Consider the following 57,671-nt stretch of genomic DNA (forward strand, 5'->3'; position numbering starts at 1 on the left):
CTGCGCCACGAATTGTCATGTCTCGGTCGTTTGCATAGCCACGAACATAACCATAAGCTGTTTTTTCTGCAACTGTGCCGATTGTTCCTGCACGGAAAACATTATCTTCACCAAATAATTCTTTTGTATAGTTGTGAGCTTTTGACTGATACTCACCACTAAAGTTTAAATCGATATCGGGAACTTTATCTCCTTTAAATCCTAAAAACGTTTCAAACGGAATATCTTGACCTTCTTTTTGATAAGGCACATCGCAATCTGGGCAATTTTTGTCTTTTAAGTCAAACCCTGAGCTAACCGAACCATCATCAAAGAACTCTGATTTCTTGCATTCTCTGCAAATATAATGAGGTGGTAAAGGGTTTACTTCCGTGATCTCTGTCAATGTTGCGACAAGCGACGAACCGACCGATCCACGTGAACCTACTAAATAACCGTCGTCTAACGACTTTTTAACCAATTTATGCGATATCAAATAAATAACCGCAAATCCATGCCCAATGATTGATTTCAATTCTTTTTCAATACGTGCCTCTACAATTTCAGGTAACGGAGAACCATAGATTTGTTGCGCCATATTATAGCTGAGTTCACGAACTTCTTCATCGGCACCTTCAATTTTTGGCGTATACAGTTCGTCTTTAATCGGTTTTACTACATCAATCATATTGGAAATTTTTAAAGAGTTTTCCACTACTAGTTCGTGTGCTGTCTCACTACCGAGAAAATCAAAAGCGTCTAACATTTCATTGGTCGTTCTAAAATGCACTTTTGGTAATTTCGTGCGGTTCAGTGGATTCGCTCCACCTTGAGATCCGATTAATACTTGACGGAAAATCGCATCTGTTTCATCCAAGTAGTGAACATTACCAGTTGCTACTAATGGAATTTCTAGCTTGCGACTGATTTTCACAAGTTTACGGATAATGTCTTCCAAATTCCATTCATCACGAATCATTTCTCGCTCGATCAAATGCGAGTAAACTTCCTTTGGATGAACTTCCAAATAATCATAAAATTGCGCTGCTTTTTCAACTTCTTCCATAGATTTTTGCATAACGGCTTCAAATACTTCACCTTTATCACATCCAGAACCGACTAACAGCCCTGTTCGATGCTTTTGCAATAGTGAACGTGGAATACGCGGCACTCGGTAGAAATAATTGATATGAGAAGCAGATACTAACTTGAAAAGATTTTTCAATCCTTCTTGATTTTGTGCTAATAGCGTACAGTGAGTAGGACGCGCACGTTTATATGCATCCCCGCTACCGACATAGTCATTGATTTGATCGTGATAAAGAATCCCTTTTTGATGTGCTTCTTTTAACAGATGCGTTAACAAATACGAAGTTGCTTCCGTATCATAGATGGCACGGTGATGTTGTGTTAGCTCAATGCCAAATTTCTTAGCTAGAGTATTTAACCTGTGGCTCTTCAACTCTGGATGAAGCATACGGGCTAGTTCTAGCGTATCGATCGTAGCGTGCTTTTTATCAATACCGTACTTTTTATAACATACGTATAAAAAGCCCATATCGAAGGAGGCATTGTGAGCAACCATAATATGATCGCCTGCCCATTCGTGGTATTTGCGAATCACTTCTTCCACTTCTGGTGCGTTCTTTACCATATCGTCTGTAATGCCCGTCAAGTCGATTGTTGTCGATGACAGCTCGTGATGTGGATTGGCAAAGCTTTCAAACTTATCAATAATTTGTCCGCCTTTAATTTTTACAGCAGCTAGCTCAATGATGGTATCGTATACAGCAGATAAGCCTGTTGTCTCTAAGTCAAAAACTACGAAAGTTTCGTCTTCTAATAACACATGGCGCTCTTCATAAGCAATCGGTACACCGTCATCTACTAAATTTGCTTCCAATCCAAAAATTGCTTTTATGCCATGTTTTTTACTAGCAGCGTAAGCATCAGGAAATGATTGTACTCCAGCATGATCGGTAATTGCGATTGCCGGATGCCCCCATTTTGCCGCTTGGCTCACTAATGAATCAACAGAAGAAACGGCATCCATTTGACTCATCGGTGTATGCAAATGCAACTCCACACGTTTTTCCTCGGCCGTATCTCGGCGAAGTTCCGGTTTGATTTCAACCATGTCTTGCGCCATCATCACCAAGTCACGAACAAAGGTATCCGTCTGAATCGAGCCACGAGCTTTTAACCACATGCCTTTTTTGGCATTGGCCATTAATTCAGCATCTTCTTTATCCCGCGAGAACATCTTCACAAGAATTGAGTCGGTATAATCTGTTATTTTAACTGTTAATAGAGACCGTCCACTTCGAAGTTCTCTCACTTCTGCGTCAAAAACATATCCTTCAATAGTTACTCTGCGTTCTTCATCAACAATGGATTTAATATCAACAATATTTTCATCCGGTTTGATCGCAGAGCCCATTTGGAATGGTCCTGAAGGAGCTCCATTTTCTTTTTGGTTGGTTTCGCGCTTTTTCATATCTGATAATGCTTTTTGAGCCATTGCTTCTTCTTCGCGAAGACGCTCCGCCATAAATGCTTCGTGTGCAGCCTCTTGATTTTCGTCCGATAGTTGGAAATCAATAGCCACATGCGGGAAACCAAATTGACGATACACTCCTGCTAATTTATCACTATACTTTGATTTTAATGCCATCATTTCGTGTTCATGATTGCATTGCAATAATAATTTATTTCCGTTCCATACTGGCTCTTGCGATAATAACCGCTCGCGTAATGGTGGTGCCATATCCGCCAACTCTTCAACAGCATACTTCCAATAAGATAATACTAAGTTTTCCTGTACTGTTTCTTGTGCTGTTTCAATATCTAATTGAACACGAGCTATTGGAGAAAATGTGCTATATAGACGTTCCCTTAATAATAAGTACAAGTCGACCGGCAGGATATTTTTCAATTTCACAAGAAATTTCCAGGACCGCTCTTTTTTATGGACAGTCATCCGTGTCAATTCAGCCTCTTCGAAAAAAGGCATGTGTACATCGTCCGTTAATTCGAGATGCTGAAGCAGCAATTTGAATCGCATCTTGGAGTCTTGCTCGTTTGTCATAATTATCCCCTTCGTGGTAGTGATTTAAAAAAGTGTACGCTTTCGTTTTTCAGGAAACTCGCTGAATTTATAAATATTTCATTAAAATAACTTTTGTTCAAAAAACGATACTTTCTAAAGTAAGCAGAAAAAGAAAGGAAAGTACAGGATGTACTTTCCTTTCATCATATCAGATTTCACTGTTATTTTTTAAAGAACTGCTGTACTTTCTCTAGAACTTCGTCCCGCGTCCATTCAAATGTTTCACCTGTCCGACGAATTTTAACTTCTAGAACGCCTTCTGCAGCTTTTTTACCAATAGTGATACGAATTGGTAAACCAATCAAATCTGCATCTGCAAATTTTACTCCCGCACGTTCTTTACGGTCATCAAGCAGTACTTCATAACGATTTTCTTTTAATAGCGTATATAGTTCCTCGCCAAGCTCACGCTGAGCATCATCCTTAACGTTAACTGGAACTAAATGAACTTCATACGGAGCAACAACATCTGGCCATGTAAAACCATTGTCATCTTGAAATTGCTCTGCAACTGCAGCTAGTACTCGTGAAACACCAATTCCGTAACATCCCATAATATAAGGCATAGATTTACCTTGATCGTTAAGGAATGTACCTTTTAATGGAATGCTGTATGTTGTACCCAATTTGAAAATGTGACCCACTTCAATGCCTTTAGCAAATTGAATGGTTCCTTGACCGTCCGGAGAAGCATCTCCTTCTTGGATAAAGCGTAGGTCATGGAAAGCAGGAATAGAAAAATCTTTTCCTGGAGTAACATTTTTAAAATGATAACCACTTTCGTTAGCACCCGCGATTCCGTTAACGATGTTTTCCACTGCATGGTCAGCAAACAACCGAATATCTTCAGGTAAATTGATAGGTCCAAGCGAACCGATGTCACAGCCCAATAATTGTTGCACTTCTTCCGGTGTTGCCATCTCAACAACTTTAGCACTAGTTGCGTGTTTTACTTTTACGTCGTTTACTTCATGATCACCTCTTGCTAAAACAATGACCAACTCATCATCTGCTTTAAAGACCATTGTTTTAATGCATTTATCTGCAGTTGTTCCAAAGAATTCTGCTACATCTGTAATTGTATTTTTGCCTGGCGTTGCAACTTTTTCCATCGTTTCAGGAGTTTCATTTGAAACTGGATAGCTTACGTTAACTGCGGCCATTTCAATATTCGCTGCATATGAAGATGTGTCCGAATAAGCGATTGTATCTTCACCAATTTCTGACAGCACCATAAACTCATGATTGTCTTTCCCACCAATTGCACCTGAATCGGCAATAACTGCACGGAAATTTAATCCAAGACGCGTAAAGATATTTTTGTAAGCTTGCATCATTACATCATATGTCTCATCCAAACTTTCAGTAGTTGCATGGAAAGAATAAGCATCTTTCATTAAGAATTCACGGCCACGCAATAAGCCAAAACGAGGACGTTTTTCATCTCTAAATTTCGATTGAATTTGGAACAAATTCAAAGGTAGTTTTTTGTAAGATTTGATCTCATCACGTAATAAACTTGTAATCACTTCTTCATGAGTAGCACCTAATGCAAATTCACGATCGTTGCGATCTTTTAAGCGCATCAATTCGTCGCCATAAGTGTACCAACGACCAGATTCTTGCCATAATTCAGCTTGTTGAAGTGCAGGCATAAAGATCTCGACGCTGTTGGCAGCTTCCATTTCTTCGCGAATTACGGTTTCAACTTTTTGAAGTACACGTTTTCCAAGCGGTAAGAATGAGTATATGCCACTCGTATTTTGACGAATAAAGCCTGCGCGCAATAATAATTGATGCGATTTCACTTCCGCATCGGCTGGAGTTTCACGTAAAGTCGGGATAAACGTTGCTGTTTGTTTCATTCCAGAATACACCTCAACTGACTATAAAATTTTTATTAATAACATGAAAAGTTTAGGACAGGCAAATAAATCGCCTGTCCGGTATTGCTCAAGTACTACTATTAAAAGAAATACTTTTGAATATCATTCCAAGTGACAACGAGCATGAGTAGCATAAGAAGCATGATTCCAACAAAATGAACCATTCCTTCTTTTTGACGATCTACTGGTTTGCCACGAATTGCTTCAACGATAAAGAACATTAAGCGACCACCATCAAGTGCTGGTAACGGCAGTAAGTTCATAATACCAAGATTAATACTTAACATTCCAGCCCAGCTCATCAATGTGAAAAATCCATATTGAGCGACTTCTTCAGTTGTTTTGTAAATGCCTACAGGACCGGATAGGGCATCAATTGTAAATTGACCCGTAACCAACATTCCTAATAAACGGAAAATTTCTTTAAACCAAAAGATGGTTTGTTCTGCGCCATATGCAAATGAACCAAGAAAATCTTTTTCCATTGGACTTTGATAAAGCACACCAATAACGCCAACTTCTTCAGCCGATTGCTCAGAAACTTCAGGAGTAATTGTGAAGTCTAACGGCTTACCGTCACGTTCAACTTCAAAAGCTAGTGGGTTTCCAGCATTGTTTTGAACTGATGCAACGAGCTCATCCCATGTTGCAATTGCTTTTCCTTCAATCGCAGTTACCAAATCACCATTTTGCATTCCCGCTTCAGCTGCCGGACTTTCTTCTGTCACTTCAGTTATGACAGGTTCAAAAGTTGGGATACCTTGCATCATACCAAGTGCTGTAAAAATTAGAAACGCTAAAATAAAGTTGAAAAGAGGTCCTGCAAATATTGTCATAAATCGCTTACCAACTGTTTTCGAATCAAATTGTCGATCGTATGGAGCTAAAATAACTTCTCTACCATTTTCTTCGACAACAGCATCACGTGCCACATCAATGCGCACTAACTTTTCTTCTTCATCATAACCTTTAATCCAAAGCTCTTTTTCCAAATCTGCTTCTTCTACTTCTAGAAACAAGATTTCAGGATAAACATTCTTTTGATTCATGATTATTTTTTTTGCTAATCCATCTTTGTTTAATAATATACCGATACGGTGACCTGCCTGAAGCTGGATTGTGTCCATATCTTCGCCTGCCATACGCACGTATCCGCCAATAGGTAATAACCTTAACGTGTAAAGCGTTTCTCCTTTGGTGATGCCCAAAATTTTCGGGCCCATCCCAATTGCAAATTCACGAACTAAAATACCCGCTCGTTTTGCGAAAAGAAAATGACCAAATTCATGGAAAAATACTAAAGCACCGAAAATTATTATAAACGAGATAACTGTTTCCATTTTAAACCCATCCTTATAAACTTATTCGGTTTTGATCTTTAGTTATTTTAGCATTTTTTTAACGAATTTTCTTGTTTCAGCATCTACATGCAAAATCGTTTCTAAATCGGGATTAGCTAGTACTTCGTGCTGATCCATCGCACGTTCAATCATTTCCTCAATTTGCAAAAACTTAATTTCTTCATTTAGGAATAATGCCACTGCTTGCTCATTCGCGGCATTTAACACAGTTGTCATGGTTCCACCTGCGTTTCCAGCATCAAATGCTAATTGCAATGCGTGGAAGCGTTTATAGTCCATTTCTTTGAAATTCAATTGACCAATTTCCGCTAAGTTTAATCGTTTTGCTTCAGTACGCGGAAGTCGATCAGGATAAGATAATGCGTATTGAATCGGTACGCGCATATCCGGAGTTCCAAGTTGGGCCATAACGCTTGTGTCTTGAAATTCAACCATTGAGTGAATAATACTTTCACGGTGAAGCACAACATCAATATCGGCATAAGCAAAATCGAATAGGACATGCGCTTCGATGACTTCTAAACCTTTATTAACCATTGTAGCTGAGTCAATTGTAATTTTAGAGCCCATTGACCAGTTAGGATGGTTTAATGCATCTTGAACTGTAACGTTTTTTAATTGATCACGTGTTAAATCACGGAAGCTACCACCAGAAGCGGTCAAAATTAACCGACTCGCTTGTTCTATTTTTTCACCGTTCAAAGCTTGGAACAATGCAGAATGTTCGCTGTCAACCGGTAGAATATCTGCCCCATAATGTCTAGCGCTATCCATCACTAAATGTCCCGCAGTTACGAGTGTTTCTTTGTTTGCAATGGCAATTGTCCGACCAAGCTTAATCGCTTCTAGTGTAGGCTCGAGCCCAACACTGCCCAGTACTGCATTAACTAGCACATCTGCATCGTAAACTGCAATCTCAATTAATCCTTTAGCTCCAGTAACAAATGTAATTTCCGGGTATTCAGCCGCTAATATTTTCGCGTCTTCTGATTGTTGAACACATACAATTTCCGGTTTAAATTCAGCTATTAACTTACGTGTAACTTCCATGTTTTTTCCTACAGCAAATCCAACTAATGAAAACTCTTGCGGATGTTCACGGATAATATCAGCTGTTTGAACACCAATTGATCCAGTGGCGCCCAGCAAAATAATTTTCTTAACCATTTAGCAATTTCCTCTCTTAGATGAAATGTAAAAAGTGAAGCAAGGGCATTACAAACAAAATGCTATCGAAACGATCCAAAATTCCACCATGTCCTGGTAGAATTGCTCCCGAATCTTTTACGTTAAAATGACGCTTTAATGCAGATTCTACTAAGTCGCCCATTTGTCCAAAAATAGAAGCGATAATCGTAACAATCACGATTAAAATGATAGAGTGATTTAACGGAATGAAATAATTAAAGATTAAAGCAATCCCAATCGCCCAAACAATACCCCCAAAAAACCCTTCTATGGTTTTGTTTGGTGAGATTTCTGGCCATAGTTTTCGTTTACCTATTTTACGCCCTGTAAAATACGCACCTGAATCCGTAAACCATACGATTAATAAGGCAAATATTAAGTAACTTAAACTTGCCTCACGCGTTTCGATAAAATAGAAGAAACCAATTCCCACATATAAAGTACCCATAATTGCAAATGCAGCATCATCAAACGTAAAACTATTTTTCACAATAACTGTATGTATTAAAAGTAAAATTACTGCTAAAAATGCAAATTCAACTTTTTCATATCCCGTCCATTCAAACACTTGCTGTGCCCATTCATTTGGAAGCATAAAAGCATATAGTGCCAATAGAGATATAAGGCCTGGAATACTCCGTAAGCTCCGTCCTTTCATCTTTAAAAGCTCTTGCAAGGCTACTGTTCCTAACAAATAAACGAGCAAAATAAATGGAATTCCTCCATAAATAACAAAAGGAATAAAAAGAGCCGCTGCAATAACACCTGTTATAATCCGTTGTTTCATTTCAATTCGTCTCCTTTCAACCCTCCATACCGGCGATTTCGATTTTGATAAATGTGAATCGCTTCAAGTAAGGAATCTTCATTAAAATCGGGCCATAAGGTTTCCGTAAACCAAAACTCGGTATAAGCCAGTTGCCAAAGCATAAAATTGCTTAATCGCACTTCTCCACTCGTTCGGATTAATAAATCAGGTTCTGGCAAGCCTTTTGTCATCAAACCACCCGTAATAAGATCTTCGTTAATCTCGTCGATTTTTAAAGTACCTTCAGCAACTTGTGCCGCAATATTTTTTACTGCATCTACAATCTCCGCACGACTGCCATAATTCAGGGCAAAATTTAATACAAGTCCTGTGTTATTTTTCGTAGCTTCTTTTGCCTTTTTTATCGCTTTAAGTGTATGTGCTGGTAAGTTTTCATGATAACCCATCATTTCAACGCGCACATTTTCTTCTACTAACTCAGGCAGAAAAGTCGTTAAAAACTCTTCAGGCAATCGCATCAAAAAATCCACTTCAATTTTTGGTCGTTTCCAATTTTCTGTGGAAAATGCATACAAAGTTAGCACACTTACCCCTAGTTCATTGGCAAGCTTTGTCACTTTGCGAATTGTTTTCATTCCTTCATGATGCCCAGCAACTCTTGGCAATGAACGTTTTTTCGCCCAACGTCCGTTTCCATCCATAATGATAGCTATATGTGCTGGTACTTCTTCATTTGGAATCAAAACTGTACGGTCTTTATTCTCTAAGACCACATCAGTATTTCTTTTTAATAGTTTATTAAACATAGTTAATCCTCCACCTATTACAAATCGGCATGTCTATTGCTTATCATATCAAAAAAAACAGCATTGTGCGCTTCTTTCAAAATACAGCTGTATTTTTTGCCATGAAAAAGCGTCCTGTTAAACAGGACGCTCCACAAAAGATGAAGTTCGATTTAAACTTCCATAATTCCTTTTTCTTTATCTTTAGCCATTTCATCGATTTTTGCAATGTTGTCATCCGTTAATTTTTGAACATCATCAGAATATCCACGCAAGTCATCAACTGTAATTTCGCTTTTCTTCTCAAGTTTTTTAAACTCGTCATTCGCATCGCGGCGAATATTGCGAATACCGATTTTTGCCTCTTCTGCTTCTTTTTTCACTTGTTTGACAAGGTCTTTACGACGCTCTTCTGTTAAAGCAGGTACAGCTAAACGAATAACAGAACCATCATTCGAAGGGCTTAAGCCTAAGTCGGATTTAAGAATCGCTTTTTCGATATCACCAAGAACCGATTTGTCATACGGCTGAATCATAATCAAACGAGCTTCAGGAATCGAAATCCCCGCTACTTGGTTGACGGGTGTTGGAGATCCGTAATAATCGATAGATAATTTATCCAAAATTGATGGAGTTGCACGACCAGCACGGATAGATGCTAAGTCACGTGAAAAAGCTTGAATTGCATTAGTCATTTTAGATTGAGTTTCATTCATTACTGATTTCGGCATTATAATGTTCTCCTCACTACTGTACCAATTTTCTCTCCGAGTACAGCTCTTTTTATATTTCCTTTTTCCATAATAGAGAATACTACGAGTGGGATATCATTGTCCATACAAAGCGTAGAAGCTGTTGAATCCATCACTTGCAAACCTTGTTGAATTACGTCGAAATAAGAAAGTTCTTCGTATTTAACAGCGGTAGAATCTGTCTTCGGATCAGCTGAATAAACACCATCAACATTGTTTTTCGCCATCAAAATAACATCGGCTTCAATTTCGGCCGCGCGCAACGCTGCTGTTGTATCCGTTGAGAAATATGGATTTCCTGTACCTGCCGCAAAAATAACTACTCGTTTTTTCTCTAAATGACGAATGGCTCTTCTACGGATATAAGGCTCAGCTACTTGGCGCATTTCGATAGATGACAAGACACGCGTTTCTACATCTTGTTTTTCTAGTGAATCTTGTAAAGCCAATGAGTTCATCACAGTCGCTAACATGCCCATATAATCCGCTGTCGCACGATCCATGCCCATCTCAGAACCAACTTTACCTCTCCAAATGTTACCGCCACCTACAACAACTGCCACTTCTACTCCGAGTTCTACCACTTCTTTTACTTGGCTTGCTACTGATTTGATAATTTCAGGGGACAATCCGAAACCCTGTCCTCCTGCCATTGCTTCACCACTTAGTTTTAATACAATGCGTTTATATTGCTGAACACTCATCGGTACCCTCCGTTACACTTTTATTGAAAAATAGGGAACACATTCTCGTGTTCCCTAGGTTAACTCATATGATAAACAATCTTATTTTTTGTTAACTTGGCTCATAACTTCATCAGCAAAGTTGTCTTCACGTTTTTCGATTCCTTCTCCAACTTCATAACGGATGAATTCTTTAATAGATCCACCTGTAGAAGTTACGAAATCACGAACTTTTTGATCTGAGTTCTTAACAAATGCTTGGTCAAGCAAGCAAATGTCTTCGAAATATTTACCAAGACGGCCTTCAACCATTTTAGCAACGATTTTTTCAGGTTTGCCTTCGTTTAATGCTTGCTCAGTTAAAATTTTGCGCTCGTGCTCTACTTCGTCAGCAGATACTTCGTCACGAGAAATGTATTTTGGGTTTAAAGCAGCAATGTGCATAGCGATATCGCGAGCAGCAGCTGAATCTGTAGAGTTCTCAAGAACTACTAGTACTGAAATTCTGCCACCCATGTGTAGGTATGGTCCGAAAGCATCAGCATCTGTTTTAGTACGGATTTCAAAGCGGCGCAAAGTGATTTTTTCACCAATTTTAGCGATTGCATTAGAAATGTGGTCCGCAACAGTTAAGCCATTAGACATTGTAGAAGCGTTAGCTTCTTCAACTGTTGCTGGTTTTGAAGCGATTAAGTGCTCGCCTAATTCTTTTACTAATGTTTGGAAACCGTCGTTTTTTGCAACAAAATCAGTCTCTGCGTTTACTTCGAAGATAATCGCTTCGTTTTCTTGTACAAGAATTGAAGTGATCCCTTCAGCTGCAATACGGTCTGCTTTTTTAGAAGCACTTGAAAGTCCTTTTTCACGTAGGAAATCTAAAGCTGCTTCCATATCTCCGTCTGTTTGTACTAAAGCTTTTTTACAATCCATCATACCTGCGCCTGTTTTCTCGCGCAATTCTTTTACCATTTGTGCTGTAACTGCCATGATTAATTTCCTCCTTCATAATGTGGTGCTATTTTCTCAAAAAAAGGTGATAAGAGGGGTTGGCCGCTTATCACCTGTGTAATCGTGAATTACTCAGCAGATTCAGCTTGAGTTTCTTCATCTTCTTCCGGTTTTGATTCAAGCAAAGCATCCGCCATTTTACCAGTTAATAATTTAACTGCGCGAATTGCATCATCGTTTGCAGGAATAACATAATCGATTTCATCCGGATCACAGTTCGTATCAACGATACCAACGATTGGAATGTTCAATTTCATTGCTTCTGCAACTGCAATGCGTTCTTTACGTGGATCAACTACGAACATTACGTCCGGTAGAGCTTTCATATCACGGATACCGCCTAAGAATTTAACAAGACGTTCGTGTTGTTTTTTCAACTGAACAACTTCTTTTTTCGGTAGAACTTCAAAAGTTCCATCTTCTTCCATGCGCTCGATTTGTTTCAAACGGTTCACACGTTTTTGGATTGTACCGAAGTTAGTAAGTGTTCCACCCAACCAACGTTGGTTGATGTAATAGTTACCAGAGCGTTCTGCTTCTTCTTTAATAGCGTCTTGAGCTTGTTTTTTCGTACCAACGAAAAGAACTTTTCCGCCTTCTTCGCCAACTTGTTTCATGAAGCTATAAGCTTCTTCCAGTTTGCGAACTGTTTTTTGTAGATCGATGATGTAGATACCGTTACGTTCCACGAAAATATATTTTTTCATTTTCGGGTTCCAACGACGAGTCTGGTGACCGAAGTGTACACCAGCTTCTAACAATTGTTTCATTGAGATTACTGCCATGATATGTTTCCTCCTGATAGGTTATTTTTTTCCCTCCGCATTTTTCTTCTCTGAACCGTTACCCGAGTTGGGCACCTACGACTCAAATCGAAATGCGTGTGTATTTAACACCATTTGAAATTATATCACGCTAAAGCTTAAAAACGCAACAAGTTTCTCTCTTTAAGTCTAAATAGACAAAAGAAAAGATGGCGGAAGGTTTCCGCCATCTTTTCAAAATAGATTAGTTCATTTTTAATTGTTCTAGTTCTGCAAGGAATTTTGTGTTTAATACTTTAATGTATGTCCCTTTCATTCCTAGAGAGCGTGATTCGATAACGCCAGCACTTTCAAGTTTACGAAGTGCATTAACGATTACTGAACGTGTGATACCAACGCGATCAGCAATTTTAGATGCAACTAGTAATCCTTCATTGCCATCTAATTCTTCAAAGATGTGTTCAATTGCTTCAAGCTCACTGTATGAAAGTGAAGAAATCGCCATTTGAACAACTGCTTTGCTACGAGCTTCTTCTTCAATGCGGTCGCCTTTTTCGCGAAGGATTTCCATCCCTACTACAGTTGCGCCGTATTCTCCAAGAATTAAATCATCATCATGGAATTCTGCTTCTACACGTCCAAGAAGCAATGTACCAAGACGTTCGCCGCCACCGTTAATTGGGACGATTGTTGTAAGACCGTTTTTAAACAACTCACGCTCTTCTACTGGGAAGATTGTGTGTTCGCTGTTTACATCTAAGTTTTCAGTTGTTTCAGTGATGTTTGAAAGTTTTTGAGTATACTCAGTTGGGAATTGACGATCTTCAAGCATACCTTTAATGCGTTCGTTTTCGATTTGTTGGTTAATCGCGTAACCCAACACTTTACCTTTACGGCTAACTACGAACGCGTTACATTCAATAACTTCGCTCAATGTTTCGGCCATATCTTTAAAGTTTACTTTTTTCCCACCTGCTGCTTCCAGCATAGAGTTAATACGTCTTGTTTTTTCTAATAAATTCATTTAAATGTACCTCCTACAGTATTTGTACCTTATTTATTCAATATTCTAAAGGTTTTTACACCTTAATGAAACTATTACGCCTTGTTTTACAGAATAAATTGTGACAAATCTTTGTTTTTCGCCACATTTTCGAGTTTTTCATTCACATATTGGACGGTAATATCAATTTGCGCTGGAGAAATCTCGGAAGCTTCAAAAGACAAGTCTTCCAAAAGGCGCTCAAGAATGGTATGCAACCTGCGCGCACCTATGTTATCTGTGTCTTGATTTACTTCATATGCAATTTCTGCAAGTCTGATTATTGAGGCATCATTGAAGTGTACCACAATTCCCTCTGTTTCGAGAAGAGCTTTATACTGATTCAGTAAAGAATGTTTCGGTTCTGTCAATATTTTTACAAAATCTTCTACTTCTAGCTTCTGCAATTCTACTCGAATTGGGAAACGCCCCTGTAATTCTGGGATTAAATCAGATGGTTTTGACATATGAAAAGCTCCCGCGGCAACGAATAACACATAATCCGTTTTGACTGCTCCGTATTTTGTTGAAACCGTAGATCCTTCAACAATCGGTAAAATATCCCGCTGCACACCTTCTCTTGAAACATCAGCCGACGATGAATTACTTTTACTCGCTATTTTATCCATTTCGTCGATGAAGATGATGCCATGCTGCTCGGCACGCTCTATTGCTTCCATTGCTACTTCTTCATCGTCTACCAATTTAGCTGCTTCTTCTGTAGTTAACACACGACGAGCTTCTTTTACTTGCAAACGCCGCTTTTTCTTTTTCTTTGGCATAAGAGAAGAAAATGCATCTTGCATATTTGCACCCATTTGTTCCATGCCCGAACCTTGTAAGGCATCAAACATAGAATGTGTATTTTCAACCACTTCCACCGTTACCCACTCTTCTTCTAACTTGCCAGCTTTTAAGTCAGCAGCAATTTCTCTTCGTTTCACTCGAACTTCAACTTCTGCAGTAGGTTCTTCTTCCTCTTGCTCAAGTTTTTGTCCAAAAAGCATTTCCAACGGATTCTGGCTTGTTTGTTTCTTGCGCATAGAAGGAACCAATAATTTAACGATGCGTTCATTCGCTGCTGTTTCTGCTTGAAATTTTACTGCTTCGAATTTTTCTTCTTTAACAATTCGAACAGCGGCCTCGACCAAATCGCGTACCATCGACTCAACATCGCGTCCTACATAACCAACCTCAGTAAATTTCGTCGCTTCTACTTTGATAAATGGCGCTCCTGTTAACTTAGCAATACGACGAGCGATTTCTGTTTTTCCGACTCCAGTCGGTCCAATCATTAAAATGTTTTTTGGAATTACTTCTCCGCGCATTTCTTCGTCTAATCGATTTCTGCGATAGCGATTTCTTAATGCAATAGCAATTGAACGCTTTGCATCTTTTTGACCAACAATGTATCGATCAAGATGATCCGTAATTTGTCTTGGTGTTAAATCGGTCTGATTCTTCATTAGGACAATTCCTCCACAACAATTTGATGATTGGTATAGACACAAATATCTGCTGCAGTTTCTAGCGCTGACTTAGCAATTTCTGCTGCTGTAAAATGTTCACCTGCGAATTTTTTTAACGCTCGCCCAGCAGCTAATGCATAATTACCACCAGATCCAATAGCTAAGATGCCATCATCTGGTTCAATAACTTCACCTGTTCCAGAGACAAGCAATAGTTCATCTTTATTCATAATAATAAGCATCGCTTCTAATTGGCGAAGCATTTTGTCTCCGCGCCATTGTTTAGCCAGTTCCACTGCCGCTCTTTGAAGGTTGCCGTTATACTCGGTCAACTTACCTTCAAACATTTCAAACAATGTAAAAGCATCTGCAACTGATCCCGCAAAGCCAGTTAATACCTGGCCATTGTATAATTTACGTACTTTTCTCGCCGTATGTTTCATTACTACAGCATTACCAAATGTCACTTGGCCATCACCCGACATTGCGCATTGTCCGTTATGGCGAACCGCAAATATTGTGGTTGCATGAAATTCTTGCATTGTATAATGCCCCTTTCTAAGCTCGTGGATGTGAATTCAAATACGTATTTCGTAAATGTTCTTTCGTAACATGCGTATATACCTGCGTAGAACTTAAATGAGAATGTCCCAGTAATTCTTGAACAGTCCGAATATCGGCTCCGTTATTGATCAGGTGAGTAGCAAAAGTATGACGAATCATATGCGGATAAATAGAGGAATTTACAGAAGCCTTTTTCATGCACTCACTTAAAATATGACGAATGCCTCGGTCTGTAACAGTTTCTCCTCGACTATTAACAAACAAATAATCATGTGCTTGCTTCTTCATCAATCTAGGACGTGCATCTTCCATGTAATGTTCCAATGCAACTTGTGCAAACTGACCGTAAGGAATATAGCGTTCTTTTCTTCCTTTTCCCATCACTTTTACAATTTGCATCGTTTGATCTAAATCATTTAATCGAATAGAGACACATTCGCTAACTCGCATACCCGTTGCATACAGTAATTCAAGCAGCGCTGTATTACGAATAGATAAGTTATCTTCACCTTGAACTGATTTAAAAAGCTGTGCTAATTCCTCTTCATAAAAAAATTGTGGCAGTCGCTCTTCTTTCTTAGGATGATACAACGATCTAAATGCAGCTTCGTCCAATCCAAACTCGCGATTAGCATAACGAAAAAAAGAACGAATAGCAGAAATCCTCCTAGAAACAGTCGTCCTCGATAACTTAGCATCATATAATTTGGTCATATAATTTCTAGCATGTATATACTCAACTTCCCTAATGTCTGGTACACCTTCAGCATTTAAAAACAGAAAAAAATCCGCCAGGTCATGTTCGTAATGGTGGACGGTATGTTCAGAATAATTTTTTTCCAATTGAATATAGCTCATAAAAGATTTTAGCATCTTCTCTTTCTCCATACACGCTCCACCTTTCACCAAATAGAAAAGCCTCTAAATTATACCAACATTTAGAGGCTCATATCAATTAAACAGATACTGTATTCATGTAATTTTGAATTGATTCTAATGCACGGTTTGCATGTTTTTCAGCACGTTCAGATTTTGAACGAATGCGTTCACCTAAATCAGGGAACAATCCAAAGTTAACGTTCATTGGTTGAAAGTTCTTGCTGTCCGCTTCTGTAATATAACGAGCCATACTACCTAAAGCTGTTTCAGCTGGGAAAACCAATAATTCTTCACCTAATGCCAATTTTGCTGCGTTAATGCCAGCTAATAATCCGCTTCCAGCAGATTCAACATAGCCTTCTACACCTGTCATTTGACCTGCAAAGAAGATGTTATCATCAGCTTTTAGTTGATAAGTTGGTTTCAGGACCCGTGGCGAGTTAATAAATGTGTTCCGGTGCATAACACCATATCGCACAATTTCAACATTTTCTAGGCCTGGAATCAATTTCAACACTTCTTTTTGAGGGCCCCACTTAAGATGCGTTTGGAAACCAACAATATTATAAAGTGTTCCAGCTGCATCATCCTGGCGAAGCTGTACAACTGCATATGGACGCTCTCCTGTTTTCGGATCTTCTAGTCCTACTGGCTTCATCGGTCCGAATGTTAAGGTTTTCTCACCTCTGGCCGCCATAACTTCTACTGGCATACAGCCTTCAAAATAAATTTCTTTTTCAAATTCTTTTAAAGGTACCACTTCAGCTTCTACAAGCGCTTTATGGAATCGCATAAACTCTTCTTCTGTCATCGGACAGTTTAGATATGCTGCTTCCCCTTTATCATAGCGCGACTTTAGATAAACTTTATCCATATCAATGCTGTCTTTTTCAACGATTGGTGCAGCTGCATCATAGAAATACAAGTATTCCTCACCCGTCAAATCACGAATTTTTTCAGCAAGCGCTGGAGAAGTTAATGGACCAGTCGCAATAATCGTAATGCCTTCTGGTATTTCAGTAACTTCTTCGTTAATCACTTCTACTAGTGGATGATTTTTCACTTTATCAGTAACAGCCGCCGCAAATTCGTGACGATCCACAGCCAGTGCGCCACCCGCTGGGACAGATGCGCCATCTGCAGATTCAATAATAACTGAATCTAATTTACGCATTTCTTCTTTAATCACACCTACAGCATTTGTTAACGAATTTGCTCGTAAAGAATTACTGCAAACTAATTCTGCAAATTTATCTGTGTGATGCGCTGCAGTTTGTTGAACAGGGCGCATTTCAAACAAGCGAACGTTTACCCCGCGCTTTGCGATTTGCCAAGCTGCTTCACTACCTGCTAGACCTGCACCAATTACGTTTACATATTTCGTCATTTCTAAACACCTCTATACTATTATTGAACTTCTTCTTTATAATCACAGCTCGTACAATTAATTTGCACGCCTTTTTTCACTTTTTTCTCTACAAGTAACTCACTACATTTTGGACACGGTCGCTCGATCGGTTTATCCCATGAAACAAATTCACATTCAGGATATCTTTCGCAACCATAAAATATACGGCGTTTCTTACTTTTTCTTTCAACAATTTCGCCTTGTTTACAAGTTGGGCATGTAACCCCAATATGCTTCACAATCGCTTTTGTATTACGACATTCAGGAAAATTACTACAAGCCATGAACTTTCCGTAGCGACCTAATTTATAAACCATCGGTGCGCCGCATAATTCACAATCTTCGCCAGCTGGCTCGTCTTTAATCTGAACTTTTTCCATTTCATTCTCTGCTACTTCGACATTTTTTTCAAATTTACGATAAAATGCGTCGATGATAGAACGCCATTCAATTTCGCCTTCTTCGACAGTATCCAAATCGTGCTCCATTTTAGCTGTAAATTCAATGTTTAAAATATCCGGGAAAAATTCAAGTACTAACTGATGAACAATTTCACCTAACTCAGTTGGAATAAATCGTTTTGCATCCAGTGTGACATACCCACGCTTTTGAATTGTATCCAAAGTTGGCGCATAAGTTGACGGACGTCCTATTCCAAGCTCTTCGAGCGCTCTTACTAAACGGGCCTCTGTAAAACGAGGAGGCGGCTGCGTAAAATGCTGATTTGGTGTAATATCAATTGCTTTTACCACGTCACCTTCAGCCATTTCCGGTAAGATATTGTCTTTTTCTTCTTTTTGATCATCCGTACCTTCAATATAAAGCTTCATGAAGCCTGGAAATTTAACTTGAGAACCGTTTGCACGAAACACTGCTTCACCATTTTGCAATTCTGCCATAACTGTATCCAACACTGCCGAAGACATCTGACTTGCAACAAAACGATCCCAGATTAGTTTGTATAGACGGTAAAGGTCACGTGAAAGAATGCTCTTCATCGACTCTGGAGTCCGCATTACGCTAGTTGGACGCACAGCTTCGTGAGCATCTTGTGATTTTGCTGACTGCTTGGCAGCAGCTTTTTGTGTAACGTACTCATCACCATAGTTTTCAACGATAAAATCGATGGTGTCTTTTTTTGCTGTATCTGAAATTCGTGTGGAATCTGTTCGCATATAGGTGATTAAACCTGTAATGCCTTCTTTCCCTACTGCAATACCTTCATACAATTGTTGCGCTAGCATCATTGTCTTTTTAGCTCGGAAGTTTAACTTGCGAGCAGCTTCTTGCTGAAGTGAAGAAGTTGTAAAAGAAGGGGAGGGATTTCTTTTTCTCTCTTTTTTCACCACTCGGTTAACGTTAAAATCTTTTCCTGACATCGAAGCTAGCACTTCTTTAACATCTGCTTCATTATGCAATTTCATTTTTTCTTTTGTATTACCATAAAATTGCGCTTCAAAATTCTTTTTTGATTTTTCGAACTCCCCAGTAATTGACCAGTATTCTTCCGGTTCAAAAATTTTGATTTCGTTTTCACGATCAATTACTAGTCTTAGTGCTACTGATTGAACACGACCAGCTGATAAACCTTTTTTTACTTTTTTCCAAAGCAAAGGGCTGATGCTATACCCTACAAGACGATCTAAAATTCGGCGTGCCTGTTGTGCATCAACTAAGTCCATGTCAATTTTACGTGGGTGTTTAAATGATTCTTTAATCGCATCTTTTGTAATTTCGTTAAAGACGACACGACAATCTGAAGTTTGATCAATGCCGAGTGCCGTTGCTAAATGCCATGCAATTGCTTCTCCTTCTCTGTCGGGGTCAGCCGCGAGAAAGACTTTCTTCGCTTTTTTTGCTTCTTTTTTAAGATCTTGTAAGATTGGTCCTTTACCTCTGATTGTAATATAACGAGGTTCGTAGTTGTTTTCCACGTCTACACCCATTTGACTCCGGGGCAAATCGCGTAAATGTCCAAGTGAAGCACGGACTTTATATTTCTTACCCAAATACCGCTCGATTGTTTTTGCCTTTGCAGGCGACTCCACAATCACTAAAAAATCCGCCATAAATTTTTCCTCCTCATAGAGGTTTCTCAAAACTGCTAAAAGAATTACCTGTTGCAAAATGTATAACAGTTTTTAGCTTAATGCAAGGGTTTTCGTTTTTTTCATTCTTTTTCAGCTGTCATATGTTGGTATTCTTCTAACACTTGCCAACCATTCCACACTGGTTTCGCGCCTTCAACTATCAATTTATGCGGCCCTTCAGATAACAAAGAGTCAATATTACCTGGTACAGCAAAAATATCTTTTCCATGATCTAAAGCATGTTCAATTGTGCTCAAAGTGCCACTTTTAATCTGGGCTTCAGTTACGATAATTCCTTTAGATAAACCACTGATAATGCGATTTCTCATTGGGAAATTCCATTTTTCAGGCTTTACATAAGGTGGATATTCCGTTAAAACAAGGTGTCTTTCTTCTATTATATGGTTTAAGCCTGCATTTTCTTTTGGATAGGGGTGCAAAAATCCACTGCCCGTAACTGCGATTGTATGACCTCCTAAATCAATCGTTTTTTGATGAGCCATAGCATCCGCTCCTTTTGCTAAACCACTGACAATAACATAGCCTTTTTCCACAAGTGGCGGCACGATTTTTTGGAGAGCTTTTTGAGTGTATATTGTGGCTTTACGAGATCCAATTATGGCTACTTTTTGAGGGTTTTTTAATAATGTTAGATCTCCTTTAGCATAAAGAACAGCTGGTGGATCGATTAATTCTAGTAAATTTTCGGGATAAAGTGGGTGTTGATAAGATATGGGGAGTATCTTATATTTGGCGTAGGTTTCATGTAAGGGGTATGTCAGAGATTGTCTATAAGAGGCTTTTAATTTGATTGCTTGTTCTAATTTAATATTCAGCAGCCACATTAATTCATTTGGTGATTTTTTTTCGAGTCTTGTTAAGTCTGGATCATCTGAAAATAGCGGCAATAACTTCTGCAAACTTTTAGGGTAGACGTAATGCAATGCTAACAAACGTTTTGTAAATTCATCGTTCATCTTGTTCCTCCTCTTTTTTAAAGATCAATTAAGGTGCGCCCGACTATGAAACACCTTCATTTCATTTTAATCGTTTTTTCTGTCGACGTAAACTTTTAAAATGCACCTTTTTTAGTAGAATAGTTATTTAATTCCTTATATTAGTTACTTGTTATCAATGGTAAACTAAAGCTACTAGAACAATGCTTTTTATACTCTCACTAGTTTCTAACGAGTTAGTATCTTATTTTACTAAAAAGGAGTTTTAAATGACATTGAGTAAAATAATTCATTCAAGTGCCACCATATTATGGTTGATCTCTGCTATTTATTTACTTTATAAATATTTTTTAAACTTGGGCTACTGGGATCGTCCGCTTTATATTAGCTTAGGTTTATTCTTGATCATCATTATTAGCCGCAAACCATTTAATAAACTAAATCTATGGATTTCCTTATTTTACATTGCTTTTGGCGTTTGGGTTTCACTAGATTTCTTTCTAATTATGACAGATGTTTTTACAGTAAATTAACGCTATTATTATCATCAAATAAAATAAAAAAACTCAAAACCTTGATTTACCAAGGCTTTGAGTTTTTATTTTACTTATTAATGAGTTTTACACTTATCGTATAAACCTTTTTCTTTAATCACTTTGATCAAAGTTTCTCCGATTACTGATGGAGTGTCTGCAACTTCGATTCCAGCTTCGTTCATTGCTTTGATTTTATCAGCAGCTGTTCCTTTACCGCCAGAAATAATCGCACCGGCATGGCCCATACGTTTTCCTTCAGGTGCAGTTTGTCCGCCAATAAATCCAACAACAGGTTTCGTCATGTTCGCTTTAACCCACTCAGCAGCTTCTTCTTCAGCTGTTCCGCCGATTTCACCGATCATTACAACTGCGTACGTATCTTCATCTTCGTTGAATTCTTTCAACACATCGATAAAGTTTGTACCATTTACTGGGTCTCCACCAATACCGACAGCTGTCGATTGGCCAATTCCCTCTTCAGACAATTGGTGAGTCGCTTCATACGTCAGTGTACCTGAACGTGAAACAACGCCAACATGTCCTTTTTTATGAATGTATCCAGGCATGATGCCGATTTTACATTCGTCCGGAGTAATAACGCCCGGGCAGTTTGGTCCAACAAGACGTGTTTTCTTGCCTTCCATGTAACGGTTCACTTTAACCATATCCAAAACTGGAATATGCTCAGTGATACAAATTGCCATGTCAAGTTCAGCTTCAACAGCTTCAAGAATTGCGTCTGCAGCGAAAGGTGCCGGTACGTAAATTACAGATACGTTAGCTCCTGTAGCTTTTACTGCTTCTTCAACAGTATTGAAGACAGGTACGCCTTCAGCTTCAGTTCCGCCTTTACCTGGTGTTACACCCGCAACGATTTTCGTTCCGTATTCAAGCATTTGCTTTGTATGGAAAAGGGCAGTTGACCCTGTAATTCCTTGTACAAGCACTTTTGTGTCTTTATTAATGTATACACTCATTTTTGTCCCTGCCCTTCTTTAGCCTACAAGTTCTACGATCTGTTTAGCGCCGTCTGCCATTGTTCCAGCAGCTACGATATTAAGACCTGATTCATTAAGCAGTTTTTTACCAAGTTCTACGTTTGTTCCTTCAAGACGGACTACTAATGGCACTTCAAGGCTTACTTCTTTAGCAGCTTGAATAACGCCTTCCGCAATGATGTCACACTTCATGATACCGCCGAAAATGTTAACGAAAATTCCTTTTACATTCTTATCAGAAAGAATGATTTTGAAAGCTTCCGTTACTTTCTCAGCAGTGGCACCGCCCCCAACGTCAAGGAAGTTAGCGGGTGTTCCGCCGTAATAGTTGATCGTGTCCATAGTTGCCATAGCAAGTCCGGCGCCGTTAACCATACAGCCGATGTTCCCATCTAAAGAAATGTAGCTTAAGTCATACTTAGAGGCTTCAATTTCTTTTGGATCTTCTTCGTCGAAATCGCGAAGTTCCACAATATCTTTGTGGCGGTAAAGAGCGTTTTCATCGAAATCAAATTTCGCATCAAGTGCTAAAATATTGCCGTCGCCAGTTTCAACTAACGGGTTAATCTCAACGATAGACGCATCTTTTTCGATAAATACTGTGTATAGTCCAAGCATGAATTTCGCCGCTTTGTTTACAAGCTTTGGCGGGATGTTCATGTTGAAAGCCATACGGCGTGCCTGGAAACCAGTCAAACCGATTACTGGATCGATTACTTCTTTGAAGATTTTTTCAGGAGTGTTTTCAGAAACTTCTTCGATATCGACTCCGCCCTCTTCAGAGCCCATAAGAGTGACACGAGCAGTTTGGCGATCTAGCACCAATCCGATGTAATACTCCTTCTTAATGTCAGATCCTTCTTCGATCAAAAGGCGTTTAATTTCTTTACCTTCTGGACCTGTCTGGTGAGTCACAAGAACTTTACCTAAAAGTTCTTTCGCGTATGCACGGACTTCATCCAGATTTTTAGCGATTTTAACACCGCCAGCTTTGCCTCGTCCACCTGCGTGGATTTGTGCTTTTACCACGACAACATCAGTACTCAGTTCTTTAGCTGCCTTAACTGCTTCTTCCGGAGAAAAAGCAACAGTGCCGTAAGAAACTGCTACTCCGTATTGTCTGAGGAGTTCTTTTCCTTGATATTCATGGATATTCATCTGTCATCCTCCAATCAAACATCTTTATCTTAATTTTATTGCCTCTACCATTGTATTAAAGTTGTCACAAAAAGTCCACCGTTGTTCGTTATTCAAACAAAACTTAGTCTGTTTAAAACAGTGAATTTTGCGTCAAAAGAGTTTTTATCGGTTCGAAGGTCTTTCGATGTATTTCACAAGGACCATATTCCTTGATTGCCGCGATGTGTTCTTTCGTACCATATCCTGCATGTTTTTCAAATCCATACCGAGGATACTGAACAGCGTAGTCAGCCATTAATGCATCTCTTCCTGTCTTCGCTAAAATAGAAGCCGCTGCTATACTCAAACTTTGAGCATCCCCTTTGATAATAGACTCACAAGGCACCGGAATCTCGAGCATCATCGCATCAGCCAGGACAATAGCAGGTGCAGGAGTCAATGCTAGCGCAGCTTCTGTCATTGAATTTCGTGTAGCTTGATAAATATTCAGTCGATCAATTTCTTCAGTCGATTGAATATGAACCGAGTAACTTACAGCTATTTTTTTAATTATTTCAGCAAATTCATCGCGTTTCGCTTTACTTAATTGTTTGGAATCATCTAAACCGATTAAACTTGAACAGTCTTCTGGCAATATTACAGCAGCTGTTACGACAGGTCCTGCTAGTGGACCTCTCCCCGCTTCATCAATTCCTGCTACTAAGTCCGAGTTTTCTTTTCTGAAAAAATCGTCAAACGCTAGTTTTTCATTGTGATTATCCTGCAATATTTTTCGTTGCATTTGATTTCGGTGCCACGATGCCAATAAGGTCTGTACGCTTTTACGGGAATCCCCCTCGAGGTCCGCCATCCACGGTTGCCACTCCGTTGTTATTTTTAGCTTTTCTTTTATCTCAGCGCTAGTTTGCATCAGTTCAACTTCTCTCAGTTTTTTTATGACTATGTAAAAAGCTGCTCCTCAAATTCGAGGAGCAGCTCTTGTTAAAAGAGTAAACTCTCACTCTTCTTCTTCAATCATTTCATCTCTATAATCGAATGTTACTTTACCTAAATACTGATTACGAATGTCACGTACAATCACTTCGGCCGTCATTTCATAATCGACTTCACCGTGCTGATCTTTAAAGCCCCGTTTTTTGCCAATATGATCAAACGTATTAACGATTTCTTCGTCAACATGATCGATACCATAACGTTCTTTCATTCGATCTGGATAGCGTTCTTCTAAAAATTTGAGTGAGTAAATAGCCAGTTCCTGCATCTGGATTACCGAATCTTTAATGGCGCCTGTAACTGCTAGTTTCAATCCTGTTTCCGGATCCTCAAACTTCGGCCATAAAATACCAGGCGTATCCAATAACTCAATTTCTTTGCCTACTTTGATCCATTGTTGCGCTTTTGTAACACCGGGCATATTCCCTGTTTTCGCTAAGCTTTTCTTCGATAAACGGTTAATGAGTGTCGATTTCCCAACGTTCGGTATTCCAACAATCATAGCGCGAATTGCACGAGGCTTAATGCCTTTTGCAATCATCCGGTCCCATTTTTCTTCGAGTATTTCTTTTGATGCTTTTGTCACTAATTGCAATCCTCTACCTTCAAGCGAGTTGATCGCAACTGCTCGCGTACCTTGATCCTCGAAATAACGAATCCATTTTTTCGTTTCAACCTCATCAGCCATGTCCATTTTGTTTAAAATAATAAGACGCGGTTTTTGTTGAATCACTTGATCGATCATCGGATTTCGTGAAGATAAAGGTAACCTGGCGTCAACAAGCTCAAAAATAATGTCTACTAATTTCAGTTTTTCGGTAACTTGTCTTCGCGCTTTTGCCATGTGTCCAGGAAACCATTGTATCGTCATAAAACCACTCCTTATTTTACAATTCCCGCTTCAGCCAATGGCCAAAAAACGAAACTTGTGTCGCCTATCACTTCGTCGGTTGATACCAATCCGATGTGTCGGCTGTCTTTACTCGCGCGGCGATTGTCGCCCATTACAAAAATAGATCCGTCAGGTATTGTACTCTCACCTGTAACATCTTCTAAATCAAAATCTTCCGTTAGCGTACCAGTTATGCCTTGTTTATAAAAATCTAAATAAGGCTCTTCTATTGCTTCTCCATTTATATACAGTTGGTCATCTTCGTAAGCGATGTGATCGCCCGGCAACCCGATTATACGTTTAATATAATCTTTCTTTTCTGGGGCATGAAAAACAATGATATCGAAGCGGTCAGGCTCTCCGACCGAATAACCTATCTTGTTGACAATCATGCGATCTCCATGTTCTAGGGTTGGCATCATCGATTCTCCATCTACTACAATCGGCGTGAATAAAAAGAAACGAATAATTGCTGCCAAGCCGAAGGCAATCAACAAAGCTTTGGACCATTCCCACATTTCATTTTTCTTCTTGGATTCAGTCTCCATGCGTGTTCCTCCCCAAACTTACTGTTCTAATTGTACAAGGAAACCTACTTTTTAGCAAAAAGAAAGAGGGCGCAAGCGCCCTCTTTCATCCATGCAATCTTATCGAATTTCTTTAATACGAGCTGCTTTACCACGTAGATCACGTAAGTAATACAATTTCGCACGACGTACTTTACCACGACGGGTAACTTCAAGCTGTGCAATTTTTGGTGTGTGTACAGGGAATGTACGCTCAACACCAACACCGTAAGAGATTTTGCGAACAGTGAATGACTCACTGATTCCGCCTCCGCGACGGCTAATTACGACTCCTTCGTATACCTGAACACGTTCGCGTGTACCCTCGACAACTTTAACGTGGACGCGAACAGTATCTCCAGGACGGAACTTAGGAAGGTCCGTACGAAGTTGTTCTTTAGTGATTTCTGTAATAATGTTTTGCATTATTTTTCTCTCCTTCTACAGACGCTCTTACACCATTTTGACTGTTGCAGCGGAACATCGTGATCCTGTACTTTACATAAAAGTACATTGTCCATGTTACCACTGTTACTCGACTCATGCAAGAGCAACTTAAAATCTATTTTGATTTCTTTAATCCGTCAATAATTTTCAGTTGTTTATCGCTTAACTCAATTTTCTCAAGTAAGTCTGGACGTCTTTCGAGAGTCCGTTGCAAGGTTTGTTCTTCTCGCCATTGATCAACTTTCCCGTGATTACCGGAAGTTAGCACGTCTGGCACTTTCCACCCTCTAAAATCAGCTGGACGCGTGTACTGTGGATGTTCTAGAAGTCCCGTAGAGAATGAGTCGCGTATTGGCGAATCGGCGTTTCCTAGCACGCCTGGAAGCAATCTCACGACACTATCGATCACAGTCATGGCAGCTAACTCACCGCCAGTTAGCACAAAATCCCCAATTGAAATTTCATCTGTAACTAAATGCTCTCGAATACGTTCGTCATATCCTTCGTAATGGCCACAAATAAATACCAACTCTTCTTCATTTGCTAACTCTTCAGCTTTTTGCTGTGTAAAGCGTTCTCCTTGTGGGCACAATAAAATCACACGTCGTTTACTGTTTGGTGAGAGACTTTCAACCGCGTTAAAAATCGGCTCTGGTTTTAATACCATTCCAGCCCCTCCACCAAATGGATAATCGTCAACTTGTCTTTTATTATCGGCAAATTCACGAATATCAACAACGTTTAAACTAACGGCCTTTTTATCTTGCGCTTTTCTCATAATCGAATGTTGAAAGACACCCTCAAACATCGGTGGAAACAACGATAGCACATGGATATTCATCAAGACAATAATCCTTCGATCACTTCGATGATGACTTTCTTTTCATCAATATCAATTTCTTTAACGATTTCTTCTGTATAAGGAATATAATGTTTTTTACCTTTTTCAGGTGTTACTTCCCACACATCATTAGCACCCGTCTCCAAAATCTCCGTAATCTTCCCGAGTTCTTGACCTTCAGTTGAATAAACCATACACTCAAGAATTTCGTGATGATAAAAAGCATTTTCTTCGAGGTCCGTTAAATCGTGTTCAGCAATTCTCAAATAAGATTCTTTAAATGGCTCAACATCATTGATATTTGGATAGCCTTCAAAAGTTAACAATTCAAAGTTTTTATGTTGGCGATGACTGGCGATTTTTACCGTAATTGGTTTTTTTGCATCCGGAGTGAAAAGCCCAAGCTTTGTTCCTACAGCAAATCGTTCTTCTGGAAAATCGGTACGTGATAAAACACGTACTTCTCCACGGATTCCGTGAGTGTTGACAATTTTACCTACATTAAACCATTGCACAAACATACATCCTTTCTATCCTATTTTTCTGAAAAAAAAAGAAGGAACCGGGGCTCCTTCTTTTTCTTAATCCACAATATCGAGATAAGTTTTTTTCTTATGATAACCGCCTGCTGCTGAGTACACAATTGAACGAACAGCTTTTGCTACACGTCCCTGCTTCCCGATTACTTTCCCTGTATCCTCAGGATGCACAGAAAGCTTGTAGACAATTCGGCTTGCGTTTTCGTCAGTAATGACGCGAACTTCTTCCGGATAATCAACTAACGGTTTAACAATGGTCTCTATCAGCTGCTTCATAAGAAACTCTCCCTTACTTGTTTAGTTTTTCGTTATGGAATTTCTCCATAATGCCTTTTTGAGAAAACAAGTTACGTACAGTGTCAGATGGTTTTGCACCATCATGAAGCCATTTCAATACTTGTTCTTCATCGATCTTAACTTCAGCTGGAACTGTCAGTGGGTTGTAAGTACCTACTGTCTGAATTTGACGGCCGTCACGTGGAGCACGTGAGTCAGCTACTACAATACGGTAAAAAGGAGATTTTTTAGCTCCCATACGTTTCAAGCGAATTTTTACTGCCATTTCTTAAAGCACCTCCGAATAGTTTCACACAAGATATTATATTAGCAAGCTTTAAATAGTTTGTAAAGTATTTTTTCTTAACACCTTAAAATTTTACTTAAAAAGCGAGTCTAGACCTGGCATTCCCATTTTCTTTTTGCCTTTTTTCGTGTTCATGCCAGACATTTGTTTCATCATTTTCTTCATATCTTCAAACTGTTTTAATAGTCTGTTGACATCTTGAATATTAGTTCCTGAACCTTTAGCAATTCGTTTTTTACGATTTGCATTAATGATTTCAGGAGTGGTTTTCTCTTTTTTCGTCATCGAATAGATAATTGCTTCTACACGATCCATTTGACCTTCATCCACTTTCGCGTTTTCCAGCCCTTTGATTTTATTAGCACCTGGAAGCATTTTTAAAATTTCATCTAATGGTCCCATTTGTTTTACTTGTGACATTTGTTCTAGGAAGTCATCGAAAGTAAATGTCGACGTTCTAAACTTCTCTTCTAACTCTTTTGCTTTTGACTCATCAACGTTCGATTGTGCCTTTTCAATCAAGGACAACATGTCGCCCATACCAAGTATCCGTGACGCCATGCGTTCCGGATGGAAGGCTTCGAGTGCATCCATTTTCTCGCCCATCCCGACAAATTTAATCGGTTTTTGGGTAACGGCACGGATTGATAGCGCGGCACCGCCTCGAGTATCACCATCGAGCTTTGTTAAGACAACGCCAGTAATGCCAATTGCTGCATCGAAGTTTTGAGCCACATTGACAGCATCTTGACCCGTCATCGAATCGACAACAAGAAAAATTTCATCCGGCTCTTTAAGCGCACGAATATCTTTTAATTCCTGCATTAGCGCTTCATCTACATGTAAACGCCCTGCTGTATCAATAATAACTGTATCTAAATGCTCTGCTTTGGCATGTTCGATTGCTTGACGTGCAATCTCTACAGGAGACATCTCTGTCCCTTTTGAGAATACAGGAAGAGATAGTTGTTTACCGATGGTCTCTAACTGTTGTATCGCTGCTGGACGATATACATCGGCCGCTACTAATAGCGGTTTACGATTGTGTTTTCTGCGCAATAAATTGGCGAGCTTCCCAGTAGTTGTCGTTTTACCGGCACCTTGTAAACCAACCATCATAATAACTGTTGGTTGCTTTGTTGAGAACTCGATTTTCCGTTCTTCGCCGCCCATCAATTCCGTCAGCTCATCTTTAACGATTTTAACAACTTGCTGTCCTGGCGTTAAGCTGTCCATGACATCTTGTCCAATCGCTCGTTCACTGATTTTCTTGACAAATTCTTTTACAACTTTTAAATTGACATCCGCTTCGATCAAGGCGAAACGAACTTCACGCATCATTTCTTTAACGTCTGCTTCGTTGACTTTACCTTTGCCTTTAATCTTAGTCATCGTACCTTGCAGGCGTTCGGATAAACCTTCAAATGCCATTCTTTCCGCCTCCTAATCCCATTCCTTTAGTTCGCCCAAAAATTGCTGAATACGTTCTTCTGTGAATGGCTTTTTTTCAAATGACGAAACCAATTGCTGCCTTTTTTGGAACTTCTCGAAAAGCTGCAATTTGCGTTCATATTCTTCTAGCATTGCTTCTGTCCGGCGAATATTATCATATACTGCTTGACGGGTAATAGTGTATTCTTCCGCAATTTCACCCAATGAATGGTCATCTAAATAATACAGCATCATATAGCTGCGCTGTTTAGGTGTCAGTAGTTCTTGATAGAAATCAAACAAATAATTCATACGTGTTGTTTTTTCTAGTCCCATCATTGCCACTCACCCCATTCGTTCTCATGCTTAGAATACTGAATAACGAAAGTACTGTCAAGTATTTTTACTTGTCTGCATCTTCGTCTTCTAATTGTTGCTCCTGATCCAATCCCTCTGCAAACAAACCATAAACATATTTTTGTGCATCAAATGGTTGTAAATCATCGATTTTTTCACCAAGTCCAACAAATTTCACCGGAATTTTTAACTTATTACGGATTGCTAATACAATTCCACCTTTTGCCGTTCCATCAAGTTTTGTTAAAACAATGCCTGTTACGTCTGTAACTTCTTTAAATGTCTGTGCTTGTAGCATCGCATTTTGACCTGTAGTTGCATCAAGAGCTAGTAGTACTTCATGTGGAGCACCAGGAATCTCACGCGAAATGACACGATGAACTTTTTGGAGTTCATTCATCAAATTGACTTTGTTTTGTAGACGTCCTGCCGTATCACAGATTAACACATCTACACCGCGAGACTTCGCTGAGCGTACAGCATCATACATAACGGCTGCAGGGTCTGATCCTTCACTTTGCTTGATGACGTCAACACCGACGCGTTTGCCCCAAACATCCAATTGTTCAATTGCTCCTGCACGGAAAGTATCACCGGCAGCAAGCATAACGGTTTTACCTTCGTTTTTAAAGCGATGAGCCAATTTACCAATGGTTGTCGTTTTCCCAACCCCGTTGACACCTACCATTAAAATAACCGTTAAACCTTCAACAAAATTAATTTCATTGATTTCCGCTTCGCCAGCTTCATATATTTCTACTAGTTTTTCTGAAATAACGGATTGGACATTCGAAGTATCTTTTACATTTTTTCGTTGAACTTCAAAACGCAAGTCATCCATTAACTCAATAACGGTTTCAAATCCTACATCCGCTTGCAGTAAGATTTCTTCTAATTCTTCGAAAAAGTCTTCATCTACTTTACGGTATTTCGCTACCAAATCGTTGATTTTAGATGTAAAGCCAACTCGGGTTTTAGCTAAACCCTCTTTGTATTTTTCAGTTGATTCTTCAGCTTCGGCATTGCCAGCAAATTTATCTTTTAATTTTTTGAAGAAACTCACAGGTGAACACTCCTTTTTCAGGTTTTTTCTTCGAGCTTGACTGATACCAATTTAGAAATTCCGGATTCTTGCATAGTAATGCCATATAAAACATCGGCACCTTCCATCGTTCCTTTACGATGAGTAATAACAATGAATTGCGTGTCTTCACTGAACTTCTTCAAGTATTGACTGTAACGCACGACATTTGATTCATCAAGCGCAGCTTCGACTTCATCTAACACACAAAACGGCACAGGGCGAACGTTTAATATCGCGAACAATAAAGCAATCGCAGTGAGTGCACGTTCTCCACCTGATAGCAAACTCAAATTCTGCAGTTTTTTACCAGGTGGTTGTGCAATAATTTCAACCCCTGTCATTAACATATCTTTAGGATTTGTTAGGACTAAATCAGCCGCCCCCCCGCCAAATAATTCTTTAAAGGCCCGCTGGAACTGTATACGAATGGCATGGAACGTGTCATCAAAACGACTCGTCATTTCTCCATCCATTTCGCGAATTAATGTACGCAAAGTTTCTTTAGCCTCGTTTAAATCGTCACGTTGCTCTGTTAAAAAGGCATGGCGATCCGAAACATGCTCATACTCTTCAATTGCTCCAATATGAACAGGACCCAATTCTTCAATAGATTGCTTGAGTAGCTTAACTTTTCTGCGGACCGCTGTTTCTTCGTCTTTCATTTCAAATTGTTTCGCTTGCTCAAGTGTTAATTGATAATTGGTTTCGAGCTGTGCGATAAAGCTTTGAATTTGAACTTCTAGACGTGTCGATTTGACTTCATAAATCCGAATCGCTTCTTCATACCCTTTATAGATACGTTGCTGTTCTTTTAAGTTTTCTTCTAAATTATTCAAGCTGCTCTGTTCTTTTGCACGCAGCTCTTTTGTTTCGTTAATCGTTTGTTGAATTTGAATTTTTTTCGCAGACCAAACTTTTATTTCTTGTAGAATTTCTTCGTCAGAATAAACTTTTGCAGCTTCTTCTGATTGAATCCACTCTAATTCTTTTTGGTGATCCTGCAATTTTTGACTACTTTTTTCTAGTCGTTCAAAAAGTTCCGCTTCGCTAGCAGTTAGCTGAGCAACGCGTTCTTTTGTCACGGCATAAAGAGATTTTTGTTCTGCTAACTTTTCAAGCACTTGATCCCGTGCCGACTCATTTTGTTGCTTAAACAAAGTCAGTTCATCAATTTTCACTGTTATGTCGTTAAGTTCACCAACAATACTATCTAGTCGAGTAGTCGCTGCCTCTTTGCGTTTTGTTACCGCTGTTAAATCGTATTCTTTGTTTTTCTGTTCGGCTTCAAAAATGTCGTATCGTTCTAAAGTGGTTTTTAACACTGCTTCTATTTCTCGTAAAAGAATAGAGCTTTCCGCTTCCATATCACGATATTTTTCGCCTTCAGTTTGTAAAATCCGAATATTTTCTTCAGCTGCTTTGACTCTTTCTTGTTCTTTACGCACAGTTTTTTCAGCCGTTAAGATGGTTTCTTCTAGCTCAGTTGCCTGTATAAGCAATTGATCAAGTTCGGCTTTTCGTGTAAAGAAAGAGGCTTGCGTTTTGTTAGCGCCACCGGTCATCGACCCACCTGCATTAACGATATCGCCTTCAAGTGTCACGACACGGAAACGGTTACCGGTAGCTTTAGCAATCGCGGTTGCACCTTTTAAATCTTCAGCAATTATTACGTTGCCTAATAAATTCTCTATAATCATGCTATATTGCGGATCATAGTTAACCAATTTAAATGCCATACTAATGTATGACGGATGCTTACTTACAGTTGCTAAAGTGTGTTCAGGAATCGTTCTTGGCTTCATAACTGTCATTGGTAAGAACGTAGAGCGACCTGCTCTTTTCTTCCGAAGAAAATCGATTGCTTCTCGAGCATGCTGTTCAGTTTCAGTCACAATGTGCTGACTAGATGCGCCTAGAGCAGTTTCAATCGCTTTGGCGTAGTTTTTTTCTACTTGGGCGAGTTCGGCAACCGCTCCTCGAATTCCTTGCAATTGACCTTTTTCTCGAGCTACCAATACTTCTTTTACACCTTGGAAAAAGCCTGAAAAATCAGCTTCTAATTCTTGTAAGGTCTCGATGCGAGCTGTCAATTGCTTTTGCGATTGATATGCTTGAAATAACATCGATTGCTTTTGTTCAAAAGCTTGTTTTTGTTGCTGATAATCAGCTTCACTTTCTTTATATTGCTGACGTTTTGCATCCAATGTGGATCTGACTTCTTGAACATCTTTTTCTGCTCGCACTTTTTCAGCTTTTAGCTTTGAAAGTTCTGCGGAAAAATCTGCCCGTTGCGTATTGATACGTCCAGAAGACTCTGTTAATTGTTGTTCTTGCAAATTGATATTTTTAAACTCGTTTTTGACTGTTGCTTGTTCGTTCATCAAATCAATATAAATCGACTTACAATTTTCAATTTCAATTTCAATATCGGCCGGTGTTCGGTTTAGTTGTTCTTCAAGTTGTTGAATCGCTATTCGGATTGATTGACGCTCGCTTTTACGTTCTTCTAACAAAGCGAGTTGCTCGCTATGTTTTTTCTTTAAAAGTTCATTTTCCTGCTTTTCAGCCTCTAAATTTTCTTGTAATTGCAATGCTTGACGATCTGCATTGCTCTTTTTTTCAGACATCAACAATTTACGCCCTTGCCATTTTTCTGTCTCAGCACTCGCTTCGACTAAAGCATTTTGCGCTTTATCTATCTTATTATCCATGTCAAAAAGCGTCTTCCGTATTTTAGCGACAAGACGCTCTTTATCATTAATTTCAGTCGATAATTGCTGCTCTTTTGCAGAATGCTCTGCAGCGTCATTCGCTAAACGGCTTAGCTCTTGCTCAAGATTGCCTGCATCGTAAGCTAGTAAAGCAATATCCGCATCTTTTAGTTGCTCATTCATGTCTAAAAAGTCTCTTGCAGTTGAAGCTTGAATTTGAAGCGGTTCCATTCGCCCGTCCAGTTCATGCAAAATATCAAGCACGCGATTCAAGTTTTCATCGGTCTCATTTAATTTGACTTCAGCTTTTTTCTTGCGTTGCTTGTATTTTAAAACGCCCGCTGCTTCTTCAAAGATTGAACGACGCTCTTCTGCTTTTGAATTAAGAATTTCATCAACTCGCCCTTGAGAAATAATCGAAAAAGCTTCTTTCCCAAGACCAGAATCCATGAACAAGTCCGTAATGTCTTTTAAACGACAATTTTGCTTATTTAACAAATAAGCACTTTCACCACTACGAAAAACCCTTCTCGTTACGCTAATTTCGCTGTAATCAAGAGGGACTCGACCATCTGTATTATCTAGAATTAACGTTACTTCCGCAAAATTCAATGGCTTTCTAGAATCACTACCTGCAAAAATAACATCTTCCATTTTAGCCCCGCGCAGTGATTTCGCTGATTGTTCTCCGAGCACCCACCGGATGGCGTCCGTAACATTACTTTTACCACTTCCGTTTGGCCCAACAACCGCTGTTACTCCGGGAACAAAGTCGATGCCTATGCGATCTGCAAACGACTTGAATCCCATGACTTCCAATCTTTTCAAAAACATTATTACTCCTCCGCCGCTTCCTGCAATTTACGGATTGCCAGCTGAGCTGCTTGCTGTTCCGCTTCTTTTTTCGACCTGCCATTACCAACGCCGAGCTCTCTATCTGCTAGAGAAACCCGAGTCACAAATACACGACTGTGGGCAGGTCCGATTTCATCTATAATTTCATAACTCAATGTGCCTGTATTTTTTTGCTGAACCAATTCTTGCAATTGACTCTTATAATCCATCACATGCGAAAAAGCACCGATATCTACTTTTGGAAACAACACCATTTCCAAAAATGCGACCACAGGTTCTAAGCCTTGGTCTAGATAAAGAGCACCGATATACGATTCGAAAACATCAGCTAGTAACGCAGGCCGTGTTCGGCCACCAGTTAACTCTTCCCCTTTGCCTAAAAGGATGTATTTACCAAATCCAAGTTCATTAGCAAATAAAACCAGTGAAGGTTCACAAACGATTGCTGCACGCAACTTTGTCAATTCGCCTTCGCTCATTTCAGGATATTTCATGTACAGGTAATGCGAGACGGATAATTCCAACACTGCATCTCCTAGAAATTCCAGACGTTCGTTATCGGTAAATTGTTTTCTTCGATGCTCATTCACATAAGATGAATGGGTAAAAGCTTGATACAGCAATGCAGGCTTTTTGAATGTGATATTCAGCTCTTTTTGCAATTGTTCAAATGCCGCTTTAGCGCTTTCTTTTATGACGCCAGGCTTTTGATGATTCGTTTTTCTATTTATCGCCATTTTTATCTGCCTTCCTTTGTGTACTTCTTTCAATTTTACCTTTTTTTCAACTAATGTGCAAAAGAGAATTGACGCACAATCGCTTAGTATAACAGCAATCGTGCGTCAATAGTTTTACAAATTATTGTTTCTTTTCGATATACGTTACTGCGTCGCCTACTGTCGTCATGTTTTCAGCGTCCTCGTCAGAAATCTCCATATCGAACTCATCTTCAAGTTCCATAACAAGTTCTACTACGTCCAATGAATCTGCACCTAGGTCACCTGTGAAAGAAGCCTCAAGTTTCACTTCGCTTTCTTCTACACCTAGACGATCCACGATTACTTTAGTTACTCTATCTAATACTGTTGACAATGTCGTCACCTCCCCTCAAATCAGTATACAAAAAAATCATCTACATGACCATGCCGCCGTCAAGATGAAGCGTTTGGCCAGTCATATAAGATGCATCATCTGAAGCTAAAAACAATGCAGCTTTTGCAACGTCTTCTGGTGCCCCGAAACGACCTAATGGAATTTGTCCCATCATCGCTTTTTGAACATCCTCACTCAATTGATCCGTCATATCAGTCGTGATAAAGCCAGGTGCCACAGCGTTTGCTGTAATGCCACGGCTCGCTAGTTCACGCGCTGTTGTTTTCGTTAAACCAATGACGCCCGCTTTTGCCGCAACATAGTTTGCTTGGCCAGCATTGCCCATCACGCCTACGATTGATGCGATATTGACAATTCGCCCAGAGCGTTGTTTCATCATTTGACGAGTTACGGCTTTCGTGCAAATAAATACACCTTTTAAGTTGATGTTAATAACATCGTCCCATTCGTCGTCTTTCATGCGCATCATTAAATTATCTCGTGTGATGCCTGCATTGTTTACTAAAATATCAACAGAACCAAAGGTTTTCATCGTCTCATCAACCATTGCTTTAACCGATTCAGCATCCGAAACATTTGCTTTAACGGCAATCGCTGTACCGCCATTAGCTTCGATATCAGCAACTACTGCTTCTGCTTTATCTTGGCTACCGCTATAATTAACAACTACTTTTGCACCGTCTGCAGCAAATTTTCGCGCTATTTCTGCTCCAATCCCACGAGATCCTCCAGTAATAATCGCTGTTTTCCCTTGAAGTTTACTCATTTCGCCAACTCCTCTACTGCTTTTTCAAATGACTCTAAGTCATAGACTGGCAAAGTTTTAACTGAGCGATCAATTTTTTTCACTAATCCGCTCAACACTTTTCCAGGGCCAATTTCGATAAACACGGTTACACCAAGATCAATCATTTCGCGCACGGATTGTTCCCATAATACAGGAGAATACAATTGACGAACTAGAAGATCTTGAATTTGCGTCGCATTTGTTTCTGCTTTTGCCGTCACATTCGAAACGACTGGCACTTTCGCATCTAACAAGAAAGAAACACTAAGTTCTTTCGCTAAATCTTGTGACGCTGAACGCATCAATTCCGAATGGAAAGGTCCGCTAACATCAAGTGGAATAGCTCGCTTAGCACCGCGCTCTTTAGCGACGATACACGCTTGCTCAACTCCCGCTTTAGTACCTGAAATAACAATTTGCCCCGGACAATTCAAGTTTGCAAGTTGAACAACACCCGTCGTATCTGTCACTTCATTTGTTACTTTTTCCAGTTCGTCACGTTCCATACCAAGAATGGCAGCCATTGTTCCTTCACCTGCTGGGAAAGCCGTATTCATAAACAATCCACGCTTATGTACAATATTAACCGCTGTTGGAAATTCTAACACATTCGAAGTTACAAGCGCGCTGTATTCACCAAGGCTATGGCCAGCTGTATAATCCGGTCTGATACCTGCGCGAATCAATCGTTCTGTAATCATTGAACTAACAGTTAGTAGAGCTGGTTGCGCATGATAGGTTAACGTCAGCTCTTCTTGTGGACCTTCTAGCATTAACTTAGATAAGTCTAAATCAAGCGCTTGGTTGGCGCTTTCGAAGAAATTACGGCTTGTATCGTCTGTTAAAAAGCTTTCGCCCATTCCAACAGTTTGCGATCCTTGACCCGGGTAGATAAATGCGATCTTAGTCTTCATGTAAAATCTCCTTTTTCAACGTACTATAAATTGTGCCTGTCACATCAAATTCAACCATCGTACGCGTTTGGCGTATCGCATTGAATAAAGCGTTGGCATTTGACGAACCATGTGCTTTTATCACAGGAGCTTTTAATCCGAACAATCCAGCGCCGCCATATTCGCTATAATCCAACATGCCTTTTAAGCCTTTCAAGTCATCTTTCACAAGAAAAGCAGCTACTTTTGTTTTGACTGAACTCATAAAGACATCTTTCATCATTGCAAAAACGTTCATGGCCGTTCCTTCAATCGTCTTCAACACCATATTGCCGGTAAAGCCGTCGGTTACCACAACATCCGCCACACCATTAAGTAAATCACGTGACTCCACATTGCCGATAAAATTAACTGGGGCTTCTTTTAATAATGGAAAAGCAGCTTTTGTTAAATCATTGCCTTTTTTCTCTTCAGTTCCGATATTTAAAAGACCCACAGACGGATTTTTAATGCCACGAACTTTTTCAGCATAAATGCTGCCCATGATTGCATATTGCACAAGATGTTCCGGTTTAGCTTCAGCATTTGCACCCATATCAAGCATGACAAATCCTTTGCTATCAATTGTCGGCAATGTCGGGGCTAATGCCGGACGATCAACACCATCAATGCGGCCAACGATAAACAATCCTGCTGACATCAGCGCACCTGTGTTTCCAGCTGATACACAGCCGTCTGCATTGCCATCTTTTACTGCTTGCGCCATCCGAACCATCGATGCATCTTTTTTTCGTTTGACCGATCGCACAGGATCATCTTCCGATGTAATTACTTCTTCACAATGGACGATTGTTAACCGTTCATGTTCCGTCAGAAATTCTTGCATCTTTTCTTGATGGCCATATAGCTGAATTTCGACATCTGCGAATTCTTCTAAAGCTTTATATACACCCGCAATAATTTCTTTTGGGGCATTATCTCCGCCCATTGCATCTACTGCTATTTTCACTTTTCTTCACCTTCACTTTGTTCTGTCATGCGATACATTTCAAATGTACCGATAAAAACCGTTTGTTGATCAACTGTAGAGGTAACTTTCACGAACGACCTATTCTTTTCAGGATGACGATCGATCACTTCCGCTTTCGCCACAATCCGTTGCCCCGCTCGAACCGGCCGCAAAAATTGCAGTTCCGATTTAACCGTTAATGCTAACTCTTCATTCATTACAGCTACCGCTAATGAATTAGCTTGTGCGAATAAATGATGACCTCTGGCAATTTGGTTACGTTGAAAAACATGCTCAGGTTTTACATCAAAAATTGAAATTGCTTTTTGATCGAGTTCGATATCAATAATTTCGCCAATCACTTCATCAATTGGCAACGATTTAACCTCATCTTCAAATGTTTTTACAGCTACATGTTTAATACGCTCTCTTAGTTCCGGTATAGCAAGTTCCATCCGGTCTAAGCGAATCGTTTGCACACTTACGTTAAATGATACTGATAATTCTTCATCGGTCACAAAAGGATTTTCCTTAATTGAGTCTTTTAATGCTTGTTGTCGCTGTTTTTTTGGTCTTTTCACTATGTCACCGCCCGCTATTAGCACTTGGTACTAATATGAGTATATAAATAACAAAAAAAGAATGCAAGGAAAATCATAATCCTGCATTCTTAATCGAGTCTACCTCCTGATAAAACACCTGACTTTTCAACTTGCTGACGCAAACAATCCATATCTTTTGCGCGCCAAAATTCTTCGCCATTAATTAGCTTTTCAGCATCTTTTCTAGCCGCTTCAAGCGCGCGATAATCATGAATCAAATCAGCCATTTTAAATTCAGGTATGCCACTTTGTTTGCGGCCGAAAAAGTCACCAGGACCTCTCAATTGCAAATCTTTTTCAGCTAACACAAAACCATCATTCGTTTCTGTCATAGTTGTCATGCGCTCTTTACCAATCTCTGTTTTCGGATCTGCCAGTAGCACACAATAAGACTGCTCACTGCCGCGTCCTACCCGTCCCCGCAATTGATGTAGCTGAGACAATCCAAAACGCTCAGCGTCGTATATAAGCATAAACGATGCATTTGGAACGTTAACCCCAACTTCTACAACAGTTGTTGATACCAACACATCCACTTGACCTTCTGAAAACTCGCGCATTGTTTGTTCTTTTTCATCCGGATGTAAACGGCCGTGCATCAACCCGACTGAAAAACGATCTTTAAAATAAATTGTCAGTTGTTGAAATAAATCTACCGCGTTTTGATAATCGAGTTTATCCGATTCTTCAATTAACGGACATATAACATATGCTTGTCGACCTGCTGCTAACTCTTTTTCCATGCGTCCGACAATTTTACCGAACATTTCTTTTTTCATCCAATACGTTTCAATTTCTTTTCGTCCAACTGGCATTTCATCAATAATCGAAACATCCATCTCACCAAAAGCAGAAATTGCTAAAGTTCGGGGAATTGGCGTTGCCGTCATAAACAAAACATCTGGATTATAACCTTTGTCTTTTAATACGCGACGTTGGTCTACGCCAAAGCGGTGCTGTTCATCTGTAATAACAAGCCCTAATTTATTAAATCGCACTTCTGGCTGAATTAAAGCATGTGTACCAATCAGCAAGTCAATTTTACCTGCTGCTAATTGCTCTAATATTAACTGGCGTTTTTTGCCTTTAACCGAACCTGTTAAAAGTGCAATATTCATTGAAAATGGACGGAACCATTGTTCTAATGTATTGGCATGTTGTTCCGCCAGTATTTCAGTAGGTGCCATTAACGCACCTTGTAATCCTGCTGTGTGAGCAGCATACAATGCAATAGCCGCTACTACTGTTTTCCCGGACCCTACGTCCCCTTGCAGAAGACGATTCATTCGAAACGGCTCTTTCATGTCTTTACAAATTTCATTGACTACTCGTTTTTGAGCGGCTGTTAAATCAAATGGCAAAGACTCGATAAAGTTTTTCAGTTTTTCCAAGTCGTAATCGATAAAAGAACCGCCTTCTTCTTCACGGTTTTTCTTGCGAAGTGCTTGCATTTTTAATTGAAACACTAATAATTCTTCGTAGACAAAGCGCCTGCGTGCTTGTTTTACTTTTTCACCATCCGGTGGAAAATGAACCCATTCTAGCGCATCTTGAATTGGTGCTAATTGATACGTATCAACTAACGACTTTGGCAAACAGTCTTCCATATCTTCTTTTACTAAATCTAAGGCTTGGCGCATTAGTTTACGAAACGTTTTTTGATGTATACTGCCTTTCAAGCTATAGACTGGTTCAAAATCCGCACCATTTGTACGTGGACCAATGGTATGACTAGAGACGGTAATCACTTGTCTTCCACGATCCCATTTACCAGTTACCGTAATGATTTCACCTAAATGCAATTTAGCTTTTACGTACGGCTGATTAAAAAATATCGCTTTGATCAAATGGCGTCCTACCAACACACGGACTTGCGTACGCGATTTATTCTTACCTAAAAAAAGGACGGAAGGTTCACTTTCGACCCTTCCCTCCACTGTTACGCGTTCATTATGAGGTGTATCGGCCAGATCTTTTAATTGAAAATCCTCATGGCGATACGGAAATGTCATGATCAAGTCATGCAATGTTTCGATTTTCATTTCCTGTAAGGTTTCGGTTGCTTGCTTCCCTACTCCTTTTAATGTGGCGACTGACTCTTTACTGCCCACTACCGACAACTGCTCCTCCGAAAATTTTGGATTCAAGCCATTTTCCAGTAGGAGTTGCGGCAAGTCCACCTTTTGCGGTTTCTCTTAACGCACTCGGCATTGATTGGCCGATTTCAAACATCGCTCCAATAACTTCATCACACGGAATACGACTCGTAACACCTGCTAACGCCATGTCTGCAGCGACAACTGCATTGGCCGCTCCCATTGCGTTACGTTTTACACACGGCACTTCTACTAATCCCGCCACTGGATCGCAGACCAAGCCAAGCATATTTTTCATCGTGATCGCGAAGGCTTCTGAACTTTGTTGAGGGGTGCCTCCTGCCATTTCAATAATTGCAGCTGAAGCCATTCCAGCTGCCGATCCTACTTCTGCTTGGCATCCGCCAGCAGCACCTGAAATTGAAGCATTATTAGCCACAACAAATCCAAAAGCACCTGCTGTAAATAAATAACGAATCATTTGCTCACGCGTTGGATTTAATTTATTTTGCACAGCAAATAACGTACCCGGCACCACTCCAGCAGATCCTGCTGTTGGCGTTGCACAAATGGTTCCCATCGCTGCATTGACTTCGTTAGTTGCAACCGCTTTACTAACCGCGTCAAGCAGCAAATCCCCAGAAAGCGTATTGCCTTTTTCACGGTAAGCTTGCAATAGTACAGCATCTCCACCCGTTAATCCTGAGACCGAGTGAACTCCTTTTAATCCTTTTTCAACCGCTTCTTCCATGACCGTTAAATTGCGGTCCATTTGTATCATTATATCTTCACGTGAACGATCAGTCATAAGCATTTCTTGCTCAATCATGATTTCTGAAATCAGTTTTTCTTCTTTTTCAGCTCGTTCAACCAATTCTCTTACATTACGGAATAAAGCTTCCATAGGTTATACCCTCCAATTTAATCGGCGATTCTTGTCACTTGTGTGATATTCGGAAGTTTCCGTAAATCATCCATCACTTCTTTGTCGACATTTTGATCGACTTCAATGACCATCAATGCCATATGCCCTTTTTCTTTCCGTGAAACTTCCATATGTCCAATGTTAATATCGTACTTATACAGACAGTTAGCAACATTAGCAATACAACCAGAACGGTCTTCGTGAACAACTAAAATTGCGGGATGATTCCCAGACAATCGAAGAGGAAACCCGTTAAGCTCTGTGATTTCAATTTTACCGCCACCAATAGAAATACCCATCATCGACATTTCAGAATCTTTGTCCCCAATAACAATGCGTGCGGTATTCGGGTGATCTACATGACCTGTTTCGGGAATAAACTCAAACGTCATTCCTGCAATTTTGGCTTCTTCAAAAGAAGTTTTGATGCGTTCATCAAATGTATCGTAATCCAATAATCCACCGATAATCGCAACATCTGTACTATGACCTTTGTAGGTTTCTGCAAATGATCCGTAAAGATGTACTTTTGCCCAATCCGGTTGTCTTCCAAACAAATCTCTCGCTACTCTTCCGATGCGGGCTGCTCCCGCAGTATGCGAAGAAGATGGCCCAATCATGACTGGGCCGATTATATCAAAAACAGATTTGAACTTCATGGCTCAAACCCCTCACTTTCAATTTACGTATACTGTTAGTGTACACGATTTTGCCATATTTCACAAAAATAAAAAAGCGCATACATCCGTATGCGCCTTAGCTTTATGACTATTTTAAAAAACAAAAGAAAACTTATTCTACTGCTAGTATAAATGGATACAAAGGTTGCTTGCCATCATGAATTTCAACTTCAACATCGCTATTTAGAGATTCGATGAATTTGCCTAATTTTTGAGCGTCTGCTTCTGTTGTGTCTTCTCCGTATAGAATCGTCACGATTTCAGCTTCGCTATCCACTAGTTTTTTAGCAAGTTCTTCCGTAACGTATTCAAGCTTGCTGTCAGAAACAATAATCTTTCCTTCAGAAATACCCATGAAATCATCTTTTTTAATCTCAACACCATCAATCGATGTATCACGTACTGCAAATGTGACAGAACCTGATTTCACATGTTTCGAAGCACTTGCCATTGTCGCTTGGTTGTCTTCTACAGATGCCACTGGATTAAAAGCAAGCAATGCTGACATACCTTGTGGCACGTCTGTTGTCGGAACTACAGCTGCTTCAATGTCTAGAAGTTCAGCTGCCTGTTCTGCAGCCATAATGATGTTTTTGTTGTTCGGTAAAATAAGCACACGTTCAGCACCAATTGACTTAACTGCGTTAACAATATCTTCTGTTGAAGGATTCATTGTTTGTCCGCCTTCAATCACGTATGAAGCACCAATACTGCGTAATAGTTCAGCAATCCCTTCACCCATGGCAACCGTTACGACCGCGTAAGGATGCGTCGTTTCCTGTTTCGGCGCATCTTTTTTGAAGTTTTCGCCCACAATGTCAATATGCTGTTGACGCATATTTTCAATTTTCATACTAATCAAGCTTCCGTAATCTTGTCCATATGTAAGAACTTTTCCTGGTTCTTCAGAATGGATGTGAATTTTGGCAACTTCATCATCTGCAATGACTAGAAGTGAATCACCGTATCCACTCAAGTCTGAACGGAACATCGCTTCATTAAACTCTTTTTTGCCTTCTTCAAACTTCACCATGAATTCTGTGCAATACCCAAATTCAATATCAGCAGTATCCATGAAACCGGCAATATTTTTATGATGTTCAGCACTTACTAAATCAGTCATCGAGTGATGAGCATGTTTTTCTGGGAGTTCTTCGCCTTTTAATGAAGCTAGGAATCCTTCGTACACATAAACTAAACCTTGACCTCCACTATCAACCACGCCAACTTCCTTTAATACTGGCAATAAGTCAGGAGTACGCTCTAAAGAAGCTTGAGCTTCGAGTACCACAGCTTCAAAAAAAGCAATGATATCTTCTTCAGTTTTAGCTACTTCCATACCTTTAGCAGCCGCATCTTTTGCAACTGTCAAAATCGTACCTTCAACTGGTTTCATTACCGCTTTATAAGCTGTTTCAACACCGTGTTGAAGTGCTTCTGCGAATTTTAATGCTGTCAATTCAGATTCAAGAGCAATATACTTACCAAAACCTCTAAAAAGCTGTGACAGAATAACGCCAGAGTTGCCTCGAGCACCCATTAATAACCCTTTTGATAAAGCTCCTGCTGTTTTGCCAATATGCACATCTGCTTGAGCGGTTGTTTCTTTCGCTCCAGAAGTCATCGACAAATTCATATTGGTCCCTGTGTCTCCATCAGGTACCGGAAAAACATTTAATGCATCAACATAGTCCGCATTTTGAAAAAGATGGTGAGATCCCATCTGAACCATTTCTGCAAACTTCACGCCATTTAATGACTTCATATCTGTTTCTTCCTCCTCCTACGGGTTCGTTACACGAACTCCTTGGACAAAAATATTTACTGCTTTTACGGACATACCCAATGTTTGTGTAATTGTATATTTCACTTTGGACTGGACTTGATAAGCAACTTCAGAAATTTTCGTTCCGTAGCTAATGATGACGTACATATCAATTACCAAATTTTCATCTTCCTGACGCACAATAACTCCTTTTGCAAAGTTTTCTTTGCGAAGTATATCTGTCAGGCCATCACGTATTTGGTGTTTCGTCGCCATGCCTACAATACCGTAACATTCAATTGCTGCGCCGCCTGCTATTTGAGCAACTACATCATTGGAAATATCGATTTGACCATATTCATTCTTTAATTCAATCGACATGGAAATTCCTCCTTGAGTCCTATTTCACTCTTATCATTCTACCTCAAAGACTTATAGATGAAAAGCCACCGTTTTAGGGTGTAAAGGTTTTTTTCTTTAAAGACCTTCAAATATAGTTGCAAACCCGATATGTCTGTGGTAAATTATTAAAGTATGTGAAACGAAAAACGAACTGAAATTCTATCATAATTTTCAGCTTCACTTGTGAGGAGGGACTTACATGCCTAAAGTATGTGCAGTTAGTGGACGTAAAGCTCGCGCCGGAAATGCCCGTTCGCACGCAATGAATTCGACAAAACGTACATGGGGAGCAAACCTTCAAAAAGTTCGCATCCTTGTAGACGGTAAACCGAAACGTGTATGGGTTTCTGCAAGAGCCATGAAATCAGGAAAAGTTGAGCGCGTATAATCGCTCATGGATAATGCCAGTGCTGATCTAATCAGCCTGGCATTTTTTCGTGGTTTAATAATATAAAAAGGCGCAAAGAAAAACAAATTGTTTTTCTTTGCGCCTTTTTAATATGAAATAAGGTCTCTATGCATCTGAACTTTCAACCATTAAACAATAGCCACTGGTTATCTCAACAGTTCCACGACCTAAGAGTTCGTTACTGACAAAGCGTGTTGTCCCAAATGGAATGTTTTCATTAGTTACTGAATACTTAAAGCCCGCTAATGTTAAACCTTGAACTTCTTCTGAAAAAGGATAAAACGACACATAACGATAACGTGTGTCTTTTTCAAGCTCATGGATACCTGGACTTAAAAACCGAATTTGGTTTTGGTTATTTATTAACAAAAAACGAGTTTTGGTAAACTTTTGCTGGTAATGGTACATAATGTGTAACACGCTCATGTAATGATCCAAACGTCCACCTGTTACGCCTGCAAGTATCACTTGCTCTGGCTTGTACGTCATTGCTTTTTCAAGACCAAGTTCTGTATCCGACTGATCTTTTTCTGAAGGCGAGCGCGCCAAATCAGGAAAAGCTAATCGGATTTTTTTATAGTCATCCGCTGTTACGGAATCAAAGTCACCAACAGCAGCATCCGGTTGAATGCCTTTTTCAAACAACGCAAGTGTGCCAGAATCGATACCTATATAAATAGCGCTTGGAAATAAAGAGAAATCCGGCAGTTCATCTGCCGGACCTCCTGCAATTAAAATGACGTTCACGAAATCGCCTCTTCTCCTGCTTTCCTAATTGCTTGAAGAGCTTGCGTACGGTCTTTTTTACTGTAGATAGCAGAACCTGCAACAAAAACAGTTGCACCAGCTTTAGCGCATGCTACGATCGTTTCTTCATTAATACCGCCATCAATTTCAATTTCAATCGATAATTCTTTTTCTTTTATGATATCAGACAGTTGTTTGACTTTTGGAACGACTGAATGGATAAATTTTTGTCCGCCAAATCCTGGGTTGACCGTCATAAATAACACAAGGTCAATATCTTCAAGAATATGTTGAATCGTCTCGATTGGTGTATGTGGATTTAACACAACACCAGGCTTCACTCCAAACGAACGGATCAATTGAATTGTCCGGTGTAAATGAGGACAAGCTTCTACATGCACTGTAATGTAATCAGCTCCTGCTTTGGCAAACTCCTCAATATAAAGGTCTGGGTTTTCAATCATCAAGTGAACATCCATCGGTAATTTCGTTAAAGGACGAATGGCATTTAACACAATTGCTCCAAATGAAATGTTTGGGACGAAATGACCATCCATTACATCGACATGAATCCAATCGGCTCCTGCTTTTTCTACTTCCAATACTTCTTCTCCAAGTTTTGCGAAATCTGCTGCTAAAATAGACGGTGCAATTTTAATCATTTGAATACCTCGGCTTTCGACTCATAATTTCTTCTAGAAACTTCAAGTAATGCTTATAACGATAAGCTGGGATTTCTTTTGCTTCAACTGCTGCTTTAATTGCACATTTCGGTTCATTCATATGCAAGCATTCTCGGAATTTACATGCGTTCGAACGTGCTGCGAATTCGGGGAAGCAAGCAGACAACTCTTCACGTTCCATCGTTTCAAAATCAAACGAACTAAAGCCCGGAGTATCAGCTAGTAAACCATTGTTGACAGCGATTAACTCCACGTGGCGTGTTGTATGTTTCCCACGATTTAACGCTTTAGAAATGTCATCTGTTTTTAACTCTAATGATGGCAAGATGGTATTGAGCATTGTAGATTTTCCAACTCCAGATTGCCCAGCTAACACACTAATTTTCCCTTCAAGGACCGGCATTAACCGATCTTTTAAGGCAGGATCGTTAATAAAGGTAGGAATCACTTCATAACCAATTTTCTCGTAATCTTCGATATAGCGTTGGATTTTTTCTTTTTCTTCTTCTTTTAGCAAATCCATTTTTGTCAAACAAATGATCGGTTGGATTGAATGCGATTCTATCGCTGTTAAAAAGCGATCTAAAAGCAAAGGGTGAAAATCGGGTTGCTTCGCTGAAAACACCAAAATGGCTTGATCTACATTCGTAATTGGTGGACGTACCAATTCATTTTTCCGTTCATACACATGCAAGATAGTACCTTCTAACTCGTTATCCGCTTTATAGTCTACATAGTCGCCGACTAAAGGCGTGATTTGACGGTTGCGAAAAACACCGCGACCACGACATTGCGTGTAGCGCTCGCCATCTTCATCCATTACATAATAAAATCCGCTTAATGCTTTTCTGATTTGACCTTTCGGCATCGTTTCACTCCTTTCATCACTTATTCCACACTTGAGTACTCAAAAGTTTCTTCTAAGATAATTGATGAATCTCGAACAATTCGGTATGATGCACTTTCGCCTTCTGCAATTTGCAATTCAATCTGGTGCGATTTATTTTCGGTAATTTTAAATTCCTCTACAGGCTTTACCATCGTATTGGTATTGTCTTGTATATAAACCTGAATAGTCTGTTCAACTGGCTCTTCACCTTCTTCAGACGGTTCGGCTGGTTCATATGGAATGTTGACTGTATGAATATAAGTTTTCATTGGTTGGGCGGCTACGCCTGAAGACAAGGTTACTTCAATCGTGCTACCCGCTACTAGCTGTTCTCCTGCAGCAGGCGTCTGAGACATTACTTTCCCAGCTTCTATTTCACTAGAGGCTTGTTCAGACACAATCCGGATATTGAAACCTGAAGAACGGGCATAATCATTGAGGTTTTCCTCCGTAAATCCGGCCAAGTCCTCGACATTGCGCAAGTCTTCTCCTTTGCTGACAATAAACTCAACTTCGGTTTCACTAATAACAACTTCTTCTCCAGCAGCTGGTCGCTGATTTAAAATCGTTCCAACAGGTTCTTCAGAAAACTCTTCTGTAGATTTAGGAGAAGCAAAATTTTTGGCCTCTAACTCACTTGTTGCGTCTTCAAGCATGGTGCCAACAAAATCATTCATTTCAACTTTTTCTTTTCCTTTACTAACAAAAAGTTGAATAGCCGCTTCGCGATCTCTCATCTTGCCTGCTTCTGGAATGGTTCGTATTATATGATTGTCTGTGATTTCTTCTGAAAACTCTTCGGTTTCTTCACCGACAATAAAACCACTGGCTTGTAATTCTTCTACCGCCTCAGTATGCTCCATTCCAGAAACATCTGGAACTTCTACTTGCCTCGGTTCAAACAGTCCAGGAAATGCGATTGCTTGCACTAGTCCCGCAATTAATAAGAACGAGAACACGCCAATTATCCATGGCCATTTCTTTCTCTTCTTTTTCACAGGAGGGTTTTGCTCTTTTGCTGTTTCGTTCAACGGTAAAGGCATTGTTTTCGTATCATCTACACTGGTATAAGCTCCAGAATCTTTAATAGCGGGCATTGCACGTGTTTCATCTTGGTCAATAGGCACTTCAAACTTAGGTTCATTTAGACGTTCTGGCAATAATGCTGTACTAAGATCTTCTTCCATTTCATCAGCTGACTGATAACGATGTTCTATGTTTTTTGCAGTTGCTTTTAAAACGATATTTTCTAAACTTTGTGGCAATGTTGGGACCGTATCAAGTAAAGAAGGCGTTTCTGTTTGTAAATGTTTTAAAGCAATTGAAACAGCTGACTCGCCAGAAAACGGCAGTTTACCTGTAATTAATTCGTACATTACAATTCCAAGCGAGTAAATATCGGATTTTTTATTAGCCATACCGCCCCGTGCCTGCTCAGGTGATAAATAATGAACCGTTCCCAACACAGAATTTGTTTGTGTATAAGATGTCGCACTTAATGCCATCGCAATACCAAAATCAGATATTTTCACATTACCTTGGTTATCCATCAAAATATTTTGGGGTTTAATGTCTCTGTGAACGATTTGGTTGTGATGGGCATGTGCTAAAGCCGATGCTAACTGCTTCATAATCTCAACTGCTCGCTCAGGCGAGACTGGTGAATGCTCGATTATGTAATCTTTCAAGGTTTTTCCCGGTACATACTCCATTACTAAATAATGGATTGGACCGTCTTCACCCACATCAAAAATATTTACGATATTCGGATGCGCCAAGCTAGTAGTGGATAATGCTTCTCTTTGGAAACGCCTGCGTAATTCTTCTTCATTGGAAAAATCATATCGCAAAATTTTAATTGCGATATCCCGATCCAAAATCATATCATGCGCCAAATAAACATTAGACATTCCACCACCACCGATCAAATCCTTGATCTTATAGCGGCCGTTGATGCTTTTTCCAATCAACATAGTTATACCTCCTCATCCGTAGAGGATAGAAGAATTAATGAAATATTATCTTCTCCACCCAGATCGTTAGCCAGACTCACTAACTCCTGACCCTTTTGAGATAAAGGAGACGTAGAGCGAACAATAGCTGCAAGTTCTTCTTTCGGAACTTTATTACTTAATCCATCTGAACATATTAATAAATACGGAGCTTTCGCAAATGAAAAATCAATCATTTCTCTTTCAATACGTGATTCTGTACCAAGGGCACGAACAATCCAGTTTTTCTTTGGATGTGCTTCTGCTTCTGCTTGGCTAATTTCACCACTATCAACGAGTACATTGACATAAGAATGGTCACGCGTTAGTTGTTTAATTGATTCCCCAATGAGGTAAGCTCGGCTATCGCCAATATGGCACAAAACTCCTTCATCATCTTTGATCAATGCGGCAATCAAAGTAGTCCCCATGCCTTTGCATTCTGGAGTTGCCGATGCATGATCAAATACTAAACGGTTTATCGTTTTGACGCGTTCAGAAAGCCATTCTCGTCTGTTATCGAGCGTCGAAAATGAAGCATCTTGGTCGTCCAAAAAATATTGACTTAATCGATCAACGGTCATCTTACTGGCAACATCTCCAGCTTTATGTCCACCCATTCCATCTGCCACGATCGCTAACATTAAGCCATCTGGTCGCTTAAGTACCGCTACACTATCTTCATTTACTACACGAATTTTACCTGTATCACTTTCGATCACATACTGAAACAATTCACGTCACCCCGATCCTCTTTAAGCTGTTGCAGTCTTGCGGGTCTTTTTAAAAGCAGCGATAAAAAAGCCGTCGCTTCCATAATCTTGCGGAAAAACTTGTACAAAGCCGGTATGTTTAATAGCCATCATATCTGGCAATGCGACCTGAATCTTTTCCATTTCAGGATGTTCTTTTAAAAATCGTTCTGCAGTCCCTCTATTTTCAACAGCATCTACTGTACACGTACTGTATACGAGTATGCCATCTTCTTTTAATAGATGCGCTGCCTGGTCTAATAACTCAATTTGAATTTCCTGTAACCGGGCAAAATCTTGTTCTTTTTTAGTGTATTTAATATCTGGCTTACGTTTAATGACGCCTAACCCACTACAAGGAGCATCTACCAAAATTCGGTCGAATTTCTCTTCACCGAAACGCTCCACACTTTGCTTTCCGTCACCAACAGTCGTTTCGATTACGGTATGCCCTAGTCGCTCAGCATTTTCGTCTATTAGTTTTACTTTGTGCTGGTGTAGATCCAGTGCATATAAAGTTCCACTATTATTCATTTTTTCGGCAATATGCGTTGTTTTCCCACCAGGTGCAGCACACATATCGAGTACCGTCATTCCTGGTTCTACTTGCAATGCATATGCCGGAAGCATAGAACTTTCATCTTGTATCGTAATAAAACCTTTTTCAAAAGTTGTCGTACGAGCAGGCTGACCATTTGTCACAACTAAACATTCTGGAATCATTTTACTCGGTACTGCTTCTAATTCTTCTGACTCTAGCATTTCAATCGCTTCTTCGACTGTTGCTCGAACTGTATTTACACGTACCGTTTGTAATGGGGTTTTATTGTTCTCCAACGCCATTTCACGCGTCTTTTCCAATCCAAATTGCTCTGCCCAACGTCGAATCATCCACTCTGGGTGACTCGTCTCAATTGAAATTTTCTCGTATGGATCGCTAATCGTATTAAACGAACGTACGCCGTTTCGCTGCACTGAGCGTAATACACCGTTCACAACAGATGCTACTCCTCCATGCCCGCGGCGTTTAGCAATTTCGACTGCTTCATGAACAACTGCATGTGCAGGAATTCGATCTAAATAAACAATCTGGTAAAGAGATAATCTCAACAAGGTTTTGACCCATGGCTCGATTTTCCCTTTTAGATAAGGCTCTAAATAATAATCTAGCGTCATCTGATGCTGCAAAGTACCGTACGTAATTTCTGTCAACAAACCTCTATTTTTAGCTGCTATTCCATAGCTTTCAATGGTTTGGTGAAGTAATAGGTTACTATAGGCTTGTTTGTTTTCAACTGCCCAAAGAATCGAAAATGCTGCATCGCGAACATTGCCTTGAAGTTTTTTGTTTTTCATTCGAATAAATCTCCCACCTGGATTTTAGGTCCTTTTAAATAATCAGTTGCGGTCATCCGTTTTTTTCCAGCTGGTTGTAATTCAGTAATTGCCAATACACCGTCGCCAGTTTGCACTAAAATGGCATCCTCTGTCAGCTCGATTACTTCACCAATTTGGCCTTTTGCGCTTGAAGTAGTTTTTTTCGTCCACCATATTTTCATATTGGCGCCGTTAAAACTTGTATATGCGACTGGCCATGGATGCAACCCTCGAACTTGGTTATAAATCGATGTTGCTGACTTTGACCAATCGACTTGCTCCTGCTCACGCGAAATATTCCGGGCATACGTTACTAGTTCCTCGTCTTGCGGAATACGTTTGTTCGTGCCTTCAATAATCGATGGCAATGTGGTTTTCAATAAATCGCGACCTGCAATGCTCAACTTATCAAACATACTACCGGTATGGTCCTGTTCTTCAATTGGCACTGTTACTTGCGAGATGATATCACCCGCGTCTAAACGGTCTACCATATACATAATGGTGACACCCGTTTCGTCTTGTCCATCTATAATCGATTGATGAATTGGTGCACCTCCGCGATATGCCGGAAGAAGTGACGCATGAACGTTGATGGCACCTAGTTCAGGTGCTTCTAATAATTCACTCGGCAAGATTTGCCCGAAAGCTGCTGTTACAATTAAATCCGCATCCATATCGAGTACATGCTGAAGTTCATCTTTGTTTTTTAATTTTTCTGGTTGATAGATAGGCAATCCAAGACGCAATGCCTCTTCTTTAACAGGTGTCGCCGTCATCACTTTTTTACGTCCCACAGGCCGGTCTGGCTGCGTTACGACACAAATCACTTCATAACCTTCCTCGATAAGCATACGTAGAATCGGTGCTGAAAAGGCAGGTGTGCCCATGAATATTATTTTGGTCAAGCCTGTTCCTCCTCTTCTTCCTGCTGGCGAATCATTTCATCTAATTCTTCTTGCGTCACATATTTTGTGATTTTGCTTGTAAACAACACACCATCTAAATGGTCCATTTCATGCAGAATTGCCCGAGCTTCATAACCTTCTGCCTCTAGTTCATACCAAGAGCCGTCTCGTTCTTGTGCTTTAATTTTGATATGGTCATAGCGCTCTACTTCTCCGAAAATTCCCGGAAAACTTAAACACCCTTCAATATCTGTTTCCGCGCCTTCAAATAGGACCAATTCGGGATTGATCATCTCAATGGGCTCTAGGCCTTCTTGGAAGTCAACAATAGCTACGCGAACCGCTTCTCCAACTTGAGGAGCAGCAATACCGACACCATCCGACTCCACCATTGTTTCATGCATATCATCTAAAAGAACCGATAAGTTTTTATCAAAAACCGTTACCGGTTCACAATTTGTTTCTAATACTTTATTTGGGTGTTTTACAACCGTTCGAATTGCCATAAGTAAATCCTCTTTTCTTTACATAACCGATGTTGGATTCATATCGATCGACAGTGTGGCACCTTTTTTCAGCCACTCTGTTCGATGAATTTTGATCAATTGCTGCATCGTGTCGATTAATTTTGATTCTTTTTTGTATTTTATCAAACATTGATAGCGATATCTATTATTGACGCGAGAGATCAACGACGCTGAAGGCCCGATAATTAAGGTATTTGGTGACAATTGACCTTTTAAATAACGCACGCTTTGATCTGCATATTCAGCCACCGTCATTAAGTCTTCATGTGTAAATTGAATATTTACGACAAAATAATAAGGTGGATAGCCACTGGCTCTTCGCATGGCCATTTCTTGTTCGTAAAATGGCTCATATAGTTGATCTTTTGCTAAAGTAATTGCGTAATGTTCTGGTGTATAGGATTGGACAAATACTGTTCCAGGCAATACATCACGTCCTGCACGCCCACTAACTTGCGTTAGCAATTGATACGTCTTTTCTGCCGCTCGAAAATCAGGTAAATGAAGTGTCGTATCTGCCGACAACACACCCACTAGTGTGATATTCGGGAAATCCAAGCCTTTGGCAATCATCTGTGTTCCAAGCAAAATATCTGCTTTACCTTCGCCAAATGCTGAAAGGATTTTTTCATGCGCTCCTTTGGTACGTGTTGTATCAACGTCCATCCGTAAAACGCGTGCTTCTGGTACGACTTTTGCTAGTTCTTCTTCTACTTTTTGAGTACCCGTTCCAAAAAAGCGAATATGTTCACTTTCGCATTCCGGACAAGTCATTGGTACGCGCTCGTCATAGCCACAATAATGACATTTCATCATTTCACTTGAACGGTGATAGGTCAATGAAATATCACAATTTGGACATTGCATAACCGTTCCGCAATCTCGGCATAAAACAAAAGATGAATACCCACGTTTATTTAAAAACAACACCGTTTGTTGCTTCTTGTCTAATCGATCGCGAATTGCATCGGCCAATTGGACAGAAAACATTGATCGGTTACCATTTCGCAGTTCTTCTCGCATATCAACAATATGCACATCAGGCAAGGGCTGGTTTTTCGCACGTTTTTCTAACACCAATAATTCATAAACCCCTTTTTGCGCACGGGCATATGATTCTAGTGAAGGTGTTGCACTCCCTAAAATAACCGGACATTTATGATACTCACTACGCCATATGGCCATATCTCGGGCATGGTAACGCGGCGAATCATCTTGCTTATAGCTCGATTCATGTTCTTCATCAAGTATAATAAGACCTAAATTCTGGAAAGGCGCAAAAATGGCAGAACGTGCTCCAACGACTACTTTTACTTCTGCTCGTTGAATCTTTCGCCATTCATCATACTTTTCACCAGCTGATAAGCCACTGTGTAAAACGGCGACTTGATCACCAAAGCGTTCTTTAAACCGAATCGTCATTTGAGGCGTTAATGATATTTCAGGTACTAGCATGATGGCTTCTTTGCCTTGTTTTAAAACTTGATCGATAGTTTGCAAATAAATCTCCGTTTTCCCACTGCCCGTAATACCGTGCAACAAGAATGTTTTGGAGGTATTTAATGCTGATTCAATCTGATCAAAAGCAGTTTGTTGTGCTGCTGTTAGCTTTAAAGAAGCTTTGTGTTCGATATTCGTTAGTAATTTAGGATCACGATAAGACTCCATATTTGAAATTTGAGCAGCACCTTTATCAACTAAACTATAAATCGTCGGCAATGAAACACCAGCGATTTTTTGAAGTTGTGACGATTCAATCGCTTGTCCCGTATTTTTTAAAAAATACTCCATTAGTTTTAGTTGCTGTTTAGCGTTTGCACGAATGTCTATCGCTTTAAGTGCTTCTTCACTTTCAGCGATATGAATCATCCTTACCTTCTTAACAGCTGTTTGCTGCTGAATATCCGTATCAGCTAAGATTGTTCCTTTATCCATCTCTTTTTTTAGTAATGCATAGATGTCGACTGCATCCTGCAGCCGAATAAAAGAACGGTTTTCAAAATAAGGTCGCAATGGAGGTGCAATTTCTTCAAGTTCTGCTTTTAGCACAAAACGCTTTTCGTATTTCGCACGTAAAGCAGCTGGAACCATTACTTGCAAGGCATCAATTTCAAAACAAACGGTTTGTTTTTTCATCCACTGTGCCATTTGTAGTAATTCTTCGTTTAATACTGGTATGACGTCCATCAGCTCATGGATTGGTTTTATTCGTTTTAGATCAAAATCAGAAATCTGTTTAATTTTCGTTATAAATCCAAGCACTTTGCGATTGCCAAACGGCACTTTCACACGCATTCCCGGCTCTGCCAAAACTTCCACACTCTCTGGAATGGCATAGTCAAATGGCCGATCGATTGGATGTGCAGCAACGTCCACAATAACTTCAGCTATCATGTGACTCTTCCTTATCTGTAATCATTTCGAGCAATTGACGCGCCAATTGTTGTTTTGGCATCATCTCGAAAGCTTGCTCAAAATCGTTCTTTCCAAATACTGTTACGCGGTTGGTATCTGATTCAAAGCCTGCATTAGCTTCGCTAACATCATTAGCAATAATGTAATCAGCATTTTTACGTGCCAACTTATCTTTTGCGTACTTACTTACATCATTGGTTTCAGCTGCAAAACCAATCAATATTTGCCCTTTCTTCTGTTGACCCAAATGTTTAAGAATATCGACTGTTCTTTCTAATTCGATCGTCGATCCACCTTCTTGTTTCTTCATTTTTTGATTGGCGATCGTTTTTGGTCGGTAATCCGCCACTGCCGCTGTTTTCACAACGTAATTTGCCGTATCAAAATGTGCTTCGACTGCCTTTAACATGTCTTCCGCACTTTCTATTTCGATTCGTGTGACGCCACTCGGTACAGGCAACGAAACAGGTCCACTAATTAAAATCGTTTCAGCACCCATTTCAGCTGCTGCTTCAGCCATTGCATAGCCCATTTTGCCACTCGAAAAATTGGTTAAAAATCGAACTGGATCAATTCGCTCCCGCGTAGGTCCGGCTGTTACCACGACTTTTTTCCCTGCCAATCTGTGTTCGCGTGCGAAATAAGCTTGGACGAGTTGCGTAATTTTTTCCGGTTCTTCTAAACGGCCTTTTCCAACATAACCGCAAGCCAAAAAGCCTTCAGATGGTTCGATAAACCGAATGCCGTCATCGTGAAGTTGCTGAATGTTGCGTTTTACTGCAGGGTGGTCGTACATGTGGACATTCATTGCAGGTGCAATCCAAATAGGCGCGGTCGCCGCAAGCAAAGTTGTTGTCAGCATATCATCACCAATGCCATTTGCTAACTTTCCGATGACATTAGCTGTCCCCGGAGCGACAATAATTAAATCTGCCCAGTCTGCAAGATCAATATGCGCAATCACAGAAGAATCCTTTTCATCAAACGTGTCCGTATAGACATCGTTTCTGGACATCACTTGGAACGTCAGCGGTTGCACAAATTGCTGAGCAGATTCAGTCATGATTACCTTTACAGACGCCCCAGCTTGAGACAGTTTACTAACGAGTGCAACAGCTTTATAAACAGCAATTCCTCCGCTGACACATAGTAGAATTTTACGATTCTCCAACAACTCAAACACCCTTTCTAAACAACAAACTCCCAAAGAACAAATTTGCTCTGGGAGTCGTCAGTTGCGATTAATGGTTAAATTTCGTCTTCATAGATTGCAAATTCATCTTGTTTTTCTGGAACTAAAACGCCAGCTGCTACTTCTTCAAGTGCTTTACCGACCGATTTAACAGAAGTGTATGAATCTAATTTTTCATCACCATGTTCATGTAATTGGCGAGCACGTTTTGAAGCAAGTGCCACCAACGAGTATTTTGAATCAATTCGGCTTTTTAGTTTATCAACGGATGGGTATAACATTAGACATTCTCCTTTAGCATATCAAAATATCGTTTTTCAACACGTTCACGTTTGCAATGTTCTGCAATAATGATGGCATTGATTCGGTCACAGGCATGTTCAACTTCATCATTTTCTACAACATAGTCGTATAAGTTCATCATTTCTAATTCTTGGCGAGCGGCATACAATCGTGAAGCAATGACATCATCCGATTCAGTACCACGACCTACAAGTCGTTCTTCTAGTTCTGATAGGCTTGGTGGTGCTAAGAAAATAAACAAGCCATCTGGAACTTTCGAGCGCACTTGAGCTGCACCTTGTACTTCTATTTCTAGAAATACATCACGACCCGCATCTCGCATTTTGTTAACATACTCTAGCGGCGTACCATAATAATTCCCCACGAACTCTGCATATTCAAGCAGTTGATCTTGCTCGATCAAGGTTTCGAACTCGCTACGTGTTTTAAAGAAATAGTCGACTTCGTCCACTTCTCCTTCTCGTGGCGAACGAGTCGTCATCGAGATAGAATATTCATAATTTGTATTCGGCTGTGAGAACAGCTCTTTTCGTACGGTGCC

The 57,671-nt window shown here is 39.9% G+C and carries 56 protein-coding genes (2 of these 56 running past the window's edge); 2 read left to right on the top strand and 54 right to left on the bottom strand.

The window, feature by feature from the left end; all coding sequences use genetic code 11:
* The 17 genes from PLANO_RS09650 to dprA form a co-directional block, all read right to left on the bottom strand.
* Window positions 1–3,067, bottom strand: partial view of a PolC-type DNA polymerase III gene (locus PLANO_RS09650; protein WP_038704248.1) — the 5' portion only. The gene continues 1,241 nt to the left of window position 1, outside the view; 3,067 of the gene's 4,308 nt are visible here — the first part of the coding sequence; it begins with the start codon at window positions 3,065–3,067; its stop codon lies off the left edge, out of view.
* A gap of 182 nt (window positions 3,068–3,249) precedes the next feature.
* A complete protein-coding gene (locus tag PLANO_RS09655; protein WP_038704249.1) occupies window positions 3,250–4,953 on the bottom strand; it encodes a proline--tRNA ligase in 1,704 nt (567 codons plus the stop codon).
* 101 nt (window positions 4,954–5,054) lie between these two features.
* Window positions 5,055–6,314, bottom strand: a complete 1,260-nt coding sequence (gene rseP / locus PLANO_RS09660; RefSeq protein WP_038704250.1) for an RIP metalloprotease RseP — start codon at window positions 6,312–6,314, stop codon at window positions 5,055–5,057.
* A gap of 42 nt (window positions 6,315–6,356) precedes the next feature.
* Window positions 6,357–7,502, bottom strand: a complete 1,146-nt coding sequence (gene dxr / locus PLANO_RS09665) for a 1-deoxy-D-xylulose-5-phosphate reductoisomerase (RefSeq protein WP_038704251.1) — start codon at window positions 7,500–7,502, stop codon at window positions 6,357–6,359.
* Between the two features lie 16 nt (window positions 7,503–7,518).
* Window positions 7,519–8,310, bottom strand: a complete 792-nt coding sequence (locus PLANO_RS09670) for a phosphatidate cytidylyltransferase (protein WP_038704252.1) — start codon at window positions 8,308–8,310, stop codon at window positions 7,519–7,521.
* Window positions 8,307–9,098, bottom strand: a complete 792-nt coding sequence (locus PLANO_RS09675; protein WP_038704253.1) for an undecaprenyl pyrophosphate synthase — start codon at window positions 9,096–9,098, stop codon at window positions 8,307–8,309. The genes PLANO_RS09670 and PLANO_RS09675 overlap by 4 nt, the downstream gene beginning before the upstream one ends.
* A 152-nt stretch (window positions 9,099–9,250) precedes the next feature.
* Window positions 9,251–9,808 (bottom strand): ribosome recycling factor, encoded by a 558-nt coding sequence (frr, locus tag PLANO_RS09680; RefSeq protein WP_038704254.1) that lies wholly within the window; start codon window positions 9,806–9,808, stop codon window positions 9,251–9,253.
* Window positions 9,808–10,533, bottom strand: a complete 726-nt coding sequence (gene pyrH / locus PLANO_RS09685) for a UMP kinase (protein WP_008430861.1) — start codon at window positions 10,531–10,533, stop codon at window positions 9,808–9,810. The genes frr and pyrH overlap by 1 nt, the downstream gene beginning before the upstream one ends.
* Before the next feature lie 81 nt (window positions 10,534–10,614).
* Entirely contained in the window at window positions 10,615–11,499 is an 885-nt protein-coding gene (tsf, locus tag PLANO_RS09690) for a translation elongation factor Ts (RefSeq protein WP_038704255.1), read from the bottom strand.
* Window positions 11,500–11,588: 89 nt separating this feature from the next.
* Window positions 11,589–12,305 carry a 30S ribosomal protein S2 gene (rpsB, locus tag PLANO_RS09695; protein WP_038704256.1) on the bottom strand — a complete coding sequence of 239 codons (717 nt, stop codon included), beginning with the start codon at window positions 12,303–12,305 and terminating at the stop codon, window positions 11,589–11,591.
* Between the two features lie 223 nt (window positions 12,306–12,528).
* A complete protein-coding gene (codY, locus tag PLANO_RS09700) occupies window positions 12,529–13,308 on the bottom strand; it encodes a GTP-sensing pleiotropic transcriptional regulator CodY (protein WP_038704257.1) in 780 nt (259 codons plus the stop codon).
* A gap of 86 nt (window positions 13,309–13,394) precedes the next feature.
* Entirely contained in the window at window positions 13,395–14,792 is a 1,398-nt protein-coding gene (gene hslU, locus PLANO_RS09705) for an ATP-dependent protease ATPase subunit HslU (protein WP_038704258.1), read from the bottom strand.
* The gene (gene hslV, locus PLANO_RS09710) at window positions 14,792–15,337 is read right to left on the bottom strand and encodes an ATP-dependent protease subunit HslV (protein WP_038704259.1); all 546 of its coding nucleotides are present in this window, start codon (window positions 15,335–15,337) and stop codon (window positions 14,792–14,794) included. The genes hslU and hslV overlap by 1 nt, the downstream gene beginning before the upstream one ends.
* A 16-nt stretch (window positions 15,338–15,353) precedes the next feature.
* Window positions 15,354–16,247, bottom strand: a complete 894-nt coding sequence (gene xerC, locus PLANO_RS09715; RefSeq protein WP_038704260.1) for a tyrosine recombinase XerC — start codon at window positions 16,245–16,247, stop codon at window positions 15,354–15,356.
* Window positions 16,248–16,314: 67 nt separating this feature from the next.
* Window positions 16,315–17,625 (bottom strand): FADH(2)-oxidizing methylenetetrahydrofolate--tRNA-(uracil(54)-C(5))-methyltransferase TrmFO, encoded by a 1,311-nt coding sequence (gene trmFO / locus PLANO_RS09720; RefSeq protein WP_038704261.1) that lies wholly within the window; start codon window positions 17,623–17,625, stop codon window positions 16,315–16,317.
* A 20-nt stretch (window positions 17,626–17,645) separates the two neighbouring features.
* Window positions 17,646–19,715: a type I DNA topoisomerase gene (gene topA, locus PLANO_RS09725; protein ID WP_038704262.1), complete on the bottom strand. Its 2,070-nt coding sequence runs from the start codon at window positions 19,713–19,715 to the stop codon at window positions 17,646–17,648.
* A 101-nt stretch (window positions 19,716–19,816) separates the two neighbouring features.
* Window positions 19,817–20,713 carry a DNA-processing protein DprA gene (dprA, locus tag PLANO_RS09730; RefSeq protein WP_038704263.1) on the bottom strand — a complete coding sequence of 299 codons (897 nt, stop codon included), beginning with the start codon at window positions 20,711–20,713 and terminating at the stop codon, window positions 19,817–19,819.
* A gap of 248 nt (window positions 20,714–20,961) precedes the next feature.
* Between dprA and PLANO_RS09735 the strand changes: the two genes are divergently transcribed.
* Window positions 20,962–21,225 (top strand): hypothetical protein, encoded by a 264-nt coding sequence (locus PLANO_RS09735; protein WP_038704264.1) that lies wholly within the window; start codon window positions 20,962–20,964, stop codon window positions 21,223–21,225.
* A gap of 77 nt (window positions 21,226–21,302) precedes the next feature.
* On the opposite strand, the gene sucD is transcribed toward PLANO_RS09735, so the two are convergent.
* The 25 genes from sucD to PLANO_RS09860 all read right to left on the bottom strand — a co-directional run bounded on the left by sucD (window position 21,303) and on the right by PLANO_RS09860 (window position 44,916).
* Window positions 21,303–22,205 (bottom strand): succinate--CoA ligase subunit alpha, encoded by a 903-nt coding sequence (sucD, locus tag PLANO_RS09740; protein WP_008430844.1) that lies wholly within the window; start codon window positions 22,203–22,205, stop codon window positions 21,303–21,305.
* An 18-nt stretch (window positions 22,206–22,223) separates the two neighbouring features.
* Window positions 22,224–23,384 (bottom strand): ADP-forming succinate--CoA ligase subunit beta, encoded by a 1,161-nt coding sequence (sucC, locus tag PLANO_RS09745; protein ID WP_038704265.1) that lies wholly within the window; start codon window positions 23,382–23,384, stop codon window positions 22,224–22,226.
* Window positions 23,385–23,496: 112 nt separating this feature from the next.
* Window positions 23,497–24,276: a ribonuclease HII gene (locus PLANO_RS09750; protein ID WP_038704266.1), complete on the bottom strand. Its 780-nt coding sequence runs from the start codon at window positions 24,274–24,276 to the stop codon at window positions 23,497–23,499.
* Window positions 24,277–24,363: 87 nt separating this feature from the next.
* Entirely contained in the window at window positions 24,364–25,230 is an 867-nt protein-coding gene (ylqF, locus tag PLANO_RS09755) for a ribosome biogenesis GTPase YlqF (RefSeq protein ID WP_038704267.1), read from the bottom strand.
* Window positions 25,231–25,241: 11 nt separating this feature from the next.
* Window positions 25,242–25,799, bottom strand: a complete 558-nt coding sequence (gene lepB, locus PLANO_RS09760; protein ID WP_038704268.1) for a signal peptidase I — start codon at window positions 25,797–25,799, stop codon at window positions 25,242–25,244.
* 99 nt (window positions 25,800–25,898) lie between these two features.
* Window positions 25,899–26,243 carry a 50S ribosomal protein L19 gene (rplS, locus tag PLANO_RS09765; RefSeq protein WP_038704269.1) on the bottom strand — a complete coding sequence of 115 codons (345 nt, stop codon included), beginning with the start codon at window positions 26,241–26,243 and terminating at the stop codon, window positions 25,899–25,901.
* A gap of 136 nt (window positions 26,244–26,379) precedes the next feature.
* Window positions 26,380–27,105, bottom strand: coding sequence for a tRNA (guanosine(37)-N1)-methyltransferase TrmD (trmD, locus tag PLANO_RS09770; protein WP_038704270.1), 726 nt, complete (start codon window positions 27,103–27,105; stop codon window positions 26,380–26,382).
* The gene (rimM, locus tag PLANO_RS09775; protein ID WP_038704271.1) at window positions 27,105–27,620 is read right to left on the bottom strand and encodes a ribosome maturation factor RimM; all 516 of its coding nucleotides are present in this window, start codon (window positions 27,618–27,620) and stop codon (window positions 27,105–27,107) included. Before rimM ends, trmD begins: the two co-directional genes overlap by 1 nt.
* 66 nt (window positions 27,621–27,686) lie before the next feature.
* Window positions 27,687–27,920 (bottom strand): KH domain-containing protein, encoded by a 234-nt coding sequence (locus PLANO_RS09780; protein ID WP_038704272.1) that lies wholly within the window; start codon window positions 27,918–27,920, stop codon window positions 27,687–27,689.
* A 13-nt stretch (window positions 27,921–27,933) separates the two neighbouring features.
* Window positions 27,934–28,206, bottom strand: coding sequence for a 30S ribosomal protein S16 (rpsP, locus tag PLANO_RS09785; protein WP_008497962.1), 273 nt, complete (start codon window positions 28,204–28,206; stop codon window positions 27,934–27,936).
* Window positions 28,207–28,299: 93 nt separating this feature from the next.
* A complete protein-coding gene (gene ffh, locus PLANO_RS09790; RefSeq protein WP_038704273.1) occupies window positions 28,300–29,658 on the bottom strand; it encodes a signal recognition particle protein in 1,359 nt (452 codons plus the stop codon).
* A 12-nt stretch (window positions 29,659–29,670) separates the two neighbouring features.
* Window positions 29,671–29,994, bottom strand: a complete 324-nt coding sequence (locus tag PLANO_RS09795; RefSeq protein ID WP_038705431.1) for a putative DNA-binding protein — start codon at window positions 29,992–29,994, stop codon at window positions 29,671–29,673.
* Between the two features lie 67 nt (window positions 29,995–30,061).
* The gene (gene ftsY / locus PLANO_RS09800) at window positions 30,062–31,078 is read right to left on the bottom strand and encodes a signal recognition particle-docking protein FtsY (protein WP_038704274.1); all 1,017 of its coding nucleotides are present in this window, start codon (window positions 31,076–31,078) and stop codon (window positions 30,062–30,064) included.
* A 17-nt stretch (window positions 31,079–31,095) separates the two neighbouring features.
* Window positions 31,096–34,644: a chromosome segregation protein SMC gene (gene smc / locus PLANO_RS09805; protein WP_038704275.1), complete on the bottom strand. Its 3,549-nt coding sequence runs from the start codon at window positions 34,642–34,644 to the stop codon at window positions 31,096–31,098.
* Between the two features lie 2 nt (window positions 34,645–34,646).
* Window positions 34,647–35,402 (bottom strand): ribonuclease III, encoded by a 756-nt coding sequence (rnc, locus tag PLANO_RS09810; protein WP_038704276.1) that lies wholly within the window; start codon window positions 35,400–35,402, stop codon window positions 34,647–34,649.
* A gap of 121 nt (window positions 35,403–35,523) precedes the next feature.
* Window positions 35,524–35,757 (bottom strand): acyl carrier protein, encoded by a 234-nt coding sequence (locus PLANO_RS09815; RefSeq protein WP_008430824.1) that lies wholly within the window; start codon window positions 35,755–35,757, stop codon window positions 35,524–35,526.
* 40 nt (window positions 35,758–35,797) lie between these two features.
* Entirely contained in the window at window positions 35,798–36,544 is a 747-nt protein-coding gene (gene fabG, locus PLANO_RS09820) for a 3-oxoacyl-[acyl-carrier-protein] reductase (protein WP_038704277.1), read from the bottom strand.
* Entirely contained in the window at window positions 36,541–37,479 is a 939-nt protein-coding gene (fabD, locus tag PLANO_RS09825; RefSeq protein WP_038704278.1) for an ACP S-malonyltransferase, read from the bottom strand. Before fabD ends, fabG begins: the two co-directional genes overlap by 4 nt.
* Window positions 37,469–38,467, bottom strand: coding sequence for a phosphate acyltransferase PlsX (plsX, locus tag PLANO_RS09830; RefSeq protein WP_038704279.1), 999 nt, complete (start codon window positions 38,465–38,467; stop codon window positions 37,469–37,471). Before plsX ends, fabD begins: the two co-directional genes overlap by 11 nt.
* Complete coding sequence (fapR, locus tag PLANO_RS09835; protein WP_038704280.1) at window positions 38,464–39,048, bottom strand: transcription factor FapR; 585 nt, start codon at window positions 39,046–39,048, stop codon at window positions 38,464–38,466. The genes plsX and fapR overlap by 4 nt, the downstream gene beginning before the upstream one ends.
* Window positions 39,049–39,137: 89 nt before the next feature.
* Entirely contained in the window at window positions 39,138–41,180 is a 2,043-nt protein-coding gene (gene recG, locus PLANO_RS09840) for an ATP-dependent DNA helicase RecG (protein WP_038704281.1), read from the bottom strand.
* Window positions 41,170–42,069 carry an L-serine ammonia-lyase, iron-sulfur-dependent, subunit alpha gene (gene sdaAA, locus PLANO_RS09845; protein ID WP_038704282.1) on the bottom strand — a complete coding sequence of 300 codons (900 nt, stop codon included), beginning with the start codon at window positions 42,067–42,069 and terminating at the stop codon, window positions 41,170–41,172. Before sdaAA ends, recG begins: the two co-directional genes overlap by 11 nt.
* Window positions 42,070–42,086: 17 nt before the next feature.
* The gene (sdaAB, locus tag PLANO_RS09850) at window positions 42,087–42,749 is read right to left on the bottom strand and encodes an L-serine ammonia-lyase, iron-sulfur-dependent subunit beta (protein ID WP_038704283.1); all 663 of its coding nucleotides are present in this window, start codon (window positions 42,747–42,749) and stop codon (window positions 42,087–42,089) included.
* A 133-nt stretch (window positions 42,750–42,882) separates the two neighbouring features.
* Window positions 42,883–44,535: a DAK2 domain-containing protein gene (locus PLANO_RS09855; protein ID WP_038704284.1), complete on the bottom strand. Its 1,653-nt coding sequence runs from the start codon at window positions 44,533–44,535 to the stop codon at window positions 42,883–42,885.
* Between the two features lie 18 nt (window positions 44,536–44,553).
* A complete protein-coding gene (locus PLANO_RS09860; RefSeq protein ID WP_008430809.1) occupies window positions 44,554–44,916 on the bottom strand; it encodes an Asp23/Gls24 family envelope stress response protein in 363 nt (120 codons plus the stop codon).
* Window positions 44,917–45,136: 220 nt separating this feature from the next.
* Between PLANO_RS09860 and rpmB the strand changes: the two genes are divergently transcribed.
* Window positions 45,137–45,325 carry a 50S ribosomal protein L28 gene (gene rpmB / locus PLANO_RS09865; protein ID WP_006828787.1) on the top strand — a complete coding sequence of 63 codons (189 nt, stop codon included), beginning with the start codon at window positions 45,137–45,139 and terminating at the stop codon, window positions 45,323–45,325.
* 126 nt (window positions 45,326–45,451) lie between these two features.
* Here rpmB and PLANO_RS09870 read toward each other — a convergent pair whose 3' ends face one another.
* From PLANO_RS09870 to gmk, 12 genes are all read right to left on the bottom strand, one after another.
* Window positions 45,452–46,093, bottom strand: coding sequence for a thiamine diphosphokinase (locus PLANO_RS09870; protein ID WP_038704285.1), 642 nt, complete (start codon window positions 46,091–46,093; stop codon window positions 45,452–45,454).
* The gene (gene rpe, locus PLANO_RS09875; protein WP_038704286.1) at window positions 46,090–46,755 is read right to left on the bottom strand and encodes a ribulose-phosphate 3-epimerase; all 666 of its coding nucleotides are present in this window, start codon (window positions 46,753–46,755) and stop codon (window positions 46,090–46,092) included. The genes PLANO_RS09870 and rpe overlap by 4 nt, the downstream gene beginning before the upstream one ends.
* Window positions 46,748–47,644, bottom strand: coding sequence for a ribosome small subunit-dependent GTPase A (rsgA, locus tag PLANO_RS09880; protein ID WP_038704287.1), 897 nt, complete (start codon window positions 47,642–47,644; stop codon window positions 46,748–46,750). The genes rpe and rsgA overlap by 8 nt, the downstream gene beginning before the upstream one ends.
* A gap of 20 nt (window positions 47,645–47,664) precedes the next feature.
* Window positions 47,665–49,638, bottom strand: coding sequence for a Stk1 family PASTA domain-containing Ser/Thr kinase (gene pknB / locus PLANO_RS09885; RefSeq protein ID WP_038704288.1), 1,974 nt, complete (start codon window positions 49,636–49,638; stop codon window positions 47,665–47,667).
* Between the two features lie 2 nt (window positions 49,639–49,640).
* Window positions 49,641–50,390, bottom strand: coding sequence for a Stp1/IreP family PP2C-type Ser/Thr phosphatase (locus tag PLANO_RS09890; protein ID WP_038704289.1), 750 nt, complete (start codon window positions 50,388–50,390; stop codon window positions 49,641–49,643).
* 21 nt (window positions 50,391–50,411) lie between these two features.
* Window positions 50,412–51,764, bottom strand: coding sequence for a 16S rRNA (cytosine(967)-C(5))-methyltransferase RsmB (gene rsmB, locus PLANO_RS09895; protein WP_038704290.1), 1,353 nt, complete (start codon window positions 51,762–51,764; stop codon window positions 50,412–50,414).
* Window positions 51,761–52,693: a methionyl-tRNA formyltransferase gene (gene fmt / locus PLANO_RS09900; RefSeq protein WP_038704291.1), complete on the bottom strand. Its 933-nt coding sequence runs from the start codon at window positions 52,691–52,693 to the stop codon at window positions 51,761–51,763. The genes rsmB and fmt overlap by 4 nt, the downstream gene beginning before the upstream one ends.
* A complete protein-coding gene (gene def, locus PLANO_RS09905; protein ID WP_038704292.1) occupies window positions 52,690–53,199 on the bottom strand; it encodes a peptide deformylase in 510 nt (169 codons plus the stop codon). Before def ends, fmt begins: the two co-directional genes overlap by 4 nt.
* 18 nt (window positions 53,200–53,217) lie before the next feature.
* Window positions 53,218–55,614: a primosomal protein N' gene (gene priA, locus PLANO_RS09910; protein WP_038704293.1), complete on the bottom strand. Its 2,397-nt coding sequence runs from the start codon at window positions 55,612–55,614 to the stop codon at window positions 53,218–53,220.
* Window positions 55,604–56,809, bottom strand: coding sequence for a bifunctional phosphopantothenoylcysteine decarboxylase/phosphopantothenate--cysteine ligase CoaBC (gene coaBC / locus PLANO_RS09915; protein WP_038704294.1), 1,206 nt, complete (start codon window positions 56,807–56,809; stop codon window positions 55,604–55,606). Before coaBC ends, priA begins: the two co-directional genes overlap by 11 nt.
* 74 nt (window positions 56,810–56,883) lie before the next feature.
* Window positions 56,884–57,108, bottom strand: a complete 225-nt coding sequence (gene rpoZ / locus PLANO_RS09920; RefSeq protein ID WP_008430790.1) for a DNA-directed RNA polymerase subunit omega — start codon at window positions 57,106–57,108, stop codon at window positions 56,884–56,886.
* Window positions 57,108–57,671 carry the 3' portion of a guanylate kinase gene (gene gmk, locus PLANO_RS09925; protein WP_038704295.1) on the bottom strand. 57 nt of this gene lie beyond the right edge of the window, so only the last 564 of its 621 coding nucleotides appear in the window; its start codon lies off the right edge, out of view; its stop codon occupies window positions 57,108–57,110. The genes rpoZ and gmk overlap by 1 nt, the downstream gene beginning before the upstream one ends.

It is taken from the genome of Planococcus sp. PAMC 21323 (assembly GCF_000785555.1).
Classification (GTDB): domain Bacteria; phylum Bacillota; class Bacilli; order Bacillales_A; family Planococcaceae; genus Planococcus.

Bases quoted from the DNA above. Each gene is read 5' to 3' on its own strand.
- PLANO_RS09735 (WP_038704264.1), top strand. From the start codon at position 20,962: ATGACATTGAGTAAAATAATTCATTCAAGTGCCACCATATTATGGTTG.
- ylqF (WP_038704267.1), bottom strand. From the start codon at position 25,230: ATGACGATACAATGGTTTCCTGGACACATGGCAAAAGCGCGAAGACAA.
- xerC (WP_038704260.1), bottom strand. From the start codon at position 16,247: ATGGAGAAAGAGAAGATGCTAAAATCTTTTATGAGCTATATTCAATTG.
- frr (WP_038704254.1), bottom strand. From the start codon at position 9,808: ATGCCGAAATCAGTAATGAATGAAACTCAATCTAAAATGACTAATGCA.
- rseP (WP_038704250.1), bottom strand. From the start codon at position 6,314: ATGGAAACAGTTATCTCGTTTATAATAATTTTCGGTGCTTTAGTATTT.
- hslV (WP_038704259.1), bottom strand. From the start codon at position 15,337: ATGCAAGAATTTCATGCAACCACAATATTTGCGGTTCGCCATAACGGA.
- rsgA (WP_038704287.1), bottom strand. From the start codon at position 47,644: ATGCCGAAAGGTCAAATCAGAAAAGCATTAAGCGGATTTTATTATGTA.
- lepB (WP_038704268.1), bottom strand. From the start codon at position 25,799: ATGGAGACTGAATCCAAGAAGAAAAATGAAATGTGGGAATGGTCCAAA.
- pknB (WP_038704288.1), bottom strand. From the start codon at position 49,638: ATGTTGATTGGAAAAAGCATCAACGGCCGCTATAAGATCAAGGATTTG.
- rpsP (WP_008497962.1), bottom strand. From the start codon at position 28,206: ATGGCAGTAAAAATTCGCTTGAAACGTATGGGAGCTAAAAAATCTCCT.
- tsf (WP_038704255.1), bottom strand. From the start codon at position 11,499: ATGGCAGTTACAGCACAAATGGTAAAAGAATTGCGCGAGAAAACAGGC.
- smc (WP_038704275.1), bottom strand. From the start codon at position 34,644: ATGTTTTTGAAAAGATTGGAAGTCATGGGATTCAAGTCGTTTGCAGAT.
- rpoZ (WP_008430790.1), bottom strand. From the start codon at position 57,108: ATGTTATACCCATCCGTTGATAAACTAAAAAGCCGAATTGATTCAAAA.
- sucD (WP_008430844.1), bottom strand. From the start codon at position 22,205: ATGAGTGTATACATTAATAAAGACACAAAAGTGCTTGTACAAGGAATT.
- ffh (WP_038704273.1), bottom strand. From the start codon at position 29,658: ATGGCATTTGAAGGTTTATCCGAACGCCTGCAAGGTACGATGACTAAG.
- PLANO_RS09750 (WP_038704266.1), bottom strand. From the start codon at position 24,276: ATGCAAACTAGCGCTGAGATAAAAGAAAAGCTAAAAATAACAACGGAG.
- rplS (WP_038704269.1), bottom strand. From the start codon at position 26,243: ATGCAAAACATTATTACAGAAATCACTAAAGAACAACTTCGTACGGAC.
- dprA (WP_038704263.1), bottom strand. From the start codon at position 20,713: ATGAACGATGAATTTACAAAACGTTTGTTAGCATTGCATTACGTCTAC.
- PLANO_RS09675 (WP_038704253.1), bottom strand. From the start codon at position 9,098: ATGTTTAATAAACTATTAAAAAGAAATACTGATGTGGTCTTAGAGAAT.
- topA (WP_038704262.1), bottom strand. From the start codon at position 19,715: ATGGCGGATTTTTTAGTGATTGTGGAGTCGCCTGCAAAGGCAAAAACA.
- pyrH (WP_008430861.1), bottom strand. From the start codon at position 10,533: ATGAGTGTTCAGCAATATAAACGCATTGTATTAAAACTAAGTGGTGAA.
- trmFO (WP_038704261.1), bottom strand. From the start codon at position 17,625: ATGACGAAATATGTAAACGTAATTGGTGCAGGTCTAGCAGGTAGTGAA.
- PLANO_RS09670 (WP_038704252.1), bottom strand. From the start codon at position 8,310: ATGAAACAACGGATTATAACAGGTGTTATTGCAGCGGCTCTTTTTATT.
- PLANO_RS09780 (WP_038704272.1), bottom strand. From the start codon at position 27,920: ATGAAGCAGCTGATAGAGACCATTGTTAAACCGTTAGTTGATTATCCG.
- rnc (WP_038704276.1), bottom strand. From the start codon at position 35,402: ATGGCGATAAATAGAAAAACGAATCATCAAAAGCCTGGCGTCATAAAA.
- rpmB (WP_006828787.1), top strand. From the start codon at position 45,137: ATGCCTAAAGTATGTGCAGTTAGTGGACGTAAAGCTCGCGCCGGAAAT.
- sdaAA (WP_038704282.1), bottom strand. From the start codon at position 42,069: ATGGAAGCTTTATTCCGTAATGTAAGAGAATTGGTTGAACGAGCTGAA.
- fabG (WP_038704277.1), bottom strand. From the start codon at position 36,544: ATGAGTAAACTTCAAGGGAAAACAGCGATTATTACTGGAGGATCTCGT.
- rpe (WP_038704286.1), bottom strand. From the start codon at position 46,755: ATGATTAAAATTGCACCGTCTATTTTAGCAGCAGATTTCGCAAAACTT.
- sdaAB (WP_038704283.1), bottom strand. From the start codon at position 42,749: ATGAAGTTCAAATCTGTTTTTGATATAATCGGCCCAGTCATGATTGGG.
- trmD (WP_038704270.1), bottom strand. From the start codon at position 27,105: ATGAATATCCATGTGCTATCGTTGTTTCCACCGATGTTTGAGGGTGTC.
- sucC (WP_038704265.1), bottom strand. From the start codon at position 23,384: ATGAATATCCATGAATATCAAGGAAAAGAACTCCTCAGACAATACGGA.
- def (WP_038704292.1), bottom strand. From the start codon at position 53,199: ATGGCAATTCGAACGGTTGTAAAACACCCAAATAAAGTATTAGAAACA.
- PLANO_RS09655 (WP_038704249.1), bottom strand. From the start codon at position 4,953: ATGAAACAAACAGCAACGTTTATCCCGACTTTACGTGAAACTCCAGCC.
- PLANO_RS09860 (WP_008430809.1), bottom strand. From the start codon at position 44,916: ATGTCGATTGAATTAAAGAATGAATATGGTCAAATCGATATTTCCAAT.
- PLANO_RS09795 (WP_038705431.1), bottom strand. From the start codon at position 29,994: ATGGGACTAGAAAAAACAACACGTATGAATTATTTGTTTGATTTCTAT.
- rpsB (WP_038704256.1), bottom strand. From the start codon at position 12,305: ATGGCAGTAATCTCAATGAAACAATTGTTAGAAGCTGGTGTACACTTC.
- priA (WP_038704293.1), bottom strand. From the start codon at position 55,614: ATGATAGCTGAAGTTATTGTGGACGTTGCTGCACATCCAATCGATCGG.
- PLANO_RS09855 (WP_038704284.1), bottom strand. From the start codon at position 44,535: ATGAAGTCATTAAATGGCGTGAAGTTTGCAGAAATGGTTCAGATGGGA.
- rsmB (WP_038704290.1), bottom strand. From the start codon at position 51,764: ATGAAAAACAAAAAACTTCAAGGCAATGTTCGCGATGCAGCATTTTCG.
- fabD (WP_038704278.1), bottom strand. From the start codon at position 37,479: ATGAAGACTAAGATCGCATTTATCTACCCGGGTCAAGGATCGCAAACT.
- dxr (WP_038704251.1), bottom strand. From the start codon at position 7,502: ATGGTTAAGAAAATTATTTTGCTGGGCGCCACTGGATCAATTGGTGTT.
- codY (WP_038704257.1), bottom strand. From the start codon at position 13,308: ATGAATTTATTAGAAAAAACAAGACGTATTAACTCTATGCTGGAAGCA.
- hslU (WP_038704258.1), bottom strand. From the start codon at position 14,792: ATGAAGAATCAGACCGATTTAACACCAAGACAAATTACGGATCATCTT.